At 40.4% G+C, this 57671-nt stretch carries 47 protein-coding genes and 12 pseudogenes (2 of these 59 running past the window's edge); 44 read left to right on the top strand and 15 right to left on the bottom strand.

The window, feature by feature from the left end; all coding sequences use genetic code 11:
• From pyrC to P4S61_RS01745, 9 genes and pseudogenes are all read left to right on the top strand, one after another.
• On the top strand, positions 1-666 hold the 3' portion of the coding sequence (pyrC, locus tag P4S61_RS01790) for a dihydroorotase (protein WP_145241556.1). The gene continues 387 nt to the left of window position 1, outside the view; only the last 666 of its 1053 coding nucleotides appear in the window; the start codon falls outside the window, past its left edge; it ends in the stop codon at positions 664-666.
• Between the two features lie 322 nt (positions 667-988).
• Positions 989-1198, top strand: coding sequence for a cold-shock protein (locus tag P4S61_RS01785; protein ID WP_145241558.1), 210 nt, complete (start codon positions 989-991; stop codon positions 1196-1198).
• 1061 nt (positions 1199-2259) lie between these two features.
• Positions 2260-3030 (top strand): DUF3450 domain-containing protein, encoded by a 771-nt coding sequence (locus P4S61_RS01780; protein ID WP_145241560.1) that lies wholly within the window; start codon positions 2260-2262, stop codon positions 3028-3030.
• A gap of 6 nt (positions 3031-3036) precedes the next feature.
• Positions 3037-4401, top strand: coding sequence for a MotA/TolQ/ExbB proton channel family protein (locus P4S61_RS01775; protein ID WP_145241562.1), 1365 nt, complete (start codon positions 3037-3039; stop codon positions 4399-4401).
• Positions 4401-4925, top strand: coding sequence for a MotA/TolQ/ExbB proton channel family protein (locus tag P4S61_RS01770; protein WP_145241564.1), 525 nt, complete (start codon positions 4401-4403; stop codon positions 4923-4925). Before P4S61_RS01775 ends, P4S61_RS01770 begins: the two co-directional genes overlap by 1 nt.
• A gap of 92 nt (positions 4926-5017) precedes the next feature.
• Positions 5018-5343, top strand: a pseudogene (locus P4S61_RS01760) (ExbD/TolR family protein).
• Positions 5343-5960 carry an energy transducer TonB gene (locus P4S61_RS01755; protein ID WP_145241566.1) on the top strand — a complete coding sequence of 206 codons (618 nt, stop codon included), beginning with the start codon at positions 5343-5345 and terminating at the stop codon, positions 5958-5960. Before P4S61_RS01760 ends, P4S61_RS01755 begins: the two are co-directional and overlap by 1 nt.
• An 11-nt stretch (positions 5961-5971) precedes the next feature.
• Positions 5972-7231 (top strand): hypothetical protein, encoded by a 1260-nt coding sequence (locus tag P4S61_RS01750; protein ID WP_145241568.1) that lies wholly within the window; start codon positions 5972-5974, stop codon positions 7229-7231.
• A 62-nt stretch (positions 7232-7293) separates the two neighbouring features.
• Positions 7294-8346, top strand: a complete 1053-nt coding sequence (locus P4S61_RS01745) for a hypothetical protein (RefSeq protein ID WP_337117663.1) — start codon at positions 7294-7296, stop codon at positions 8344-8346.
• Positions 8347-8362: 16 nt separating this feature from the next.
• Here P4S61_RS01745 and P4S61_RS01740 read toward each other — a convergent pair whose 3' ends face one another.
• A complete protein-coding gene (locus P4S61_RS01740; protein ID WP_145241572.1) occupies positions 8363-8707 on the bottom strand; it encodes a TraR/DksA family transcriptional regulator in 345 nt (114 codons plus the stop codon).
• A gap of 71 nt (positions 8708-8778) precedes the next feature.
• Positions 8779-9735: a tRNA-dihydrouridine synthase gene (locus P4S61_RS01735; protein ID WP_145241574.1), complete on the bottom strand. Its 957-nt coding sequence runs from the start codon at positions 9733-9735 to the stop codon at positions 8779-8781.
• Positions 9736-9943: 208 nt separating this feature from the next.
• Between P4S61_RS01735 and P4S61_RS01730 the strand changes: the two genes are divergently transcribed.
• The 8 genes and pseudogenes from P4S61_RS01730 (at position 9944) to recR (ending at position 16456) form a co-directional block, all read left to right on the top strand.
• A complete protein-coding gene (locus P4S61_RS01730; RefSeq protein ID WP_145241576.1) occupies positions 9944-10510 on the top strand; it encodes an HvfA family oxazolone/thioamide-modified RiPP metallophore in 567 nt (188 codons plus the stop codon).
• 87 nt (positions 10511-10597) lie between these two features.
• Complete coding sequence (locus P4S61_RS01725) at positions 10598-11452, top strand: HvfB family MNIO-type RiPP peptide maturase (protein ID WP_442961539.1); 855 nt, start codon at positions 10598-10600, stop codon at positions 11450-11452.
• A 1-nt stretch (position 11453) separates the two neighbouring features.
• Positions 11454-12203 carry an HvfC family RiPP maturation protein gene (locus tag P4S61_RS01720; protein ID WP_182731897.1) on the top strand — a complete coding sequence of 250 codons (750 nt, stop codon included), beginning with the start codon at positions 11454-11456 and terminating at the stop codon, positions 12201-12203.
• 73 nt (positions 12204-12276) lie between these two features.
• Positions 12277-12399, top strand: coding sequence for a hypothetical protein (locus P4S61_RS01715; RefSeq protein ID WP_257325665.1), 123 nt, complete (start codon positions 12277-12279; stop codon positions 12397-12399).
• 137 nt (positions 12400-12536) lie between these two features.
• A pseudogene (apt, locus tag P4S61_RS01710) lies at positions 12537-13083 on the top strand (adenine phosphoribosyltransferase).
• 3 nt (positions 13084-13086) lie between these two features.
• A pseudogene (dnaX, locus tag P4S61_RS01705) lies at positions 13087-15457 on the top strand (DNA polymerase III subunit gamma/tau).
• 55 nt (positions 15458-15512) lie between these two features.
• Entirely contained in the window at positions 15513-15839 is a 327-nt protein-coding gene (locus P4S61_RS01700) for a YbaB/EbfC family nucleoid-associated protein (protein WP_145241584.1), read from the top strand.
• A gap of 8 nt (positions 15840-15847) precedes the next feature.
• A pseudogene (gene recR / locus P4S61_RS01695) lies at positions 15848-16456 on the top strand (recombination mediator RecR).
• A gap of 82 nt (positions 16457-16538) precedes the next feature.
• Here the strand turns inward: recR and P4S61_RS01690 are convergent.
• On the bottom strand, positions 16539-17156 hold the full coding sequence (locus P4S61_RS01690) for a LysE family translocator (RefSeq protein ID WP_145241588.1): 618 nt from the start codon (positions 17154-17156) through the stop codon (positions 16539-16541).
• 294 nt (positions 17157-17450) lie between these two features.
• Here P4S61_RS01690 and P4S61_RS01685 point away from each other — a divergent pair, with 294 nt between their 5' ends.
• From P4S61_RS01685 to ihfA, 5 genes are all read left to right on the top strand, one after another.
• Complete coding sequence (locus P4S61_RS01685; protein ID WP_182735413.1) at positions 17451-18506, top strand: DUF2066 domain-containing protein; 1056 nt, start codon at positions 17451-17453, stop codon at positions 18504-18506.
• Positions 18506-19216, top strand: a complete 711-nt coding sequence (hda, locus tag P4S61_RS01680; RefSeq protein ID WP_182731917.1) for a DnaA inactivator Hda — start codon at positions 18506-18508, stop codon at positions 19214-19216. Before P4S61_RS01685 ends, hda begins: the two co-directional genes overlap by 1 nt.
• Before the next feature lie 417 nt (positions 19217-19633).
• Positions 19634-20614 carry a phenylalanine--tRNA ligase subunit alpha gene (pheS, locus tag P4S61_RS01675; RefSeq protein ID WP_145241591.1) on the top strand — a complete coding sequence of 327 codons (981 nt, stop codon included), beginning with the start codon at positions 19634-19636 and terminating at the stop codon, positions 20612-20614.
• Positions 20615-20629: 15 nt separating this feature from the next.
• Positions 20630-23017, top strand: coding sequence for a phenylalanine--tRNA ligase subunit beta (pheT, locus tag P4S61_RS01670; RefSeq protein ID WP_182758682.1), 2388 nt, complete (start codon positions 20630-20632; stop codon positions 23015-23017).
• Between the two features lie 2 nt (positions 23018-23019).
• Positions 23020-23313 carry an integration host factor subunit alpha gene (ihfA, locus tag P4S61_RS01665; RefSeq protein WP_016707763.1) on the top strand — a complete coding sequence of 98 codons (294 nt, stop codon included), beginning with the start codon at positions 23020-23022 and terminating at the stop codon, positions 23311-23313.
• Between the two features lie 58 nt (positions 23314-23371).
• Here ihfA and P4S61_RS01660 read toward each other — a convergent pair whose 3' ends face one another.
• Entirely contained in the window at positions 23372-24172 is an 801-nt protein-coding gene (locus P4S61_RS01660; protein WP_145241594.1) for a DUF2989 domain-containing protein, read from the bottom strand.
• A 176-nt stretch (positions 24173-24348) separates the two neighbouring features.
• Here P4S61_RS01660 and P4S61_RS01655 point away from each other — a divergent pair, with 176 nt between their 5' ends.
• From P4S61_RS01655 to P4S61_RS01610, 10 genes and pseudogenes are all read left to right on the top strand, one after another.
• Entirely contained in the window at positions 24349-25791 is a 1443-nt protein-coding gene (locus P4S61_RS01655) for a glyceraldehyde-3-phosphate dehydrogenase (RefSeq protein ID WP_145241596.1), read from the top strand.
• A gap of 208 nt (positions 25792-25999) precedes the next feature.
• On the top strand, positions 26000-27130 hold the full coding sequence (locus tag P4S61_RS01650) for a M14 family metallopeptidase (RefSeq protein ID WP_182731902.1): 1131 nt from the start codon (positions 26000-26002) through the stop codon (positions 27128-27130).
• Positions 27131-27500: 370 nt separating this feature from the next.
• Positions 27501-29007 (top strand): annotated as a pseudogene (locus P4S61_RS01645) (alanine/glycine:cation symporter family protein).
• Between the two features lie 181 nt (positions 29008-29188).
• A pseudogene (locus P4S61_RS01640) lies at positions 29189-29517 on the top strand (hypothetical protein).
• Positions 29514-29795 (top strand): annotated as a pseudogene (locus tag P4S61_RS01635) (YeaC family protein). The pseudogenes P4S61_RS01640 and P4S61_RS01635 overlap by 4 nt, the downstream one beginning before the upstream one ends.
• Positions 29785-32470: pseudogene (locus P4S61_RS01630) on the top strand (DUF349 domain-containing protein). The pseudogenes P4S61_RS01635 and P4S61_RS01630 overlap by 11 nt, the downstream one beginning before the upstream one ends.
• Positions 32471-32565: 95 nt before the next feature.
• Entirely contained in the window at positions 32566-33120 is a 555-nt protein-coding gene (locus tag P4S61_RS01625) for a DUF1439 domain-containing protein (RefSeq protein WP_145241607.1), read from the top strand.
• Between the two features lie 264 nt (positions 33121-33384).
• A complete protein-coding gene (locus P4S61_RS01620; RefSeq protein ID WP_182758681.1) occupies positions 33385-34179 on the top strand; it encodes a hypothetical protein in 795 nt (264 codons plus the stop codon).
• Between the two features lie 283 nt (positions 34180-34462).
• Positions 34463-34765, top strand: coding sequence for an H-NS family nucleoid-associated regulatory protein (locus tag P4S61_RS01615; protein ID WP_145241611.1), 303 nt, complete (start codon positions 34463-34465; stop codon positions 34763-34765).
• Between the two features lie 84 nt (positions 34766-34849).
• The gene (locus P4S61_RS01610; protein ID WP_182758680.1) at positions 34850-36607 is read left to right on the top strand and encodes a DEAD/DEAH box helicase; all 1758 of its coding nucleotides are present in this window, start codon (positions 34850-34852) and stop codon (positions 36605-36607) included.
• Between the two features lie 21 nt (positions 36608-36628).
• On the opposite strand, the gene P4S61_RS01605 is transcribed toward P4S61_RS01610, so the two are convergent.
• Complete coding sequence (locus P4S61_RS01605) at positions 36629-36964, bottom strand: ribonuclease E inhibitor RraB (protein ID WP_182731907.1); 336 nt, start codon at positions 36962-36964, stop codon at positions 36629-36631.
• A 202-nt stretch (positions 36965-37166) separates the two neighbouring features.
• On the opposite strand from P4S61_RS01605, the gene P4S61_RS01600 reads away from it, so the two are divergent.
• The 4 genes from P4S61_RS01600 to P4S61_RS01585 are packed head-to-tail and all read left to right on the top strand — an operon-like array spanning position 37167 to position 44296.
• Positions 37167-38852, top strand: coding sequence for an autotransporter assembly complex protein TamA (locus P4S61_RS01600; protein ID WP_257326364.1), 1686 nt, complete (start codon positions 37167-37169; stop codon positions 38850-38852).
• Positions 38852-42538 carry an autotransporter assembly complex protein TamB gene (gene tamB, locus P4S61_RS01595; RefSeq protein WP_337117662.1) on the top strand — a complete coding sequence of 1229 codons (3687 nt, stop codon included), beginning with the start codon at positions 38852-38854 and terminating at the stop codon, positions 42536-42538. The genes P4S61_RS01600 and tamB overlap by 1 nt, the downstream gene beginning before the upstream one ends.
• 25 nt (positions 42539-42563) lie before the next feature.
• On the top strand, positions 42564-43379 hold the full coding sequence (locus P4S61_RS01590; protein WP_337117661.1) for a hypothetical protein: 816 nt from the start codon (positions 42564-42566) through the stop codon (positions 43377-43379).
• A gap of 35 nt (positions 43380-43414) precedes the next feature.
• On the top strand, positions 43415-44296 hold the full coding sequence (locus P4S61_RS01585; RefSeq protein ID WP_442961538.1) for a peptidylprolyl isomerase: 882 nt from the start codon (positions 43415-43417) through the stop codon (positions 44294-44296).
• Positions 44297-44350: 54 nt separating this feature from the next.
• Here P4S61_RS01585 and queF read toward each other — a convergent pair whose 3' ends face one another.
• Positions 44351-45196: an NADPH-dependent 7-cyano-7-deazaguanine reductase QueF gene (gene queF / locus P4S61_RS01580; RefSeq protein WP_337117660.1), complete on the bottom strand. Its 846-nt coding sequence runs from the start codon at positions 45194-45196 to the stop codon at positions 44351-44353.
• A gap of 59 nt (positions 45197-45255) precedes the next feature.
• Between queF and syd the strand changes: the two genes are divergently transcribed.
• The gene (gene syd / locus P4S61_RS01575; protein WP_337117659.1) at positions 45256-45795 is read left to right on the top strand and encodes a SecY-interacting protein; all 540 of its coding nucleotides are present in this window, start codon (positions 45256-45258) and stop codon (positions 45793-45795) included.
• A 40-nt stretch (positions 45796-45835) separates the two neighbouring features.
• On the opposite strand, the gene P4S61_RS01570 is transcribed toward syd, so the two are convergent.
• The 3 genes from P4S61_RS01570 to P4S61_RS01560 all read right to left on the bottom strand — a co-directional run bounded on the left by P4S61_RS01570 (position 45836) and on the right by P4S61_RS01560 (position 47213).
• Positions 45836-46609 carry a Zn-ribbon-containing protein gene (locus P4S61_RS01570; protein ID WP_182731912.1) on the bottom strand — a complete coding sequence of 258 codons (774 nt, stop codon included), beginning with the start codon at positions 46607-46609 and terminating at the stop codon, positions 45836-45838.
• A 17-nt stretch (positions 46610-46626) separates the two neighbouring features.
• On the bottom strand, positions 46627-46890 hold the full coding sequence (locus P4S61_RS01565) for a hypothetical protein (RefSeq protein ID WP_145241630.1): 264 nt from the start codon (positions 46888-46890) through the stop codon (positions 46627-46629).
• Between the two features lie 89 nt (positions 46891-46979).
• Positions 46980-47213 carry a DUF2789 domain-containing protein gene (locus tag P4S61_RS01560; protein WP_145241632.1) on the bottom strand — a complete coding sequence of 78 codons (234 nt, stop codon included), beginning with the start codon at positions 47211-47213 and terminating at the stop codon, positions 46980-46982.
• 153 nt (positions 47214-47366) lie between these two features.
• Here P4S61_RS01560 and P4S61_RS01555 point away from each other — a divergent pair.
• Positions 47367-48013 (top strand): annotated as a pseudogene (locus P4S61_RS01555) (N-acetyltransferase).
• An 828-nt stretch (positions 48014-48841) separates the two neighbouring features.
• Here P4S61_RS01555 and P4S61_RS01550 read toward each other — a convergent pair.
• Together P4S61_RS01550 and P4S61_RS01545 are read right to left on the bottom strand one after the other, a co-directional pair.
• Positions 48842-49141 carry a DUF3301 domain-containing protein gene (locus tag P4S61_RS01550; RefSeq protein ID WP_145241637.1) on the bottom strand — a complete coding sequence of 100 codons (300 nt, stop codon included), beginning with the start codon at positions 49139-49141 and terminating at the stop codon, positions 48842-48844.
• Positions 49142-50170, bottom strand: a complete 1029-nt coding sequence (locus tag P4S61_RS01545) for a DUF3549 family protein (RefSeq protein ID WP_145241667.1) — start codon at positions 50168-50170, stop codon at positions 49142-49144.
• Positions 50171-50274: 104 nt separating this feature from the next.
• Between P4S61_RS01545 and P4S61_RS01540 the strand changes: the two genes are divergently transcribed.
• The 3 genes from P4S61_RS01540 to P4S61_RS01530 are packed head-to-tail and all read left to right on the top strand — an operon-like array spanning position 50275 to position 51801.
• Positions 50275-50595 carry a YqcC family protein gene (locus P4S61_RS01540; protein WP_182731913.1) on the top strand — a complete coding sequence of 107 codons (321 nt, stop codon included), beginning with the start codon at positions 50275-50277 and terminating at the stop codon, positions 50593-50595.
• Positions 50588-51352 (top strand): tRNA pseudouridine(65) synthase TruC, encoded by a 765-nt coding sequence (truC, locus tag P4S61_RS01535; RefSeq protein ID WP_145241641.1) that lies wholly within the window; start codon positions 50588-50590, stop codon positions 51350-51352. Before P4S61_RS01540 ends, truC begins: the two co-directional genes overlap by 8 nt.
• Positions 51352-51801: a flavodoxin gene (locus P4S61_RS01530; protein ID WP_182731914.1), complete on the top strand. Its 450-nt coding sequence runs from the start codon at positions 51352-51354 to the stop codon at positions 51799-51801. The genes truC and P4S61_RS01530 overlap by 1 nt, the downstream gene beginning before the upstream one ends.
• Before the next feature lie 50 nt (positions 51802-51851).
• Here the strand turns inward: P4S61_RS01530 and P4S61_RS01525 are convergent, their stop codons facing one another.
• Positions 51852-53438: a lytic transglycosylase gene (locus P4S61_RS01525; RefSeq protein ID WP_337117658.1), complete on the bottom strand. Its 1587-nt coding sequence runs from the start codon at positions 53436-53438 to the stop codon at positions 51852-51854.
• A 157-nt stretch (positions 53439-53595) separates the two neighbouring features.
• On the bottom strand, positions 53596-54381 hold the full coding sequence (gloB, locus tag P4S61_RS01520; protein ID WP_337117657.1) for a hydroxyacylglutathione hydrolase: 786 nt from the start codon (positions 54379-54381) through the stop codon (positions 53596-53598).
• Between the two features lie 52 nt (positions 54382-54433).
• Here gloB and P4S61_RS01515 point away from each other — a divergent pair, with 52 nt between their 5' ends.
• Positions 54434-55192 carry a class I SAM-dependent methyltransferase gene (locus P4S61_RS01515; protein ID WP_145241649.1) on the top strand — a complete coding sequence of 253 codons (759 nt, stop codon included), beginning with the start codon at positions 54434-54436 and terminating at the stop codon, positions 55190-55192.
• On the opposite strand, the gene P4S61_RS01510 is transcribed toward P4S61_RS01515, so the two are convergent.
• Positions 55163-56026, bottom strand: a complete 864-nt coding sequence (locus P4S61_RS01510; protein ID WP_145241651.1) for an MBL fold metallo-hydrolase — start codon at positions 56024-56026, stop codon at positions 55163-55165. The genes P4S61_RS01515 and P4S61_RS01510 overlap by 30 nt on opposite strands.
• An 85-nt stretch (positions 56027-56111) precedes the next feature.
• Positions 56112-56578 (bottom strand): annotated as a pseudogene (gene rnhA / locus P4S61_RS01505) (ribonuclease HI).
• A 68-nt stretch (positions 56579-56646) separates the two neighbouring features.
• On the opposite strand from rnhA, the pseudogene dnaQ reads away from it, so the two are divergent.
• Together dnaQ and P4S61_RS01495 are read left to right on the top strand one after the other, a co-directional pair.
• Positions 56647-57359: pseudogene (gene dnaQ / locus P4S61_RS01500) on the top strand (DNA polymerase III subunit epsilon).
• A 41-nt stretch (positions 57360-57400) separates the two neighbouring features.
• Positions 57401-57671: pseudogene (locus P4S61_RS01495) on the top strand (TIGR03503 family protein); it runs 1070 nt beyond the window's last position.

Here is a 57671-nt window from a genome sequence, read left to right as displayed (position 1 = left end):
TTAAAAGCCATGCAAGAAGTCGGTATGTTATTGCTGATCCATGGTGAAGTGACAGATTCATCGATTGATATATTTGATCGTGAAAAAGTATTCTTAGAAACTATTTTAGTGGATGTTGTACAAGACTTCCCAGATTTAAAAATTGTGCTTGAACACATCACCACTAAAGATGCCGTTGATTTTGTAAATAATGCCTCTGATAATGTGGCTGCAACCATTACTGCACATCATTTATTGTATAACCGTAATCATATGTTAGCGGGAGGGATCCGCCCACATTACTACTGTTTACCAATATTAAAGCGTAATACACACCAACAAGCACTTATTAGTGCTGCGACCAGTGGCAGTGCTAAGTTTTTCTTAGGTACAGATTCGGCGCCGCATTATAAAGATAAAAAAGAAGCCGCATGTGGATGTGCCGGTGCATACACCGCTCATGCTGCACTTGAGTTATACGCTGAAGCATTTGAGGAGGCCGGAGCGCTTGATAAGCTTGAAGGCTTTGCAAGTCATTTTGGGCCAGACTTTTATGGTTTAGCACGTAATGCAGATACTGTTACACTTATAAAGCAACCATGGACAGTGCCAGCAAGTTACCCATTAGGAAATGATCACGTGGTGCCAATTAAAGCCGAAAGTACAATTGATTGGCTGATCAAATAACCATAGAGTAAGTAAAGCACAGCTGAGAAAGGTGTGCTTTTTGTATTAAAATTAATCACTTGAACAGTTTTATTGAGTTGATGTTAAAAGCATTAAAATAATTCTGAATTAATAGAGCTAAAACAATTATATTGTGTTAACCTTAACTTGCTTTGAGTTTTTGCGTATTGAATTTTTTGGTTAATGTGCGGCGTGTAAGGTTTCCGGTTAATGGTTATTACTTCTTCCTGTACTTTATCCCAGCGATTTATTGGGCATTCACTCAGGGAGGATATAGCCAATCTGGCTGAATTTTAATTATTGACTTACAGGAAAATTTGGTATGTCAAACACGGTTACTGGTAAAGTTAAGTTCTTCAACGAAGCTAAAGGTTTCGGTTTTATTGAACAAGAAAATGGTCCTGACGTATTCGTACATTTCAGCGCTATTACAGGCTCAGGTTTTCGCACTCTAAGCGAAGGCCAACAAGTGTCTTTCGGCATCAAGCAAGGCCAAAAAGGCCCTGAAGCTGAGAACGTAGAATTAGCATAATTTTTATTATGTGAACCTAGGTTCAACTTGGTGAAACAGGACTCTGTTTCACCATAATTTCCCCCTCATCAAATTCTTTTTTAAAATAAACTTTCTACCGCTACTTTTTAAATTCAATAAATATACACTAAATTCTGAATGCTATTTCACTAGACCAAATGCTGCTCAATACAAGCGGTGTACATCTTTGCGTCCCTCAATAAACTTTTTATACCAACTGTATACAGTTAGTCAGCTTCTCAACACCAATAACGATGATGTTTTTAATTAATACCAATCGACTTAAATATTTAACCATTCTAGCGAGCTAAATAAAGCGCTAACTGCGTTATAATTTTTTCAAGTAGAACAACTACATGTCAAAAGTTACGCCTTGTTATCACTGTATTTATATGTCGCTATAAATGGTCAGTAACTTAACACGATTGGTATAAATTAGTATTTAATTAGATAATGCTATTTTACCTCTGATTGTTCATAGACAAGTTTGGCACGGTTAGTAATCGGTATAAAAGAAATTGGGTATATAGCGTTATTATTTCGAATATATTGGTAACATTTACAGTGCGCCTTTAAGTCTTGTAGATAAAAAACAAATATAACTTCTGTTTGTAAAATTGCGGCTACGTTTTCTTTTAAAGGTCGGGTGCTTGTTTTTTGTACGAAACACCTAGGTTATTGCTGCATAAAAAGGCTTTTTTACTGAATGATTACGCTTATTCGAAATTATTATGAACTTTTTTTAACCCTGCTTGATTACACATAAAATGTTACATTAATGTTTTCTCTTTCATTAAGGGAGGTAAAACTGTTGTTAGTAAGCGGCTTTCATCCTATATGAAAATCCACCTCTGTTACATTTATGTTAATCCTTTGTTTTTTGTGTTTTAGTTTGCAATGATTGAATTAATTTATTTATGGTTAATTCCAAACATCAAGTTGACAGCGTGCATTGCATTTAGCATTATTGGAGGGTTGATATCTATTAAAAGATATCAGGGTTGTCTCCTTCGGGAGGTAATTAAATTATAAAAGTAACATTACTTAATTGGTTGGGAACTATGTCTGTTAAAATCAGAAAGAGTCTTGTAGCAACTGCGTTGGTTGGCGCTTTTGCATTCGCAAGCAGCAATGTGATTGCAGATCCTTTGAATGACGTGCAAAAAGCAGGTCTACAAATTCAAACGGCTGCGGTTAAGTCTCAAACTAAAATTGACAATGTATATGGTCAAACTCAAGAGCTATTAGCTGAGTACCGTAGCGTTGTTGATGAATCTGAGCTATTAAAAGTATACAACGATCACGTTGCCCGTTTGGTCGCTGACCAAAACGCGTCAATTGAATCGTTTGACCGTCAAATCGCTACGATCGACAACACAAAACAAAACGTTGTGCCTTTGATGTATCGCATGATCGATACGCTCGAGCAATTCATCAAAGCGGACGTTCCGTTTAACAGTGACAATCGTTTGGCGCGTGTTGAAAGATTACGTGAAACAATGGTTTCTTCTTCTGTTACTACTTCAGAGAAGTTCCGTCAAGTGTTAGAAGCGTACACTATCGAAGCTGCATATAGCTCTTTAGTAGCTGCTTCACAAGGTACTTTAGAAGTTGATGGCAAGAGCATTAACGTTGATTTCGGCCAACTTGGTCGTATCACTTACGTTGCTCAATCGTTTGACTTAAAGCACGCATGGGTATGGGATAACAATACTAAACAGTGGAAAGAATTAGGTGATGAATACCTAAAACCTGTTAAAGAAGTTATTCGTATGGCGCGTAAGCAAGCGACATTAGAACTTGTTAAACTACCAATCTTTGGCGCGGAGTAATCAATAATGAAGAAACTATTTAAAGGTTTTGCTGTTGCAGCAGTACTATCTGTTTCTGCAGGTACCGCGCTTAATGCACATGCAAATACCACTGCTTTAGATAAAATTCTTGAGCAAGTAAAGCAAGAGCGTATATCTGAAGGCAAAATCAATAAGCAACGTGAGCAAGAATTCTTATCAGATCGTGCTGATAAGCAAGCGTTACTTAATAAAGCAAAAAGCCAATTAGCTGCTGAAAAAGCTCGTGGCGATCGTTTAACTAAAGAATATGCACAAAACGAAAATACTTTAGCTGAGAAAGAGGCTGCTCTTCAAAGCGCACAAGGTACGTTGGGTGAAATGTTTGGTGTTGTACGTCGTGCTGCGCAAGATGCTATTGGTTCAATCGAAGCATCACTTGTTTCTGCTGAAAAACCTGGCCGTGCTGAAATCTTACGTTCATTAGCTGCTGCTAAAGAACTACCAACAGTTCGTGAACTTGAAGAGCTTTGGATTTCACTACAAACTGAAATGACTGAGTCAGCTAAAGTTTCAACATTCGAAACTGAAGTTGCAGGTCTTGACGGTAACGCGACAGTTAAGAAAGTAACACGTATCGGTAACTTCAACTTAGTAACAGACGATGGCTACTTAATCTATTCGCCTGAAACTAAATCAATTCAGCCTTTAGGTAAACAGCCTGATGGTTACATCCTTGCTGGTATTAAAGACTTAGAAAATACGTCTTCTGATAACTATGCTGGTGTATACGTGGATCCGACTCGTGGTGCTATCTTACGTATCAATACACAAAAAGCGACACTTGATGAATACTTCCACCAAGGTGGCGTAGTTGGTTACATCATTACTGCGTTATTAGGTTTAGGTATCTTAATCACACTAGTACGCTTTATTGACCTTACACTTACTCGTAGTAAGATTAATAGCCAGCTTAAAAACGTGTCTACACCGAATACAAATAACCCACTGGGTCGTATTCTTAAAGTGTATCATGACAATAAATCGCAAGATGTTGAAAACCTTGAGCTTAAACTTGATGAAGCGATTCTTCGTGAAACGCCACGCATTGAAGCTGGTATCAATATCATTAAAATCCTTGCTGCAATCGCCCCGTTACTTGGTCTACTAGGTACGGTAATCGGTATGATCTTAACGTTCCAAACAATCACATTGTTCGGTACAGGTGATCCGAAGATCATGGCAGGTAACATCTCTCTAGCACTTGTAACTACTGCGCTAGGTCTAATTGCTGCACTACCACTTATTCTTCTTCACGCTGTTGTTGCGGGTCGTAGTAAGTCGGTATTACACATCCTTGATGAGCAAAGCGCAGGTATTATTGCTACTCACGCGGAGAAGGAGAAAGCCTAATGCTAGTCCTGATGGAGATCTGGGAATCTATCAGGGATTTTGTTGGCACAGGCGGCCAGGTTTTATACGTGGTCGCGATAGCACTCTTTCTTATGTGGGTTTTAATGATTGAGCGCTATTGGTTCTTACTTGCAGAATTTCCTCGTTTATCGTCGGAAATTGTAGCAAAGTGGGATGCCCGCCAAGACACTACGTCTTGGTACGCACACAGAATCCGTGAAGCATGGATTTCTGAAGCGTCTGAAAAATTAGATCAGCGTATGTTGTTGATTAAAACATTAGTAGCTGTTTGTCCTTTAATTGGCTTACTTGGTACAGTAACAGGCATGATCGCGGTTTTTGAAACCATGGCAAGCCAAGGTACAGGTAATGCACGTTTAATGGCATCAGGTATTTCAATGGCAACAATCCCAACAATGGCTGGAATGGTTGCGGCATTATCTGGAGTATTCTTTAGCTCACGCCTTGAGGCAAGAGCGAGAATGGTGAAAGCCAAGCTTGTTGATAGTATGCCTCATCACTAGAGAGAGAATTAAATATGGCACGTAAACAACGTTTTCGTGAAGAAGAAGATGCAACGGTAGATATGACACCGATGCTTGACATCGTATTTATCATGCTTATTTTCTTTATCGTAACTACATCGTTCGTTAAAGAGGCTGGTATCGAGGTCAATAAACCAAAAGCGGCCCAAGCTACGAAGCAAAAAATGCTAACATTTTTATTGCAATTCGTGACAACGGCGAAATCTGGATTGATAAACAGCAAGTTGATGTTGAACGTGTTTCAGCAAAAATTGAAAGTTTATTAGCAGAACAACCTACTGAAGTTGTAATTTTGCAAGCTGACAAAGATGCAAAACACGGCGTAGTGGTTAAAGTTATGGACCAGATCAAAGCGACGGGCGACAACCTGAGAATTTCAATAGCTGGAGATCAGTAATGATTCGTTTTCTGTTTTCACTGATTGCAGGTGGGGCAGTTACTTTCGGCTTGTTCTACTTCATGGCCTTCCTCATCTCTGGTGGGGCTGACCGTAATACGGAACAAAAAGAGCAGATCATAGTCGAAATTATGACGAATCCGCCTGAATCTAAGGTGCAGGAACGGAAGCGAGTACCGCCTCCGCCGCCTCCACCGCCAAAGCAGCCGCCTAAACCGCAGCCGCCACAGCCGGAAAACAACAACCCAAATCCAGGTGCTATGTCATTTAACATGCCAAGCATTAATGTGGGAAGTTCGGCAGGTGGTCTAAGTGGTCCAGGGGCATTCGGACGAGACGGTGATGCGACACCAATCGTTCGTATTGAACCAAAATATCCAACACAAGCAGCACGTGATGGCAAAGAAGGTTGGGTACAACTTTCATTCTCAATCGATGAATTGGGTGGGGTTACTGATGTTGAAGTAATCGACGCAGACCCTAAACGTATTTTCGATAGAGAAGCTAAACGCGCCTTGAGCAAGTGGAAATACCGTCCTAAAATTATTGACGGTAAGCCACAAAAGCAAGTTGGCTTACAAGTTCAGCTAGACTTTAAAATTAACCAAGGCAATTAAGGAGGCAAGTAATGAGAAATTTATCTAAAGTAACAGCACTTGCGGTACTTATGTCTTTCTCGGGTGCAGTATTTACTGCACCGGTTCTAGCAGCGCCAGATCCCGCGAAAATTGAAGCGCGGAAGAAAGCAAAAACTAGAATCATGGGTGAGCGCACTGGTAAAAAAGTTATAAAAGCGTTTGACTTATATAACGAAGAAAAGCTAGACGAAGCAATTGCCATGTTGAAAGAGATCGATGCTTCTGATGATTTCGACAAAGCAACAGTTAATCGCTATTTAGGTAGTATGTATGGCCAGAAAGAGCAGTACAAAACTGCGATTGGTTACTTAAAATTAGCTGTTGCCCCTGATGTTTTGAACTTTGCCGATCAAGAACAAAGTTTAAAAACATTAGGCGATATGTATGCTGGTACTGAGCAGTATGAAAAAGCCAAAGATGCTTATGTTGCATGGATGGACTTTACTGGTGAAGAAGATGCAACGGTTTATACTCGTATAGCCCAAGCTAATTACCAGTTACAAAAGTTCAAAGATGTTTTTGCACCTGCAGATAAAGCAATTAAACTTCAAAAAGAGCCTAATAAAGGCCCTTACCAATTAAAATTAGGTTCTTATTTTGAACTTAAAGACTATAAAAATATGGTTAAAATTGGTGAAGAAATTGTTCGTATCTGGCCAGATGATAAAAAAGCATGGGTAAGTTTAGGTAAATACTACCTTCAGACGGAAGACTACAAAACTGGTCTTGCGACGATGGAAGTAGCTTACAAAAACGGTTATTTTGAAACTGAAGTTGATTATAAAGTTTTGTCTAACTTCTATTCATTGAATGAGATCCCTTATAAAGCCGCTAAGGTTTTAGAGAAGTCTATCGATGATAAGATTGTGAAGCGTAATAAACAAAATATCAGTGCAGTGGCAAGTAACTACCATCGCTCAAAAGATATTGCAAAAGCAGCTAAGTACTATGAAGAAGCGGCAAAATTTGATGACGATGCTGAGCTTTATCGCAAAGCAGGTTCATTACTTTTACAATCGCAAAATTATAGTGCTGCCGTTGTTCGTCTGAACAAGGCGCTTGAATTTGGTTCTGATAAGAAAGGAACTATTTATTCAGATTTAGCGGAAGCTTATTACTATCAAGAAAAGTATAAGCAAGCTTATGCTGCAATTACTAAAGCAATGGATGACCCTCGCACGCGTAAGTTTGCGAAAGGTTGGTCTGTATTTATTAAAGATAAAGCCGCTCGCAACGGTGTTAAGATTTAACTTTAATTCGCTATAGCAATTTATAAAAAGCCCCTATGGGGCTTTTTTTATTGGATTAACTCATGATAAAACACCTAATATGGATATGCTTCTTAGCGCTTTTCTTGAGCGCATGTGGTGATACGAATAATCAGTATCAAAGTAAAGAGCAAGCTCAGCAAGCGTTGCAAACACTAAATCAATTTTTAAGACCAACAAGTGAAATTAAACCAGTTAACGAGCAACAGTTTCCATTCAGTGATGCGTATTTAAAAGAGCGCCACAGCATATATCAAGCAATGCAAACCCTTGAATTAACTCCTGTCGCTCAGCGCACATTGGATTACCTCATTATTGCAGAGCGTTTTCCGCAGCGTTACTTTACGTGGCCGGTGTATATTCCTGTGCTCGATAACATGCTTGCCTATAACCAGCAACACGATATTACTGCAAACATAAACAATTGGCTTAGTTTTACCCAGCAGCAGTTAATACTTGCTAAAGAGAGCAAACTTAGACTCAACTCAATCGAGCTTAATGCCTTACAAGTGCAGGTAACTAAAAATCTTGCTCGCGTTGATCTTCCAGAAAATCTTAAACACACTCTAACTGAATTTAATGATTATTTAGCTCTCTATGCACCCCGAGGTAGTGTTGGTTTACATGGCATATCAAATGGTGGGTCTTGGTATCAAAGTAAGTTAAATTACTTCTCAGGCGTCACTAAAGCACCAATAAATTGGCTAGTAGCAGTACAATCTCAGTTGAAGGAAATGCAGCAAGAAGCATATTCTATCCATGTAGCAGTTGATCATCGCTATTCCGTGCTTGCACAGCGTTTTGCATTGTCTAATAAAAAGCTTGTTGGCTTTGATTGGGCACAAGATTATCAGAGTCTGATAGGCTATGCTGGGCAAGCTGCAACAGGACTAAGTAATGAAGAGCGTACTTTTTGGTTAGCTATGATGGAAACCGATCTTGGCATACATTACCATGCTTGGACTGTCCAACAAGCGAAAGTTAATTTGCTTAAACGGCTGAAAATGACGCCACAACAAGTCGATTATTTAGTGGCTGATATCATTTTTTATCCGGCGCAAAGTTTTGCGTTTGCAACACTTTTAACAACTTCGTAAGTCCGCTTGCTGATTTTTATAGCCTTGGCTCGCAGTTGCCACAGCGCTGCGCTGTTGGATCGGCATTCAGCCGTTGCGAGTCAATTTTTTCTTCACAGTCACAGCAATAACCATATTGGCCGATATCGATTTGGCAGACCGCCGCTTCAAGTTGTTCTAAGCGTACTATGATATCTTTATATTCAGTGCCAAGTTGCTTTTGCGTAAGCTCTAACCATTGTTCAGGGTTATTTTTGTGCAAGGTTTCAGCTAGCGAGTGATGCGATTTGTTACTTGAGCTTGATAGTGTCGTAAGCAAGCACTGCCTTACTTGCTCTAACTCTGTATTAAGTCTTAGAAGGTGATGTTGAGCATTGATCATTGTCATTGTCCTCGTTGAGCAATGCTGCAGTATTCATTAATTTAAAAAAGCCGACTATGATGTGTGTCAAATTAAGGTGCGATAGCATATTTTTTCAAAACACCTGCAACATCTTCTTTTGTTTTAAGGCGCCTGATCTCATCGAATAAAGTATCGGCCTGGCTATATTGGCGCTTTAAATAGCCTAGCCACTGTTTAGTACGAGAAGCAAAATACTTTTCATCTTTCGCTGGGTCATGATGTATGGCTGAATGGATCAGATGATAGAGAATATGCTCCCACTGCAGGCCATCATAGTGCTCATCATTAAAGTGTGCTTTTATTTTACGTGCTAAATCAGGATGCGATAATGCACCGCGACCAAGCATTAAGTCTGTGCAACCACTACGTTGCTGGCAAAGTAGTGCATCTTCTACTTGCCAAATTTCACCATTTGCGACCACGGCGATGTTTTTATCTTTGATCAGTGGTGGAATCTTCTCCCAGTAAGCGGGCGGGTTATAACCGTCTCGCTTTGTACGGGCATGTATGGCAATACTATTGGCACCGGCACTGACAACGGCATCAACAATTTCTTGACTGTTACTGTCATCATCAAAACCTAAACGAATTTTAGCGCTTACTTGATGCTCGCTTGGCACGGCATCACGGACTGCTTTAATGATTTCATACATGTGTTCAGGATCTTTTAGTAGTACGGCGCCGCCTTTACTGCGATTGACTGTTTTAGCAGGGCAACCAAAATTAAGATCAACGCCGTGAGAGCCAAGCTCTATTACCTTGATTGCGTTTTCAGCCAATGCGTGTGCAACTTGGCCAAGTAATTGGATACGCACAGGAGTGCCTGAACGAGTGAAACCGTTATTATTTAGCTCTGGGCAATAGCGATGAAATACTTTATCAGGCAGGCAGGCATCAATAACACGAACAAATTCAGTGACGCATAAATCAAAACCGCCAATTTCGGTGAGTAGTTGACGCATTTTAAAATCGACAACCCCTTCCATAGGCGCTAAAACTAATTTCATGATAGGGGCACTTTGACTTTACATAAGGAGGCGTATTTTACCTGTAACATTGATAAATGCCAATTTTACTCCCATAGTTAACTCCAGTTTTGTACTCCTTTGTAGCGTTATCATCAATAATAAATAAAAATATGTGATTAAATGAAATATTATTTTTGTAGCAAGGTCTACTTAGTACAACCTTTGTATGTTTAGAGAGAGTCATAAAATGAATACACTTAAAAAAAATTCAATCGCGTTAACATTAGGCGCGGTAGTAGTAGGTAGCACAAGTTTTATTTCTGCAGATGTTCAAGCGAATCCGTTTGAATTTCAACAAATGGTAACGGGCTACCAAGTCGACGCGACAGAAGGAAAATGTGGCGAAGGTAAATGCGGTGGAGATGCTAAAACTAAAGACGACAAAGCTAAAAAAGAAGGTAAGTGCGGCGAAGGCAAATGTGGTGGCGATGCCAAACACGACAAAGCTAAAAAAGAAGGCAAGTGCGGCGAAGGCAAATGCGGTGGCGATGCTAAACATGACAAAGCTAAAAAAGAAGGCAAGTGCGGCGAAGGCAAATGCGGTGGCGATGCTAAACATGACAAAGCTAAAAAAGAAGGAAAGTGCGGCGAAGGCAAATGCGGCGGCGATGCTAAACACGATAAAGCAAAAAAAGAAGGTAAGTGCGGCGAAGGAAAATGTGGCGGCGACGCTAAACACGATAAAGCTAACAAAGAAGGTAAGTGCGGCGGCGATGCTAAAGCTAAAAAAGAAGGCAAATGCGGTAGCCATTAATTAGATAAGTTAAGTAACCTGCACTTTAGCTAAGTAGTATGTTTATAAAAGGGCCGCATTGTGGCCCTTTTAAATGAAGGAGTTGATATGACTGTATCTAGTAACAGTGAATTTGGCATGGTAGGGCTTGGGCTGCGTAGAGAAATGCTCGATGAATTGCTGATGCAGATACCAAAGCAAATTGATTTTATGGAAGTGGCGCCTGAGAACTGGTTAAAACTCGGTGGTCGCTTTGCTAAGCAGTTTAAGTCACTGACCGATACAAATAATTTTGTTTGTCATGGCTTGTCATTATCCATCGGCTCTCCTGAACCGTTAGATATTGAATTTGTTAAAGCATTAAAAGTCTTTTTCAAAGCACATAATGTTAAGCTTTTTAGTGAGCACCTTAGTTATTGTTCCGGCAGCGGCCACATGTATGATCTGATGCCGATCCCATTTACTGAAGCTGCGATTGCCCATGTTGTTGGGCGGATAAAACAGGTGCAAGATATTCTCGAGCAGCAAATAGCTATCGAAAATGTGTCTTATTATGCCGCACCTGGTCAGCAAATGAGCGAGTTAGAATTTACCACTGAAATATTACAGCAAGCTGATTGTAAGTTATTACTCGATGTAAATAATATTTATGTGAATTCGATAAATCATGGTTATGATGCAGAACATTTTCTAGCTAGCTTGCCATCGCAACGTATAGCGTATGGTCATGTCGCAGGGCATTTCAATGAGGCGGATGATTTACTTATTGATACTCACGGCGCTGACGTGATTGACCCTGTTTGGCAATTACTTGATCGTGCTTATCAACATCATGGAGTGTTTGCGACTTTATTGGAACGTGATTTTAATATTCCAGCTATCGCTGAGCTTACCAAAGAGCTGGATATAATTCATCAACTACAAGCCAAGCACGCAATAATACAGCGTAAAGAAAGTGCCTGATATGAATTTTATTGAAACCCAACAAGCGTTTATGGCGCATATTCGAGCGCCAGATACACAACCAAAGCCCGATGACATTGAAGAGCGTCGTATGGCGATCTACCGTGATTTATTTTTCAATAATATCAATGGCTTTATTTCCTCAGCATTTCCGGTTCTGAAAACACTCTACAGCGATAACAATTGGTTAAGATTAGTTCGCCAATTTTTTGCTGAACACGATTGTCAATCACCTTATTTTTTGGATATTGCTAGTGAGTTTATTGCGTATTTAAGTAGTGATTACCAATTGCAAGAAATTGATCCCCCCTTTATGCTTGAACTTGCTCATTATGAATGGATTGAGCTTGATGTCTCGGTTGCGCATGCGGATCCAACTGATTGCATCATTAATGCACCGCTGAGTAATGTGCCTCTTTATATGAGTAGTTGCGCGCGAAATTTAAGTTATCAGTTTGCTGTACAGCATATCAGTGTTGATTTTCAACCACAGCAGCCTAGTGAACAGCCTCATTATTTTGTGGTGTATCGCGATACCGATGACGAAGTACAATTTCTTGCTACCAATGCAATGACCGCATTATTACTGGCAATTATAGACACAACACCGAGTATCAAATTAGCTTCGTTGGTGGAGCAAGTTGCTTTACAAGCGCCGCAATTTACTACAGAACAGCTTGTTCAAGGTGCTACAGTAACATTACATGCAATGGCGGAACGTGGCGTTATCGTGACAAAAAATCACCCTTAAAGTCTTTATTGATTATTTTACATCGTCTATTATGTGCGGCTTAATTCGTCGCGCTTAATAAAAGGTAGTACCTATGTCAGAAGATAAAGATTTTAAAGATCCGTTTAATGCAATGTATTTTCTTGCGTTCTTAGCTGTGTTTGCAGGAATCGGCTGTTTAAATGCAATCCTAGGCTGGATCACCACAGTCTCTTAATTTAGCACTGCTAAATTATAATAAGGCTGTATATAATACAGTCTTATTACTTAATTATTTAACTTCTTACCGACAACTCATTTTTGTGATGTTATAATTGTCTGCTTTGTAATATTACAGATAAAACAGTTTAAATTATGACTCAAGTAACTCCATCTATCATTAAAGATAGCATAACTACTATTGCAGATTACCCTAAAGCAGGCATTATGTTCCGTGATGTAACTACGCTAATGGCTAATCCCGCTGCATTTCAAGCAACAATTAATGCATTTATTTCAGCTTATAAAGATCAAGGTTTTACCAAGATTATAGGTACTGAATCACGTGGTTTTATCTTCGGTGCGCCGCTTTCATATGCATTAGGTATTCCTTTTATTCCAGTGCGTAAACGCGGGCAAACTGCCACGTGCAGTGATCTCTCAAGATTACCAGCTAGAATATGGTGAAGATGTATTAGAGCTGCATATAGATGCCATTGTCCCAGGTGACAAAGTGCTTTTAGTCGATGACTTATTAGCAACCGGCGGTACCATTGAAGCGACCGCTAAATTAGTCAATAAGCTGGGTGGTCATGCGACAGATGCAGCATTTGTAGTCTCTTTACCAGAACTTGGTGGCGAGCAACGCATTGCAAAAATGGGGATTAAAATCCTAAAATTGGTTGAATTCGAAGGCGAATAATTAATGAGTTATCAAGTCCTAGCGAGAAAATGGCGTCCACAGACCTTTCATGAATTGGTCGGTCAGTCCCATGTGAAACAAGCGCTTATTAATGCTTTAACACAAAACAGACTGCATCACGCTTATTTGTTCACTGGGACTCGCGGGGTGGGTAAAACCACCATCGCACGTATTTTTGCAAAAAGCTTAAATTGTGATGAAGGCATTTCGGCGCAACCGTGTGGCAAGTGTAGCAGCTGTATAGATATCGAAACTGGTCGTTATATTGACTTACTTGAAATAGATGCAGCATCGCGCACTAAAGTTGAAGATACCCGTGAGATATTGGATAACGTGCAGTACGCGCCAACTCGCGGTCGCTACAAAGTGTACCTGATCGATGAAATACACATGCTTTCAAAGCATAGTTTCAATGCATTATTAAAAACCTTGGAAGAGCCGCCTGAGCACGTTAAGTTTTTATTAGCGACGACGGATCCACAGAAACTGCCTGTCACCATTTTATCGCGTTGTTTGCAGTTTAATCTTAATGCGTTATCGCAACCTGAAATACTCCAACAACTTGAATATGTGTTAGGCGAAGAAAAATTAAGTTTTGAAACTCAAGCCCTGCAAATTATCGCCAAAGCGGCTGATGGCAGTATGCGTGATGCGTTGAGTTTAACTGATCAAGCGATTGCTCAAACGAATGGTGATATTAAGCATCAAGCGGTGCAAGCAATGCTAGGGTTGATGGACAACCATTATAGCCAGCACTTGCTGGTTGCATTAAGTTAGCCCAAGACGGCCATGCATTGATGGCGCAAATCGAGCAAGTTGCCACCCAAAACCCAAATTATATTGCTTTGTATAGATGATCTAATTGGCCTTACACATTTAGCACAATTAACCCAATTAGTGCCCGATGCCGCCAAGTTAGATGAATATAATCGCGAGTTTATTAATGAAGTAGCAAAGAGCTGCGATTCACAACAAATCCAAATTTATTATCAATTACTGCTTAATGGCAAAAAAGACTTACAATGGGCGCCAGAGCCTCGTTTAGGTTTTGAAATGGTTATGCTGCGCTTACTGGCATTTCAACCAGTTGATAGCCAAATGCTTGCAAGTACTGCGGCGCAGGCTCCAGCGGCCGATAACAACCGGTCTCGCTCAGCAGCATTGAGAGATATTCTCAATAAAAATAAGCCTGCAACACCACAGCCTGTTGATAACCAAGTATCATTGCCTCAAGCTGCACCGCTACAAACGACCGTGAGTGCACCTGAACAAGCCGTTGCAACAACTGAACACTCTGTAACCAGTGAGCAAATTGCACCTGTCGAGTACGCAGCCAACTGTGACCACAGCACCACATACAAATTCGGGAATTATGCACGAAGCCGCGCATGGTAATGAGCATGATTCAGATGCTGAGCTTGAGCAACAATTAGTATCCCAATATGATGAGGTAATGAATAACGCATTGGAGCAGGGCTTTCATAGTGGCTTTGAGCATGCGCCAGAACAATCTTTACCTGAGCATCAATATAGCGCAGAGCAAACCGCTCCAGCACAAAATAACAGCTCATTCTCTGACTATTCAGATACCACAGATATTAGCCAAAAAGAAGCTACAAGCGCAGTCCGCAATTGCACGTATTTTACGAGATAGAAATATTTCTGGTGCAGGTACGCTCTCTGGTGGTAAAACATCTGTGGCGCCATCAACGAATAAACCAGCTGCGTGTTGAGCGCGGTACTGCGGTAAAAGTCACAGCCCCAGATAACGGGGGCAAGTAGTCAGCCTGAGACTGATGGTTACACGCCGAATATCGCCCCAAATAAGCGTGTGAAACCTGACTTTAAAGAAAAACATCAGACTATTACTGAGAATTTAGCACCGGAATTGCTAGAGCAAATTAATCCACAAAAAGTAGTTGCTGCACCTGAGCCTGAAATAAATATTCAAATACCGGATGATTTTCAAAGCCCGATCAGCGATATTCGTTTTGCACATCAACAAGATGAGTGGGCATACTTAATTAAGCGGATGGGACTTGGCGGGCGGATGCGTCAATTTGCTTTGCATTCAATTTATTCAAAGCAACAACAACAGCTGCACTTAGAAGTGGATGAATCGCAAAAACATCTCGATACCCCTATGTTAAGACAAAGCTTAGTGCGGCGCTGGCCAGTATTTACGGGTATAATGTTGAGCTGACAATCAATTTTGCCCCTGGGGTGATAGATTCGCCTTACTTAATTCAGCAAAAAGATTGATGCAGGGCGCCATCAGCAAGCCATTGATGTGATCAACGGTGATGAAAATATCGTACAGTTACAGCAGCTATTTTCTGCAATTATCGATGAAAACAGTATTCAGGCATTGTAATTCACTGCAATAGCCCTTATCTTCATGGCAATTAGAAATAGAAAGAGAGAAAGTTATGTTTAAAGGTGGAATGGGTAACATGATGAAGCAAGCGCAGCAAATGCAAGAGCGCATGCAAAAAGCCCAAGACGAAATTGCTAGCTTAGAAGTGGTTGGTGAAGCAGGTGCTGGTTTAGTTAAAGTAACCATGCTTGGAAACCATAATGTTCGACGTGTTGAACTTGATGAAAGTTTAATGGAAGACGAAAAAGATCTTATTGAAGACTTACTTGCCGCTGCGTGTAATGACGCAGTTCGCCGTGTAGCAGAAGAAACACAAGAGCGCATGGGTAAAGTAACTGGCGGTATGCAATTACCACCAGGTATGAAAATGCCATTTTAAGATAAAATATGCAGCTTTCAGAGAGTTTAAACCAGCTAATTGAAGCATTGCGCTGTCAGCTCGGGCATAGGCCCAAAGTCAGCGCAGCGCATCGCGTTCCATTTGCTTGAGCGTGACCGTAAGGGGGCACTCAGCTTGGTAATGCACTTACCAAAGCGATGACTGCTATTGGACACTGTCAATCGTGTCGTACTTTTGCAGAGCAGCCGCAGTGTGAAATCTGTTTAAGCCCCAAACGTCAAGATAGCGGAATTTTATGTGTGGTTGAATCACCTACCGATGTGTTGGCGATTGAACAAACTGGCCAGTATAAAGGTTTGTACTTTGTATTGATGGGACATTTATCACCTATCGATGGTATTGGTCCAAATGAAATTGGCCTTGATATTCTTGAAAGTAAGTTGCAACAAGGTGGGATAAACGAGGTTATATTAGCGACCAACCCTACAGTTGAAGGGGAAACTACAGCGCATTATATTGCCCAGCTTTGTCACCGTTATAAAGTTGATGCATCGCGGATAGCCCATGGTATTCCGGTCGGTGGCGAACTTGATTTGCTCGATGGCATGACATTAATGCATGCATTTAGTGGCCGACGAGTGGTTAGTCAAAATTAGCTTTGCAGTTAAGTAAATAAATTCTTTGAAAGCGAAAAGCCTGCATTTGCAGGCTTTTATAGTCGCTCTAAAATAAAGCGACTCAGCTAAGCGCTAACCATACTCCAACGCCAACCATCAAACTGCCAGCGATGCGGTTCATCCACTTGATATTGTCACCTTGGTTTAAAAACAGCCGTAAACTTTTACCGCCAGTGGCATAGAGCATCATGCAAGTGAACTCGCTGAGCATAATGATGGCGACTAACATACTCAATTGTGGCGCAATCGCGTAGTCAATATTTATAAACGGCGGTAGCAGGGAAATCATAAACGCCCAGCCTTTAGGGTTGGCAATCGCGGTGATAAACCCTTGTGAGAATAGCGCTTGGCGAGATACTTTTAATTTACTGTCTGCGCCTAATTTGATGGTTGCTTTTGCTCGCCACATTGCAACCCCAATATAGACTAAATAACCTGCACCGAGCCATTTTAATACGCTAAAAAGTGTCGGGTAGTTGAGCATGATACTTGCCACCCCTGCGACTGCTGCAACAGCCACAATAGCAACGCCAAGTAATTCGCCAATCATCATCCACATAGTTCTGCGCACGCCAATACTCATTCCTAAGGTCATGGCTAAAGTCATACACATCCCAGGTGTAATAGAGACAAAAAAGAAGGTGGGTATAAATACCCCCAGGACTGCGAAGTCGAGCATGTAAGCATCCGTTAGTTGCTGTAATAGAATGCGCAATGGTAATTGTTTTTGAAAGGGTTAGAAACCAATTTGGGATGGTTAAGCACAATTAAGAGATTGTTAGCACTGGCGATAAAGCATAAACTGATTACTAATACGCAAGCTAATTTAGATCTTTGAGGAGCATGTAGCAGGAAGCTTCTATGCACTGATCACAAGCACTTATTTGTAAGTGGGTTTTAACAAATATATTTTTGCTTTGTTGGGTGCTTTGAATTAGGATCAAAACAGTTTAAAACCAAGAACTAATGCCCTGTGTCTAGATTATTTATTGCTATTATCATCATTTTCCTAAGTTTTACTGCGACTGCGGTTGAAGTTACTGATCTATATCAGGACGTATTAAAAGTATCTGACAAATCTCGCGATGCTCGACTCAGCGCCAGCCGAGAGGCGTTGCTCAATGTACTGGTTAAGGTTAGTGGCGATCCGAATGCGGATCAAAATCCAATCGCTCAGCAACGTAGTAAAGATATATCAGATTACATGCTCAAATTTGAATACGACGAAAAAGCCAATGGTCAACTTAATCTCGTGGTTAAATTTGAAGCAAATAAAATTAATGCACTCGTCAAAGAGCTTAATTTACCATTGTGGGGTACGCGTCGCCCGCTGGTGGCTATTTGGCTTGCCATTGAAGATAACTGGCGTCGTGAACTTGTTACCCAAGAAAGTTATCCGCAGCTAGAGCAACTAATTTATAGCACCGCAGCGCGACGTGGCTTGCCAGTCGTGGTACCGTTGCTTGATTTACAAGACCGTGCATTAGTGGGAATACCTGAGGTGTGGGGTAATTTCTCCTCGCCAGTCGAACAGGCATCAAGCCGTTATAGTGCAGAACGCAGTATTACCGCGCGTTTATACAAACAACCTGACAGCGAGATTTGGTTGTTGGATTGGCGCTTTACTAATGATGAGCTGTTTGAAGCAAATAGAGTAAGCGGTGATAAACAACAAGCCATAGCCTTAATGATCGACAGCTTAGCAGCTGGCTTGGCCAATGAATATGCGGTTGATCCAAATTCTACAACGCAGCTTGCCCAAGCGGTATTTAAATTAAAAGGCACCACTAACTTTGTCGATATTGAGTTGGCTAAACGTCAGCTACAGAGCTTAAGCGTAGTTACCCAAGTGACAATTCGTTCTCGTACTGCTGATGTAGTTAGTTTTGCGATCAATCACACTGGTAGTATGCATGATTTACAAAAAGCCTTAGAGCTCGACCGTGCTTTTCAACCATTTGTTGATCCTCGTGCATTTTATCCCGTAGTAGCGCAAGACGATTTAGAATATCAATGGGTTGGTTTGTAATGCAGACAATTGAGCCGGTGCAAATGGCATTACCGGTAACGTTGCCGGATGATGAAACCTTTGCATCTTATTTTGGTGGTGAAAATTCACTGGAAGTGAGTCATTTAAAAAATGCTTTTAAAAGTTTAGCAACCACTTTTCAATATACATATTTATGTGGTTTAGGAGATTCGGGTAAATCACATTTACTGTATGCAACCTGTATTCATGCCCAAGAGCATGGCTTATCGACTATGCTGCTATCAATGCGCGAAGTGATTGATTTTGGCCCTATGGTGCTCGATGGCTTAGACGCGCTTGATGTGTTGTGTATTGATGATGTGCACTTAGTAGCTGGTAACGATGCGTGGGAAAAAGCGTTGTTTAATTTTTTTAACCGTTTTAACGAACCGGGTAAATGCTTAGTAGTGACAGCGGATCTGTTACCAGACATGCTTAACATTAACTTGCCGGATCTTGAGTCACGATTAAAATGGGGTACGACATTTCAAATCCGTTCTATGAGTGATGATGATAAAGCCGAAGCCTTAGTAAAGCGCGCCAATATGCGCGGTTTAGAGCTCAGTGATGAATGTGCGCGCTTTTTATTAACGCGTTTGAGTCGTGATATGCGAGCGTTACTTGATGTGCTTGATAAACTTGACCATGCCTCGATGGCTGCACAACGTAAATTGACAATTCCTTTCATAAAATCCACTCTAAAACTCTAGGGTCTGTTGGCCTTTGCGGATTAATATTTGTTCAAACTAGGGGCAATTTAATCGCGGCGCGAGGTTTGTAACCTAGTGGGCTAAGTAAAAGCCGAGCAACAAAGAGTTAATTGCCCCTAGGCAGAACCCTTCGGGCAGCGCCTGTTTGGCATTGATGCTGCGTTATCGCCTATTTATGGGGAATAACCACACCACATAGGCTCTGCCTTGCCTAAATACCAAACAGACTGCTGCAAATTTAACCTTGAAAGATCAACAGACCCTAGTTTTCTCTACAAAATCGTCTAACTTCCCATTTTGCTTAACCAGAATGGGAAAGAATTCAATAAGATTGGTATAAGGTCTGGAATCTAGCCATTGCTTTCAGTTATCATTAGCTATTACTTAAATCACCTTCTGTGACAGATCAGGTATCGAATGAACTTAGAAAATATATTAGCGCAAGCACTTGAGGCGGTCGCCAGTGCCAGTGAAATCGCGCAGCTTGAAGATATCAGGGTTAACTACCTTGGTAAAAAAGGCGAAATCACGAATCTATTAAAAACCCTTGGTAAAATTGCCCCTGAAGAACGCAAAGAAGCAGGCCAAGTAATTAACCAAGCTAAGCAAGATGTACAAGTTGCGATTAACGACAAGCGCGAATTACTAGCAAGCAAGGCCCTTGAAGAGAAATTAGCCGCTGAAACAATCGATGTAACATTGCCCGGTCGCGTTATGCCAACAGGTGGTTTACACCCAGTGACGCGTACCATTGAGCGGATTGAGAGCTTTTTTGGCGAATTAGGTTTTGCGGTTAAATCTGGCCCAGAAGTAGAAGATGATTTTCATAACTTCGACGCGCTAAATATTCCTGAGCATCACCCAGCGCGTGCTGATCACGATACTTTTTACTTTAATCCAAAACTGGTGTTGCGTACGCAAACCAGTGGTGTGCAAATTCGCACCATGGAAGCTGAGCAACCGCCGCTGCGTATTATTTCTCCAGGGCGTGTATACCGCAACGATTACGACCAAACACATACGCCGATGTTCCATCAGGTTGAAGGGTTGATGGTTGATACTGATGTAAGCTTTACTGAGCTTAAAGGTATTTTGCACGATTTCTTGCGTAACTTTTTTGAAGAAGATATGGAAATTCGTTTCCGTCCTTCATTTTTCCCATTTACAGAGCCTTCAGCGGAAGTTGATGTGATGGGTAAAGACGGAAAATGGTTAGAAGTATTAGGTTGCGGAATGGTGCACCCTAACGTGCTTAAATCAGTGGGAATTGATCCAGAAAAATACACTGGTTTTGCCTTTGGTATGGGTGTAGAGCGTTTAACCATGCTGCGTTATGGGGTAAATGACTTACGTGCGTTTTTCGAAAACGATTTGAAATTCCTTAATCAGTTCCGTTAAGAGTGAAGAAATAACATGAAATTTAGTGAAAAGTGGTTAAGAGAGTGGGTTAATCCTGCAATTGACACGCAGGCTCTTTCGGAACAGTTATCGATGGCCGGCCTTGAGGTAGATGGCGTAGAGCCCGCTGCGGCAGAATTCTCTGGCGTTGTTGTCGGTGAAGTAGTTGAATGTGGTCAGCATCCTGATGCAGATAAACTACGTGTAACTAAAATCAATGTCGGTGGCGATGAGCTATTAGATATTGTATGTGGTGCGCCAAATTGCCGTTTAGGTATCAAAGTTGCAGTAGCTATGGTTGGCGCTGTATTACCGGGCGATTTTAAAATTAAAAAAGCCAAACTACGTGGTCAACCGTCTCACGGCATGCTGTGTGCATTCGTGGAGTTGGGTATTAGCGAAGAAGGCGACGGTATCATGGAGTTGCCACTTGATGCACCTGTTGGCACAGACTTACGTGAATACTTAAGCCTTGATGACAACATTATTGATGTTGATTTAACCCCGAATCGTGGTGACTGTTTAGGTATTAAAGGCATCGCTCGTGAAGTGGGCGTACTTAACAGTATTGATGTTAAAGCCCTAGAAATACCAGCGGTTGCAGCAACTATTGATGATAAAGTATCAATTGAACTAGTAAACGATGAAGCCTGCCCTCGTTATTTAGGGCGTGTGATCAAAGGCATCAACCTTGACGCCACAACACCACTTTGGATGGTTGAGAAGCTTCGTCGTAGTGGCGTGCGCGCAATTGACCCTGTGGTTGATGTAACTAACTATGTGTTACTTGAACTTGGCCATCCAATGCATGCTTTTGATTTAAATGCGATTGAAGGCGGTATCAAAGTACGTAGCGCCCATGCTGGTGAAGAGCTGGTATTACTAGATGGTAATACTGCTAAGTTGAATGAATCTACCTTAGTAATAGCCGACCATAACAAAGCGCTGGCGATTGCCGGTATCTTTGGCGGTGAGCAATCAGGCGTTACCGAGCAAACAACGGATATTCTATTAGAAAGTGCGTTTTTTAATCCAGTTGCTATCGCAGGGCAAGCTCGTAGCTATGGTTTACACACAGATGCATCGCATCGTTATGAACGCGGTGTGGATTTTGCGCTGCAACATGATGCAATAGAACGTGCAACTGCGTTGTTACTTGAGATTGTAGGCGGTCAAGCAGGCCCTGTAGTTGAAGCTGTTGCAAAAGATAAGCTTCCTAAGGTCACTGAAGTGCGTCTTCGTCGTGCGCGTTTAGACCGTGTTATTGGTCATCATATTGAAGATGAGAAAGTAACCGACATTTTAACCCGTTTAGGGCTTGATGTGAAAATTGTCGATGGTGTGTGGAGTGCAGATGTACCAAGCTACCGTTTTGATATTCGTATTGAAGAAGATCTAATTGAAGAAGTAGCTCGCGTATATGGTTACAACAGTATTCCAAACGTAGCACCGACTGCTAAATTAAAAATGACCACTCATAACGAAGCCAATATTGCAGTGAGCAAATTTCGCAATACGCTAGTGACTCGTGGTTATCAAGAAGCGATCACATACAGCTTTGTTGACCCTAAAGCACAAGCTATTTTACACCCAGACAGTGACGCGCTGGTTTTGCCACATCCAATTTCGATTGAAATGTCGGCAATGCGTGTGAGCCTTATGCCAGGTTTACTGGCATCAGTAATGTATAATCAAAACCGCCAGCAGCCACGTATTCGTTTATTTGAGCATGGCCTTAAATTTCTACGTGATGAAAACGCAGAGAATGGCGTAAACCAAGTTGCAGTTATTGGTGGGGCTATTACCGGTCTGGCACATGGTGAACATTGGGTTGAAGAAAAGCGCACCGTTGATTTTTATGATTTAAAAGGTGACGTTGAAGCATTACTTTCATTAACCAATGATATAACGCGTTTTGAAATCAAAGCAGAGCAATCAGATGGCTTACATCCGGGCCAATCTGCGGTGATTTATGTTGAAGGTAAAAAGGTCGGTTTCTTTGGTGCTATTCATCCTCAAGTACAAAAATCGTTAGATATCAATAATGCGACTTATGTGTTTGAAATTGAAATGTCAGCCATTGAAAAAAGAAATTTACCAGAGGCTGTAGGGGTTTCGAAGTTCCCTTCAAACCGCCGCGACATCGCTATTTTAGTGGAAGATCAGGTGAAATCTGGCGACATTTTATCAGTGATAGAAAAAGTTGGCGGAAATCAATTGGTTGACCTAAACTTATTCGATGTGTATAAGGGCAAAGGTATTGAGCCAAATTATAAGAGTTTGGCGATTGCTCTAACACTGCAAGCGGTTGATAGAACACTCGAAGAGAAAGATATCAATCTAGTAGTTGATAACGTGGTGGCCGCACTGGCCGAACAGTTTAATGCATCGTTGAGGGACTAGATATGGCGCTTACTAAAGCCGACATAGCTGAACACCTATTTGAAAAATTGGGGATCAATAAAAAGGATGCCAAAGATTTAGTTGAAGCGTTTTTTGAAGAAATCCGCTCAGCGCTTGAAAAAGGCGAGCAGGTTAAGCTCTCTGGATTTGGTAACTTTGATCTTCGTGACAAGAAAGAAAGGCCTGGCCGTAATCCGAAAACTGGGGAAGATATCCCTATTTCGGCACGACGCGTCGTCACCTTTCGACCTGGTCAAAAGCTCAAAACTCGTGTTGAAGTTGGTACGAGCAAATAAATTAAAAAAGGCAGCGTCAGCTGCCTTTTTCTTTTCTATAAACTAAGTTTGAACACGATTAAAAATCCCGTGGTGAAACAAACTGCCCAGCTTGAATACTGTCGTAGGTTTGCTGTGCGAGGGTATCTAATCCGCTGAGACTTTTTCCTGTTGCTGTGAGTTGCTGCTCAATCGGGAATATTTCAACATTGGTTATCCCAGAAAGCTGTGCAATTTTTGCAAAAGTATAGGCATGCTTATATTTTTCCTGTTTATAAAATAAACTGATCAATGAGGTGTAAATCTCGGGGTTTGGAGTTTGTTCAGCTTTGTTTAGCTCTAACGTTTTATACAGTAAGTCTATGGTCTTATCTTCATCAAACTTAATATAATAACTGGCTAAGAAAAACTGGATTTCAGCGTCCTCAGTGACACTAGGATCGTTTTCAAGCGCAAGTAATTTAGTCAGGGCTGATTGGTCATTATTGCGAGACCAATGATAATACAACAACCCAGGGTGGTTAGTATTTTTGGTATCTTGAAATAACCGCGTCATTTCCTTGATACTGGTTAAATGTGCTTCAACGCGGGAGGTGGTTTTTTCTTTTAATTTGATATGTTCAATTTTTGCCGCCAGCGATACGCATTGATCGTATTTTTCAAAACCTTTTAATAATAAATATTTGTTATTATCAGTCGGTTGTTTGTATTCATGGTAACGCGCCATGATCACATCAGCACGTTGGGCTTTACAGTGACTATCTTTATTTAAATCATTACATAAACCTGGGGTTTCTTTACACACCTGTGCAAGTGTCAACGGTTCTTCACACCCAGTTAATGCCAACAAACTCAGTAAAACACTTGCTCTTAGTAACATCCCTTAACCTCACCTTAATAATTACCTTGTTATTCTAGCGTAATGAATTGCTCTCTAACAGTGGAGAATAAAGTTAGTTTAAATTAGAATAGCGAAGCCCACTGAGGCGTGTTGCTCTCAAAACTCAATACGTCTTATGGCTATCCGTTCAAAAATTGTTTAATTAGGTAAATAAAATGACCTCATCTCACGAGTTAGAATACACAAATAGTTGGCAAGAACGCCAAGATTACGCAGAAAGCATGCAACCTATCATTGGAAAGCTTTATCGTAATCGTGGTATTGAAATCGCGGTATATGGCCGTCCTCTCGTCAATGCCAGTACAATTGATATCATCAAATCTCACAAAACAGTGGCGCAGTTTGAAGGCACTAAACTTCGTTTACGTGAAAGCTTTCCGTTTTTAGAAGCTATTAGCAAAATGGATTTAAACTCTGCACGTATCGATATTGGTAAACTGGCTTATGGTTATTTATTTAACGATGTTGCAAATGGTCGTTCTATCGAAGAGTATTTAAACGACGAGTTAGCTGAAATTGTAAACTCACAAGCCAAAGAGCCACGCGATGTGGTGTTATATGGTTTTGGTCGTATCGGTCGTTTACTAGCGCGTTTGTTAATTGAAAAATCAGGTCCTTATGCGGATTTACGCTTACGTGCAATCGTTGTTCGTGGTGGTAAAGACGGCGACCTTGAAAAGCGTGCTAGCCTATTACGCCGTGATTCAATTCATGGTCCTTTTAATGGTTCAATCACCATTGATAAAGAACGTAATGCAATAAAAGCCAATGGTAGCTACATTCAGGTGATCTATGCTAACTCTCCAGATGAAATTGACTACACAGCATATGGTATTGAAAACGCATTGATCGTTGATAATACGGGGATCTGGAAAGATGAAGCTGGCCTTGGCTTACATTTAAAATCAAAAGGCGCTGCAAAAGTACTATTAACAGCACCGGCGAAAGGCAATATCAAAAACATCGTATATGGTGTTAATAACCACGATATCAAACCGGAAGATAAAATTGTTTGTGCAGCAAGCTGTACTACCAACGCAATCACACCAACATTAAAAGCACTTAATGATAAGTTTGGTATTAACAATGGTCACGTTGAAACAGTTCACTCGTACACTAATGACCAAAATTTGATTGATAACTACCACAAAGCAGATCGTCGTGGCCGTGCCGCAGCACTTAATATGGTGATCACTGAGACTGGCGCAGCTAAAGCCGTTTCAAAAGCATTACCAGAACTTGAAGGCAAATTAACGGGTAACGCAATCCGTGTACCTACACCGAATGTGTCTCTGGCTATTTTGAACTTAAACCTTGCGACCAGCACCACGGTTGAGGAGTTAAACTCGTTCTTACGCCATGCTGCTCTGCATTCAGAGTTACGCGACCAAATTGATTACACGGCCTCTACTGAGATTGTGTCTACCGATTTAGTCGGCAGTCGTTATGCGGGTGTGGTTGATTCAACCGCCACTATCGTTGATGACAACCGTATTGTACTTTATGTTTGGTATGATAATGAGTTTGGTTACAGCTGCCAAGTTGTGCGTTGTATGCGCGATATGGCCGAGGTTTCATTCCCAAGCTTGCCACGTTAATTGGTAATAGCTTAAAAATCTTTACAAAAAGCCAGCATTCGCTGGCTTTTTTAGTCATGAATGTTTTTTCAAAACCCAAGCCATGTGGTAGGCTGTCTCCAGTTTGCTACATTTTAATAACAATGCGCCCATTATAGTGGGCGTTATTTAATTTCTAACTAACAAGCGATAAGTTAGCGATTAATTTTTCATATATAGGTTTAATAAAATGAAAATCACCAGTAATTTTGACAGTGGCAATATCAAGGTCATTGCCGCGACCGATCCACTTAATATTCAGCTTGAGATCAATAAAGATCATTTATCTGATTTTTTTCAGTGGTTCCATTTCCGTTTAGAAACAACACCTTTTCAAAGCCATAAATTACATATCAATAACCTTGAAAATTCAGCTTACCCTGACGGCTGGGAAGGTTATCAGGCTGTTGCATCGTATGATCGCCAAACCTGGTTTCGTGTTCCTTCAAACTATGCTGATGGCACGTTATCATTTGAGATTGAGCCAGAATGTGGCTGTGTTTATTTTGCTTACTTTGCACCATATAGCTACGAGCGTCACTTAGATCTAATCACATGGGCACAAAGCCAAGAAGCCTGTCAGCTTGAAACCTTAGGTGAAACACTTGATGGCCGTGATATGAGCGTACTGCGTATTGGTGGCGAAAGTGATGAAAATAAGAAAACAATTTGGATAACAGCCCGTCAACATCCAGGCGAAACGATGGCCGAATGGTTTGTTGAAGGTGTATTACATAAGTTATTAGATGATGAAGATCCACATGCAGCAGCATTGTTATCAAAAGCGGTATTTTATATTGTACCCAATATGAATCCTGATGGTAGTGCTCGTGGGCATTTACGTACTAACGCAAAAGGAGTTAACTTAAATCGTGAATGGCAAACTCCAAGCATGGAAAATAGCCCTGAAGTATATTTAGTGCTAAATAAAATGCGTGAGACCGGTGTTGATATGCACCTTGATATTCACGGAGATGAAGCGATTCCATATAACTTTGTAGCCGGTAGTGAAGGTATCCCAAGCTATGATGCGCGCTTAAAAGACTTAGAAGACAGTTTTAAAGCGGCATTGCACATAGTGACTCCTGAGTTTCAAGATATCCACGGTTACCCGAAAGATGAGCCAGGTCAAGCCAATCTAACGGTGGGGTCATCAGCTGTTGCAGAAGAATTTAAAGCGCTTGCTTACACGGTTGAAATGCCATTTAAAGATAACGATGGTTTACCAGATCCTGATTATGGCTGGTCAGATCGCCGTTCATATCAATTTGGCCAAGACACCTTGGCTGCGATTGTTAACGTAGTAGATAAATTAAGATAACGTGTTTGTTACTAAGGGCATCATTCATATCGATGCCCTTAGTTTTTTTAATCGCGATGAATGGCATTAGCGACGTTAATAAAGCGATGATATTTGCTTAATGTGTTATTTAAATCTTTTCCAAGCTCTGTTCGAGCCGTATCTTTAAGTTACCTACATAAAACCATGTAGGGTTAATTAAATTTTAAAAGTAGTTATTTTGAAAATTAAGTGTTAACAAACTTAGAACGTTTAAGTTAATATTCAAAAAGTTGCAGGGGAGGTAGTAATGTTGTTACCTTATTTCCCATAGCCATATGTCGCGCATTCTGATTAGCTACAGCAGAGTATCGTAACTAGAAAATAATAAATATAACTATAGAGGATATCCATGGAAGCTTTTGTAAGCGCTGTTAATGATGTTGTTTGGAGTAACGCACTCATCTATTTATGCCTAGGCGCAGGCTTGTTCTATTCTGTATTAACCCGATTTGCTCAAGTTAGACATTTTAAAGAAATGTGCAAATTACTATTTAGCCCTAACACCTCAGATAAAGGGATCTCATCTTTTCAAGCATTGGCTGTGTCGTTATCTGGACGAGTAGGGGTTGGTAATATAGCCGGTGTAGCGGCAGCTATTGGTTTTGGTGGCCCAGGTGCTATTTTTTGGATGTGGGTTGTGGCTTTTTTAGGAGCAAGTACAGCGTACGCCGAATCAACATTAGGGCAAATTTATAAAACAGAAGAAGATGGCCAATATCGCGGCGGCCCAGCATATTATTTTGATCGCTGTTTAGAACAAAAATGGCTGGCGATTTTATTTGCCGTGTCGGCAATTATTGCATGTGGTGTTTTTCTGCTGGGCGTGCAAGCCAATGCTGTTGGCAACGCGTTTACCCAAGTGTTTGGTGATGGCACTATGGTCTCAACGAGTTTTGGTGAAGTCGGTAGCTTTAAATTGGTTGCTTTGGCAATTATTCTTATTGTTTTAGCGTTTATTATCTTCGGTGGTATTAAGCGTATTGCTAACTTTACTCAAATTGTGGTGCCATTTATGGCGTTAGGCTACATAGTATTAGCTTTAATCGTGGTATTTTTAAATATCGATAAAGTACCTGATATCTTCTCTTTAATCATAACAGATGCGTTTACCGCACAGGCCGGTTTTGGTGCCGCTATTGGTTGGGGTGTAAAACGTGGTATTTATTCTAACGAAGCTGGTCAAGGTACCGGACCGCGATGCAGTTGCAGCGGCCGAAGTTGATCACCCAGCCCAACAAGGTTTAGTGCAAGCTTTTTCTGTTTATGTTGATACTATTTTTGTTTGTACTGCGACAGCATTAATGATTTTAATTACCCAGCAATACAATGTAGTGGGTGAATTACCTGCAGGGCAATTTATTGTACAAAACGTTGATGCTGCAACTGAAGTTGGTTCAGCTGCTTTCACGCAAATGGCTTTATTCAGCGTGTTTGGTGGTTTTGGTGAAGCATTTGTTGGTATTGCATTGTTCTTCTTCGCTTTTACTACAATACTTGCTTATTACTATATTGCTGAAACCAATATTGCATATTTAAATCGTTATTTTAAAGGCACTATTCCGCTTGTGATGGTGAAATTTGTGATTATGTTTATGGTGTCATATGGCATGGTAAACAGCTCTGGTTATATCTGGAGTATTGGTGACATTGGTGTGGGTTTAATGGCTTGGATAAATATATTGGGCATTTTATCAATATTCTTTGTGGCTAGACCTGCGCTATTATGTTTGCGCGATTACGAAGATCAGAAGAAAAAAGGTGGGGATATCACATTTGACCCTGTTAAGTTAGGGATCAAAAACGCTACTTTTTGGGAAAAGCGTCTCGCAAAACAATCAAAAGACTCTCAGTTATAGGATTGAGTGGCGTAATCAGACATGTTTTGGTTATTGTAAAAATTAGATACTCGTTGTTTTTCGGATCTCAGCTATTGGCTGCAATTGAAAAAAGACAACGACAAATAAAACACGTACAACAAAGGGCGCCGCAAGGCGCCTTTTTTATGCGTAGATTTTTATGCGAAGTATGGAGAAAGATATGGCAATTGTTCGTTGTCCTAGTTGTAATAAGTCAATATCCGATAAACACCAACAGTGCCCTCACTGTGAGAATAATGTAGCGCAGCTTGATGATGAACAACGTCAACAGCTAGCGCGCGAAAAACGCATTCAAAAACAACAAATGTTTATGAATCATTCTTTTTTTGCTCTACTGATATTTTTAGGTGGTTTCTTTAGTTTATACTTTTTACATCCAGAACCTGAAACCCATCGTGGTACGCATGCACCGCAGCCATTGCAATCGGTTGTATTTGGTATTTAATAAACCGCGTTATTTTAGTGACTTTAAAAAAGAAAATGACATGAACATCGATAATCTCGTAAAAACAATTACCCCAGAATTATTCGAACGCCTTCAGTATGGTGCAGCAACAGGTAAGTGGCCTGATGGCACGGTACTCAGTGACGAGCAAAAAGCAGCAGACAGTGCAATTAGTTATGCTTTACCAAGCAAAAGTAGCGCAAACAAATGAGCAATTCACCATAGGTTCTAATGGTGAAATGGTGCAAAAACCAAAGCACAATTGCAAAAAGAATTTACCGCAGACAACGAAATAGCAAGGTTTAGTGAAAATGATCTTTAAACACCTTTTTACCCCGAAGTGGAAGCACCCAAAGCAACAAGTACGTTTAGAGGCAATTGAAAAGCTAGATGTAGAGCGTGATGCGACGATTTTAAATGCATTAGCTCTGGAAGATAGTTCAGCAGAGATCCGTAAAAAAGCGCTTAATAAAGTCAATGATTTAGTGTTGTGGTGGCAGGCGTATAAACAAGATCAAAGTTTAAAAGAATTAGCAGAACAGCATATATCAAATGCCGTACTGAGTGATGAAAGTAACTTATCTAGCCAAATTAAAAACGAATACATAGAGCGTTTTGCTCCAGTAAAAACACTTGAAAAACTTGCATTTGCAGAAAAAGAACTACAAGTAAGAGTGAAGCTATTAAAACGCTTGGCTAATCCTAAGTTAGTTGAAAAGGCGTTTAAAGAAGGTTCAAGCGAACTACAAGTAAACCTTGTTGAGCAAGTGATCACCCATCAATTAGTGAAAAACTTAGTTAAGCATGCACATGATGAGGCAAAAGTAGCCCTTGAGACGCATATAGAAAATGAGCGTTTAGCAATTGAAATGCCATTAAAAGTACAAAATGATACTCGTGTTATCTTGGCAAAACTTAATGCATTACGTGAAAAGCAAGACTATGCGCTTGTTACTCAACAATATGGCGAACTTACTCAGCAATGGCAGGCACTTGATTCAACCTGGTTAAATCCAGAACAACGCGAGACGGTTGCAAATAAATACATCGTACTAACCGAAAAATTAAATGAGTTAGTTAGTCAATTACAAGCTGTGCATGAGCAACAACAACAACGGTTAGCTCAGCAGCAACGACAATTATTGGCGTTGGCAAATTTAGAAGCGTTAAGTGATGAAATTGAAAATGCGCTACAAGTTGGCTTAGAAACACCAGAGCAAATACAACAAGATTGGTTGGAAGCTAAAGTTGCACAAGCACAGGAAACATTGACACAAAGCGAACTGCAAGACGGCGGGCAAAAAAACCAAGTGACTGGCAGATTAACAAGTTTGTTTAAGCAAGTAGCTAAATTACCAGAGCTTAGTGAAGCGATCAGGGTTTTTAAAACTTCATTAAAAGAATTGAGCAGTATCAACACTGACGATATTGACCAAGCAAATTATGATGAGGCTAATCGCCAATTTAAGCAGACGTATAAAGCGGCGAATGCATCTCTAGCTCAGTTACCTAAGCCTTTACAAGGGCCTTTTAAAGCACAATTAAATGAGCAACAACAACGCTGGGATAAAGCTGTTGCACCTATTAGTGATAAATTAACGAAAAATCAGCAACAAGCTACTCGCAAAGGACGCGATGTTCAGCGCCTTATTGAACAAGGCCGTTTTAATGTTGCATTTGGTGTGTTTAAAGGCTTTATTGAGCTGTATGAAACGTTAACTCCAGTTAGTCAGCAAAGTCTTGAAAAAGTCAAAGCAGATCTTGAGCAGCAGTTAGAAAATGCTCGTGATTGGCAAAAGTATGCGTCTGCCCCTAAGCGTGAAGAGCTACTAACTGAAATTACCAGTTTGCTCAATCAACCTTGCACAGATCCCAAGGCGCGTGCAAACGAAGTGAAAACATTACGTCGTCGTTGGAATGAGCTTGGGCGTTTAGATACCGAGCAAGAGCAGGCGCAAGGTAAAGAGTTTGATGACAAGATCGAGCTATTATTTGTACCATGTCGTGAACATTTTGCGCAACTAGAACAACAGCGCGAAACGACGAAACTTGAACGCGAAGCGATTATTACTCAGATGAAATCATTGGCTGATACTGATACGACGAGTGATGAGTTTGATTGGAAAGAGTTTGAAAGCCAATACAATCGTATCAATAAAGTATGGCGTAATGCTGGTAATGTAGAGCCAAAAGTATACCGTGCTTTGCAAACACAATATAAAGCGCAGCAACAGCAAGTATTCAATGCGTTGAATGCGTTTCATAAAAGCAACGCGGCAGCAAAAAATGCACTAGTTGAACAAGCACAGCAATTATCAGTAAGTGAAGACTTAGCTGATGCTTGTCAGCAGCTCAAAGAGCTGCAACAGCAGTGGCAGGGAGTAGGCTTTGCGGGTGTAAAAGCTGAAAATGCATTATGGCAAAAATTCCGTCAATGCAACGATGTGACATTTGCTAAACGCAGTGAAGAGTTTGCTCAGCATAAGCAGCAACAAGCCGCCGACAACGCAGTTATCGCAGCACAACTGAGTGAACTTGAAGACGCATTACCAGCGGTTAATCAAAAAGCACAATTACTTGATTTACGCACTAAGCTAATTGCGCTTGAAGGGAGCAAAGAACTAAATAACCGCATGCAAAAGCTATTAGCTAACATTGATGGTAAATTAGCTGTGCTGACAGAGCAAGCAGCACAGGCTGATTTTAGCGCTTTATTTAGTGCGCTTGAAAACCAGCAAGCAATCCCTGCACAATGGCAAGGGGGTGCTGATACGCATTTAACCATTACACAACTGATGCTAAGAATGGAAATTCTAGCTAATGTTGCCAGTCCTGAGGGAGCACCGCGTATGGCTGAGCAGGTTGCAATGCTTGACGATAAGCATCGCGGTGAACAAGCTGATCTCACATTATTACTTAAAACAGTTATTGGCTTTGGGTCAAGGTTCAGTTGATGCTGACACACTAGGACGTTTAAAAGCGGTATTTAGCATTTAAATAATCTAGGGCGCTGTAGATTAAATAAAAGCCGCCGTTGTGCGGCTTTTATTTTTATTTGGTTTTGACGATAATATTATAGTAAAGGAAAAACAATGAAGTATATTTTATTAATTAGTTGCTTATTACTCTCTGCTTGTAACACCACGAACGGCGTATCGGTTTATTCATTTACTAGCAGTGAAATTGAAACAGCACTTAACCAGCAATTACCAAAACTTAGTGAAAAAGTCAGCTTGATGGGATTACCTGTAGAGTTTAATGTGAATGATTTGAGCGTGAATGTTGGCCCTGATAATCGTGATGTAATCTTATTAGGTGCAGATTCGAGTGCTGTTATAAATGCTTTCGCACTTAAATACCCAGTGCGTTTAAAGCTGCAAATAGAAGGTGCGCCATTTTATGATAGTGAGAAAAAGGCGGTATTTTTACGGAATGTAAAATTGCTTGATTCAACTATCGACGCAGGCGGTTTTAAGGGAAACCTAGCGGTACTTGATGATGAAGCAATGAAAGTTATTAACGGATTTTTAGCTGTAAACCCAGTTTATAAACTAAATATGAATGACCCTAAGGTTGCGCTATTAAGTAAATTACCTTTAGATATGAAAGTAGAGCAGGGCGCAATTAAATTAGTACCTAGCATTTAAACTAATATTATTCAGATGGTTGAAGCCCTGCACGTACAGGGCTTTTTTGTATCTATAAGGTTATTATTAAATATTAGCACTATTACTGCGGCTTAATTTACAAGAGGAGGCACACGCTGTAAGGGCTGCTGTTTATAACCGGTCATCGAGATATAAATCAAAATAATATTTTTATTATATAGGTACAAGTTGTGTATTTAATCGACTATACTGATTGTTAGTTAATCACCATTAATTGCCTTCTTTATGGATAAAGAGCCTATTATGAAAAAATGTAACGTGATCTTCAATGCAACTCTAATAGCTGTATTCTCGGTTGTAGCTTTTGCTAATGAGCCCGATTTAAATTCTAATCCTTTTCTTGTAGAACCTTCAACACAACAGCAGGGCGCTCAGGTGTTTTCTTTTAAAGAAACGCCAATTGAACTGCACGAAAATGATAAAATTAATACAGCCCAAGATACAGGCTATTTACGGCTTGCTTTAGAGACTAAAAGCAATGGTTTTGCGTTAGTGGACACATCTCAGATCAAAGATATTGAAAAAGTGATTGCAGAGCACAAAAATGGCCATGAACTATTTCTGCGTAGTTTAAAACCTGAAATTATGGCGGCGCAATCAATCGCAGACCAAACTAATTTGTCGCAGCAATTTGCAGGCGATACAGTTAGCTTAGACAGTATCTTGTTACAGCAAGAGTTTATTACCTTTAGTAGAATGGTCGGTGGAAATTTTATTGCCGGTAGCGGCTGGGATCAGTTAACTCAGGTTGTCAAAAATGATACGTTTGGTACTGTGATTATAAAAATGTTTAGTTTTAGTCAAAGCAGTGGTGTATATATCGATGCGGACGCGGTGAATTATTATGTAAATAGCAATCCAGGGATCCTTTATGTACTTAAAGATAATAGCGATAATGTGTACACTAGTTTATCTTGGGCTGACGAAAATCAATCCTATTTCATTGGTATTGAAAAAAATATTAATGATATTGGTTTAAAATGGCGATTTGAAACGCTAATAACGTCGATGTGGTTGTATTATAAAGTGATCAAATGATTTTATGTAATTGCGAAAATATTAAACTGAACGTTCGTTTTTAAATAAAAGGATTGCATACTCTTTAGGTTAATTAAGCATGTTAAGTATATTTTTCAGCGCTGATAAAGTGAATAATAAACTACTTAACCTTAATAAATGACTATACTAATCTTATTGATTAATCCTCGTTTAAATAAAATCCTTAAAAACTGATTAATCAGCTTGGCCTATTTTAAAGAATAGGCTTATAATTTAGTTGAATCATATCTAATTTATAACTTTACAACTTAGTGAGTAAAAAATGAAAGAAGTTAAAGCTTTTATTAAATCAGCGAGTCTATCAGACTTAGAAAAAGCACAGGCATTACTTGGTGATGCGATTGCAAAATATACGCAGCAGCAGCAAGCTAAACAGGAAGTACTTGATCTGTTGAAAGAAAAAGGTCTTACTCTTGATGATCTTCAAGACGGTGCCAACGATAAACGCACAAAAGTAATGCCTAAATACCGTATTGAGTTTGAGGGTGAAATTGTTGAATGGACTGGCCGTGGTAAACGCCCTAAAGCATTCCAAGGTGTTGAACTTACCGACCACTTAGCTTAATACTGTAGGGGGTGTATACCCCCTCTTTATTTACAAAATAGTTTATTACTCCATTATTTTTTTGACCCCTTCGAAGTTGCTACTATGACGTATGTACTACGACCCTATCAACAAGAAGCGGTTGATCGCACAGTCGCTCATTTTCGTAAAACTTCAGATCCTGCTTTAATTGTATTACCTACGGGTGCAGGTAAAAGCTTGGTGATCGCTGAGTTAGCGCGAATTGCCAGAAAGAAAATTTTAGTACTTGCCCATGTCAAAGAGCTTGTTGAGCAAAATGCTGAAAAATATAAAAGCTTTGGTCTTCAGGCGAGTATTTTTTCTGCGGGTTTAAAACAAAAGTCATTGCTACATCAAGTAACGTTTGCCAGTATCCAATCGCTGTCACGCAATCTTGAGCAACTTAACGAACATTATTCGTTAGTGATCATAGATGAATGTCACCGTGTCAGTGGTGAGCAAGATAGCCAGTACCAAAAAGTGATCGTTGCGCTAAAAGCATATAATCCGCAGTTAAAAGTACTTGGACTTACCGCTACGCCTTATCGTATGGGAATGGGCTGGGTTTATTATCGTCATTATCATGGTTTTGTTCGAGGCGATAAAGCGAGTCCATTTCGAGAATGTATTTTTGAACTACCACTGCGTTATATGATCAAGCATCATTATTTGACTGCACCAAAGGAAGTGGATGCGGCGATCAGTCATTATGATTTTTCTTCTTTACAAAGTGATTCATTCGGACGCTATACAGCCGATGATATGAACCAGTTACTAGAAAAGCATAGCAGAGCAACCAAAGCTATTATGCAGCAAGTTATTCAGTACAGCGAGCAACGCCAAGGGATCATGATTTTTGCTGCGACCGTACTGCATGCAAAAGAAGTCTATGGTTATTTGCCTGAACAACAAACGGCTTTGATCACCGGGGATACTCCTAACGCTGAACGTGACCGTATTATTATGGAATTTAAGCAGCGCCGACTAAAGTATTTAGTCAATGTATCTGTGCTCACCACCGGGTTTGATGCGCCTCATGTTGATTTTATTGCTATTTTACGCCCGACAGAGTCGGTTAGTTTATACCAACAAATTGTTGGTCGAGGCCTGCGTTTAAGCGAAGGGAAAACCGAGTGTTTGGTAATTGATTATGCAGGTAATGGCTTTGACTTATTTTACCCCGAAGTAGGAAGTAAAAAAGGCGATAGTGATAACGAGCCTGTACAAGTACTTTGCCCTGGTTGTGGTTTTGCCAATATATTTTGGGGAAAAACCGATACACAAGGTAAAGTGATTGAGCATTTTGGCCGTCGCTGCCAAGGTTTACTCGAAGATGATGATGGCTCAAAAGAGCAATGTGATTACCGTTTTCGCTTTAAAGAATGTGAAGCGTGTGGTGCGCAAAATGATATTGCCGCACGTCAGTGCCAGTCTTGCCATGAGGTAATGGCTGATCCTGATGATAAACTACGTGCTGCATTAAATTTAAAAGATGCATTGGTATTACGTTGCAGTGGTTTAAGTGTTGTTAGCCTCGCAAATAACGAACATATTATTAAAGTTACTTATTATGATGAAGATGGTGCTAGTTGCGATGAAATTTATGATTTCTCAAAGTCCGGCGCCCGTTATGCGTTTAATAAACAATTTTCTCAGCGTACTGCTAATGGTCAAACACCCACAGAATATAAGTCAGCTGGACAAGTTATTGCTGGACAGATGCAGCTTGTTGCACCGGATTTTGTTATTGCTAGAAAGAGTAAAAAATATGGCTGGAAGGTTGCCGATAAACTATTTGATTATCAAGGTAACTTTAGAAAGGCAAATCAGCTAAGCTATTAATAAGCTTAACTGATTTTAGATTTAGGCGTCGTCGCCATCCATTAATCCCCAGCCATCACCATAACCGTTATAGCCATTTGCAATACTTTCTAAATATTGCTCTGTTTGGCCAAGTAAAGTGTGATCTGGCACCATCTCGACCTGAGTTACCACTTCCCAAATACCCGTGTCTGTGCATTGCACTAATTCGGTGGCAGGGGAGAGTTCATCTTCGGCTATCGCGGTGGCAAACTTTTCGGCATCTACTTTTTGCTCAAATAAAATATAGAAATCAATTTTGTGCATCTGCGCCAAATCTATACCCGCAGCGGCGATTTCAGCTAAAAGTTGGCCATTGTCATCATCAGGAAAGTGCATTTAAAAACTCAATAAAATTATTTCAAATTAGTATCGACTATTGTAACCAAAATAAAGCACATAAGCGTACTAATTTTCACATTTGAGTTACTGCGTGAAGTCACTTCAATATGGTACTATTTCAATCATTATCGGTAAATTTTTTAAGTAAGGAAATTACTTGCCTAGTTGGATATTAACTCGCTTTGCGGTTGGTTTATTTTTGTTGTTTTCATTTCATGTATTTGCAGCTTCGCAAGTGGTAACTAGTTATGAAATTAATGGTATAAAGGGCGATCTTGAAAAAAACGTTGCGCTGTACTTAAAACAACTAGATGGTGAAAAAGTAACCAGCACTTTGTTAAGTCATGCAAAAAAACAAGTGGCGATTAGCTTAAAAGCACTCGGTTATTATAAACCGACCATTAAGTTAAAATATAATAATGAAACACAAACCTTAGTCGCTACCATTGAGCGCGGACCTGTAACACGAATTGCAGATGTACGTATCACTGTTCAAGGTGATGGTAAAGATGACCCTCTTCTCAAGCAAAGCATCAATAGTATTAATTTAAAGCAAGGAGATATTTTAAATCACAGCAATTATGACGCGGCGCGTAAAAAAATTGAAGGACAATTGCTTGAGTTAGGATATTTTGATGTTAAATGGCAAGCACATCAACTCGCAATTTCATTAAAGAATAACAGTGCTGAAGTGATTTTAACGATCGACACCGGTATTCGCTACCAATTTGGTGAGTTAGTTTTAGGTGAAGAAACCCGAGCAGAGAAATACATTCGTTCAATTGCAAAATTTAAGCAAGGTGAAGCTTATAAAGCAACCTTGGTTTCTGAGTATAACTTAGCACTTTCAACCACACCTTATTTTGCCAGTGTGCGTGTTTACGCTGATATTGCTAATCGTGCGAATAAGCAAGTACCTATTAGGGTTGACGTACTACATCGACCTGCCAACAGTTATGAAATAGGTGGCGGTTACAGTACAGATCTTGGTCCAAAAGTGCGTTTTAAATGGTCCAAACCTTGGCTCACTGAAAATGGCCACTACCTTGAAAGCAACTTAAATGTGTCGCAGCGCCAACAAGATATTTCACTTGGTTACACAGTTCCTGTTGATGATCCAAATGATGATTTATGGCGTTTTTCTGTCGGTTACAAGTTAGAAGATGAGTTAACTAACGACGTTTACAGTAAAATCCTTACTGGACAACTACAACGCCAATGGTTGACTGATGATAATTGGGTTCGTACTGCCTTTTTACGCCGCGATCGAGAAACATACCGAATTGGTGATGCAGAGCAAAGCTCAAAAATGTTAATGCCCGGGCTCAGTTACGCAAAAAAAGTCACAGAGGGAGGCACAACGCCATTATCAGGATATCAATGGTTATTGTCGGCAGAGTTTGGCTTAAAGGACATGTTTTCAACCACAAATATCGTCAGAATGCAGATACAAAATGCTTGGTTGCAAACATACCTTGACCGACATCTGATTTTTTTAAAAGCAAATATTGGTGCAATGCTAGTCGATGATATTGATAACGTACCATTTTCACTGCGTTTTTATGCTGGTGGTGATCAAAGCGTACGTGGTTTTGCATATCAATCAATATCACCTGAAGATGAAGCCGGTCGTTTGATTGGTGGTAAATATCTAATTACAGGTACTGTTGAATATAATTATCAATTTGCAGAGAGTTGGCGAGCAGCCTTATTTGTAGACAGCGGTACAGCGACCAATGACTTTACTGATCGTGTCGAAGTGGGAGCTGGGTTGGGTATTCGTTATTTAACACCAGTAGGCCCTGTGAGAATTGATCACGCGTGGGGACTCACTAAAGAAAGTAAAAGTACACGATTAAGTATTACCATAGGGCCTGAAATTTAATGTCAAGAATGAAAAAAATCATCACTGTACTCACAGTGTTTCTCGCCTCGGTATTCGTGCTGGTATTTTGTTTATTATTTACAGCACCAGGTAATCAGCTGATTGCCTATACTGCAAATAAACTAGTCGATGGCTTACACATAGATATTAACAATGGCCGTTTTTTATATAACGATTCATTTGATGTGCAGTTTCAACAAGATGGCTTAGATTTTAATGCTAAAAACCTAAAACTCGACCTATATTGGTGGGGATGTGAAGGTATTTGCATCGAAAATATTAGTGCGCAGAGTATGGCACTGATATTGCCCGATATTTCACAAAATTTAGCTGATGATGAAGCGACTGTTCCAGAGCAGCCAGTTGCCAGTAGTACTGATGAGATCAGTTTACCGATAGCAATTTCGATTAAACGTATCGCAATTGCATCGTTTAAGCTTGCTCATCCCAGCGCTGATGTCACAGTGACAAAATTTGCGCTGTCAGCCTCGGCAGAGCAATCCCTTGTGACGTTAAACTCACTCTCAATTGCTCAAGTTGATGTGCTGCTCAAAGAGACTCAATCACCTCCTAGCGAACCACTAACTGCACTTGCGGCGTTACCTGACATCCATTTTAGCTCGCCGCTTGCAGCAACACTTGAGCAATTATTGGTATCGAAAGTAACGATTGTACAAGGTGAGCAAAGTCATGAAATTACAGATATTAAAGGTGCTTTCTCAATTGCAAAAAGCCAACTGATATTACCTTCATTCAGTGCTGATTATTTGCAATGGCATTTGAGTAGCCAATTGAAAGCAACCTTAGTTGATGATACGCCTGTTACGGCAAAAATAACTCTTAACAATCCAGAGCATCAGCTCAGTTTGGCTGTGGATGGTGATTTACACGATTTGCAACTAGATGTAATCACCCAAGGGCAATATCCGCTAAGCGCAAAAATAAACGCAGATTTAAAAACGATAAACTTTCCTTTTTCAGTCAATGCAAATATTACTCAGTGGCAGCTTGAAGTAGATAACAACGCTTTAGAGATTAGTGATGTGCAGTTAACTGGCAAAGGTAATGCTGATGATTATAAGTTACAGCTAATAGCACAAAGTCAGTTGGCGGCATACCCTAAGGTACAGTTAAAGTCCTCTCTTAAAGGTGGCCTAACCCAGATCCACGTCGATGACTTGTCATTGTTAGCGAACGAGAGTAAAGCCACTATTACAGCGTCTGCGCGTTGGGATGAAGGTATCCATAGTGAGTTTTCAGGGCAATTAACTCATTTGAAAGCCCAGTACCTAACAGATGCGCTAACAAGTGATCTTTCAGGGCAATTTAACGGTGTTTTCAGTGCTGAGCAGCAGCAATGGCAGCTGAAAATGACCAATACTCAGCTAGCTGGTACGCTGAACGATATACCATTTAGCTTAGCCTCAGACTTTGATTTAAATAACTCACTGTATGCAAGCATTGACAAGTTTGAGCTTGCCAGTGGTGAGAATAAACTCACATTATCTGGTGATATTACTAAGCAGTGGAATATTAAAGGGCTGTTACATTTAAATAAAGCGCAGCAAAATGAACTCGAATTTACCGGTGTTGGTGAAGGTAAGCTTGCTATAACTGGGCAACGGTTGGAGCCGATAGTCAATCTAGATGTTGGCATCAGTCATTTAAGCTTTGCTGATATTGCGATTGAACATCTAGCGCTCAAGACCGACTTTAATTATGCCGCTGATTGGCAAACCAATGTGAGTTTAAAGCTCACAGATGCGAGTGTATCTGGTCGTCATATCAACAGTTTTACTATTGCAGCAGCAGGCGATAAAGCTGATCATCAATTGCAATTTAATTTAGATGCCGCTGACGGAGAAGCTCAATTTGAAGTTGCTGGTAAATTTACTAATCAATTATGGCAAGGCCATGTCAGTGATGTAATGCTTACTGATAATGTTATTCGCGTTAGCGCACAACCGGCGGTTGCAATTGAATTTAACATCGACAATGGTGATTTTTCGGTGCAGCAACATTGCTGGCAAAGTGACAATAGCAAACTTTGCGTTGAGCAGCTTAGCCAAACTAACCAACAAGGCCAGTTTAAAGCGCAACTGGATAATTTTGATCTAGCTGAGATAAAACATTTATTACCTGAGAATATTATTACCGAAGGGGGCTTGAACGGCCAACTAAATGCGAATTGGCAAAACACTCAATTACAAACTTTAACAGCAGTAATTAGCTCACATGATTTAGCGACCACGCTTATAAATGAAGATAAACGCTATCGTTTACCAATAGAAACATTTTCGCTTAACGCCACCGCAGATCAACAAAATGCACAATTGCAGGCTCGTCTAAGCTCTAGTGTGATTGGTGATATCAGTGCTGATCTCAATACTGAAGATTTAACTGGTCAGCAATTGCTTCGTGGTCAACTTATGATTGATAAGATTTTATTAACCGATTTACAGCCTTTTATGGGTACTCTAGAGCAATTAAAAGGCAGTATTAGCGGGCAAATTGCGTTAGCTGGCACGCTCAGTGCGCCATTGTTAAATGGTGAACTTGAGATTTCCGACGTGAATTTACAAGGCGAGCAACTTCCAGTTGCGATTGTGGATTCAAATATTAGTATCGCATTTGATAAAACCAAAGCCACCTTGGAAGGGAAGTTAAAAGATGCTGAAGGCGGTGAATTAGCACTGATCGGTGATATTGATTGGCAAGGAACTCAGCCTGCAGTTAACTTAGCGGTACTTGGTGAGCAGTTTTACGTGCGTGCGCAGCAAGGAGTGATTTTTAAGATCTCCCCAGACCTAAAAATAAGTTTAGTTGATAATGCTTTTAAACTAGTAGGGCAAGTGGTTGTCCCGTATGGTCGAATAGAAATAGAAGAGTTACCAGAAGGCGCTGTGCGAGTCAGTGATGATGAGATTATTATTGATAAGCAGACCAAGCAAACGCAAGCTGTGCCTTTTGATTACGATATAAACTTAAAGCTAATTGTTGAAAACGATGTGCGTATAAAATCTTTTGGTCTGGAGTCAAAAATTGAAGGTGATTTAGCGATTAAAATGGATCAACAAACGCCAATGATCACCACCGGTGAATTGAACTTACGACAAGGTACATATCGTTCATTTGGTCAAGATTTGATAATTCGTACCGGGCAAATTGGTTTTAGTGGCCCAATTGATAAGCCGTACTTAAATATTAAAGCGATCCGTAATCCAGACAATACTGCTAATGATGTTATTGCCGGGATCACTTTAACAGGCAATATCGATCAGCCTGTATTCAAAGTGTTCTCTGAACCAGCAATGGATCAAGCACAATCACTCGCTTACTTGTTAAATGGTCAACCACTAGGTGAAGGTGATAGCTCAACCGATGCGATGTTAACTCAGTTGTTGCTAGCACAAGGGGTGAGCCGTAGTGAAGGAATGGTTTCTAAAGTTGGTGAAACGTTTGGTTTATCTGATGTGAGTTTGAGCTCTAAGGGGAGCGGCGAAGAGACCAAAGTTGAAATTTCGGGTTACGTTGCGCCAGGCATTCAAGTGAAATACAGTGTGGGGATTTTTGACTCCCTCAGTGAAGTGGCAGTACGCTATCAGTTACTGTCGCAGTTATACATTGAAATCACCAGTGGCCTGTATCAAAATGTTGATATTCTTTATAAATTCGATTTAGATTAGTGGTAATGATACGTTGAGAAAACTAATGTTAGTTTACTTATTGTGTTCTTTTAGTGGGTACACTAATACGCAATTAAGTGTACGTTACTCGGCAGGAAGCCATCCTTATTCTGCTGAGTTACTCGCACTGGTATTAAGTAAGTCTGCTATCACTATTGTGCCAGTTGAAGTACCTAGTATTCCATCGCAAACCAGAGCAATACGCTTGTTAGGCGATAAAAATGGTATTGATGTGTTTTGGGGGGTAACAAGCGCGAAATGGGAAAAACAAGCCAAAGCCATTTTGATCCCCATAGATAAAGGTTTACTGGGTTATCGTATTCCTTTAGTGCATGTTAGTAACAAAAATATGTTTGCAGAAGTTACGCATTCAGGACAGTTGCGTTCATTTCTATTTGGGTTAAGGCAAGATTGGCCTGACTCAGCTATTTTCGAACGCAATGAGTTATCTACGCTAAGGTATGGCATGGGGGCTAAGCCAATAGAAATGCTTCGTACTGGGCATATTGATGCACTTGCGTACGATATATTTGATGTGTCGAAAAATTACGGCAATGATGTTATTCACGATCAGCATATTGCTATTCGTTACCCATCCGCAGTGTACTTTTTTGTCGCAAATAATAATGAAACATTACATAAACTCCTTCAAGATGGACTATTGGCTGCGATCGCTGATGGATCTTTTGATGCGTTATTTTATCAGTATTTTGCCGCAGCTATTGCGCAAGCTAATTTAAAAAATCGTCGAATTATTGAGCTCATTAATCCCTTGTTGCCGCGCAGTGCGCCGATTCAGCAACAACAATTTTGGCTTGATAAAAAAACCTTAACCCAATAATGTAGCACCACTAATAATAAAAAAAGTTGTGGGATATGTTGAAAAAATCATGCTTAGCTGCAGTTGCGTTAATCTTGAGTCAAACAAGCGTGGCAAACACGGTTGAACAACCAACAGTCAGTGGCGTAATGAGTAATGTCAGCGCATCAGAATGGCGAATGGTAGACACTGATAATATCATTAAAATTACTCTACCTTCGGGCGCGGCGTATATTGAACTTAATCCATTACTTGCACCAAAACACACACAGAATATAAAAAAACTTGCTCGTGAAGGCTTTTATAGAGGTTTGAGTGTTTACCGTTTTGTGGAAGGTTTTGTAGCCCAAGGCGGTGATGCCAGTGGTAAAAAAGTAATTAACACTGCAAGTAAAGCAGTACCTTCTGAGTTTTATTTAGCGACTAAAACGGCACTTAAAATTACCGAACTGGATAGAGAAGATGGTTACGCTGCAATCACGGGGTTTTTAAATGGCTTTGCAGTGGCACAAAATGAAGCGCAAACCCAAACTTGGCAAGTACATTGTAACGGTATATTTGCGATGGCAAGGGATAATGATATTAACAGCGGTGGCACTGAGTTTTATGTCACATTAGGTCATGGACCTCGTTACTTAGATAGAAATATTACCGTATTTGGCCGGGTGCTAGAAGGCATGGCTCATTTTAATCTGCTCTCACGCATAGAAACAGCAGGAGAGAAATTTAATCCAATAACGGATCTGCAAGTTTTAGCTGATATAAGCAAAGAGGACCGCAGTCAATTTAAGGTGCTAAAAACAGATTCTAATAGTTTTAAAATGTTGATTAAAGCGCGTCAAAATCGCAGTGAAGCATGGTTTGTAGAAACGCCTAATTATGTTGATGTATGCGGTATGTCAATACCAACTAAAAGAGTTAGTGAGCTAGAAAGTTAGCGAGTTGAAAATTAACCCCGAGCGGGCTCGGGGTTCTATACAATAAAATGACTATTATTGGCGGTTTATTTTCACGTTAAATGGTATTGTATCGTGATCTGTGGATCGATATGGGTTGATATCAAGGCCACCACGTCGGGTGTAACGGGCATAAACTTCAAGCTTGGTAATCTTCAATTGCGTGATTAAGTCACAATAAATACGCTCAACACATTGCTCATGAAACTCATTATGAGTACGAAAAGAAATCAAATACCGCAATAAAGACTCTTTACATACTTGCTCACCGGTATAGCGAATAATAATACTCGCCCAGTCAGGTTGTGAGGTGATCAAGCAATTAGATTTTAATAAGTGACTGTGCAGTGTTTCAGTCACTGTATTTGTCGCGACCGCTTGTAAAGAGTTAGCATGTAAATGGTAGTTATCAATTTCAATGTCTAAGTCGTCAATGCACTCACCAGGCAACGGCGTACAGGGTAAACAGTTATAATCACTCGGGCTGTACAAAGTAACATTGACGGGCTTTGCTACTGCTGTCGATAGATCCGCAGTTAGAATAGCCTGTACGTCATCAATTGAATCAAAACGGCTTTGATTAAAGCTATTTAAATATAACTTAAAAGACTTTGATTCAATGATATGGCTACTTTGACAAGGAAATTCAAAGGTGGCCACGGCAACCACAGGTTTACCTTTTGCGTTTAACCACGATAGCTCATAGCCAGTCCAAAGATCTTGACCCTTAAAGGGTAAGGCACTTTCATCAATATTTAAATCATCGCGGTTAAGTTTACGTGCGATCGGAAACAATAAGCTCGGTGTGTAGGTATCTACATACTCGGTTGATTGGCCAAATACGCTGCCTTTTAGTTCAGGTGAATTGCTGTAATCTGTCATGTTACGTCTTTTATAGTTACAATAGCGCCATTATACCTAAAGCTTATGAGTTTCACAGTATGAGTATTGCTACAGAATTAGAACAACTTCATCAACGATTTGCCCAGCGCCAGTTAGAGCAAACAGATTCATTACCATGTATTGAGCACGACAGTGATTGGTCAAGCCCTTGTGAGGTTGGCAGTGCGGATGCAAATGGTATGATCCAATGGCAGGCGACGCGTCGCAGTCCTACAGGCTCTTTAACTGATTTAGCAGCAGCCCTTGAGGTTGAGTTTCCACAAGCACTGAATGAGTATTATGGCGCGTTTTTCGCAGGAGCAATTACTGCCAAAATAAACCAATATAGCGTGGAGTTACTGCAAGCTTGGAATGAAGATGACTTCGATTTACTGCAGCAAAATATAACCGGGCATGTATTGATGAAGCGTAAGCTTAAGCAAGAGCCAACGGTATTTATAGGCCTAACGGATCAAGACGACTTATTAGTATCAGTATTAATTTCTTCAGGTGAAGTATGTTTGGAGTATGTCGGAAAGAAACCGCATCATACCTTAGCGGCTAATCTTGGAGAGTTTATTGCAGCACTTGAAATATAACAATGCTAAAAAAGGGAACTGCAGTTCCCTTTTGTTTTTATTACTGAAAATCCCACGATATATTAGACACTAAACCACATGGTTCACACCTAAAATCAAATAAGCCAAACCATGATTCAGGTAACTTCCAATCGTTATTACAGCCTGGGCATTTACGTTCAAGCTCAGATGCTTTGTCTTTGCCACCAACCCGATACAAATAATAATAAACTGGCTTTTTAGTTAAAAAGCTAACACGTTTGGCAATATCTTTACCGCGACGAGAAAGATCGCTATCAATGTTTGATATTTCATCTAATGCAGGAAATTCACAACGTGTTGCACCATTAATTTGAATTTGGTCGCAAGCTTGCCAGTCTTCTTGCCATTTTATTAAAGTTTTATAATCACCATTGGCAATAGCGGGTATTTTAAACAACGGAACGGGTAAAAAATCATCACCGCAATACAGCGGACTACATGTATGCACATAGGTTGTATATAAAATATAGCTGGACGGCTCATGACACTCATCTGCACCATTAGAGTGAATATCTTGGCCGATCACTTTTACTTTTGGTGCCAGCAATCCAGCGCTATGTAATTTATCAATGCTGTGTTTTACAAATGGACTGTTGTTGAGCGGGTGCATTGCATCATCAGTGGGACACATAACACGCGTTACAAAGTAGCCATCTTTTAATACTGTTGGGAATTCTTCTCCCATTATTTGCCCATTAAAGCGCAGTGCATTAACTAAGCGGTTTATCGCTTGTTCGGCATTTTCAAGGGTCGTGTCTTGGTAACAATCAAACGTTAAATCAACAACAAACATGATGGATCTCTAATTTATTATTTTTCAAGTAGTGCTAGTAAGCGGTCTAGTTTTGCTTCGATGCGATCAAGTTGACTAGAGTTATCTATAGTCTCACTTTTTTGCTGAGGTTGTTTTGCTAAATTATGGATAGAATCAGGGTTATTTTTATATTGGCTAACAGCAGCAATAATAACAGGCAATGGAATAGGTTGTGTCAGTTTACTTTTAGTTAAAGCTACAGTAGGAATTTTGCCTTCATCAAGAAGGGCTTTAATTGCATCAAAAACAACAGCATTCATTCGATTTTTAAACTCTTTAAAGTAAGGCATAGCACTAACATGTGCTGCGCCAGGTATAATAACAGGTGGTTGGCCGTAGCCAAATACTTTTACTGCTGACGTAAACGTACATCCAGTTCGTCAATCACTTCACTCCAATCACCATCTTCTGCTAATGATTCAGCAATAAAATGTTGTTGTGCTTGATCCCAAAAAGGGGCGTCTTGTAATAATGTTGTGGCGGGTAATGAATGAGCAGCAATGAAAGTGTCAATCTCAGCCTCTGAACTTGGTAAGCCGAGTTGTTTGAATAATGTATTGATATCGTGTTTAGTGGTATCCATGTCATGCTCCTTGATGGTAACAGTAAAACAGTTATAGAACTTTATGATGGGTTGTTAGAGTTTAACACCCGCTGAATTTGCCTTTTAACGCAGATAGGAATATACCTATAGTTGTTGATGTACAAAAAATCAAAATAATAAAAAGGACTAGCTATGACAGTTGAGACTGAAAATGAGACTTTTCGAGTTCAATATATTGCTGCAGAAGACATTAGTATTGCTGCGAGCTTAATCTATCAAGCTTATCATGATGATCCGCTATTGCAACCAATGCTCAATTATAGTGAGGCGAATAAAGCCGTTTATGAAAAAAAATTACGTGCTCTGATCCGTGAAGAGCTCAGTACTTTTGGCAAGAAAAACAGCCGCTGATTGGTTTATATAAAAATGATCGTTTAAAAGCGGTTGCGTGTGTATTCGAATCATCAAGTCAGCTGCAAGCACAGCGCTATTGGCACTGGCGTTTAAAGTTAATGCTTAGTGCTGGCTATTTGCAAACAAATCAATTAATTGAAAAAGAGCAAACGATCCGTAATGCGCTCGCAGCACAAGGAAACTACTATTTTTTAGCCTTTATTGCAGTTGATCCTCATTTTCATGGTGAAGGCCTCGGCCGTCATCTACTTCGTGGCTTGAATGATTTAGTTAGCGGTAATCCAGCTGCATCGGGTATGGCTGTATTTGTAACCCAAGATAAACATACCGCGTTTTTTGCCAGTGAAGGTTTTGTGCACTTACAACAACTGACTTTTAACAATGTACAAGGTGAACTGCTATTTAAATCAGCTCAACAGCATTGATTTAGGATAAAGCGCCATAATGGAAATGTCACTGTGAGAGATATCTTACATTATCGTGCGCTTAAGCCTTTTATATCGCTGTGATCATGATTGATTTCATCGTAACAAACTGTTTTATAGTAAAAAAATTGTTTTTGCAAATTTGTTACATGAAAATTATTATTATTTATGACTACCGCTGAGTCCACTTTGCTTTAAACTTTACTTTGTCAAGACGACACAGACTCAATGAATGAGCTGCTGCCAAGGAAACGGATTATGGCAATTAAGCAAGATGCTTAGCAGGAAGCAAATGGACAAGTTAACACGGATGCAAGGATGAGTTAGGACACTGCGAGGATGCAGTACATTAGCGGAGCTAATGATAAGGATAGCCCAAAGGATTATATTACAGGAAGTAATAGGAGCGTTTGGAAACGCAGGACGGCCAGGTAGGCAAAGAGGATAACACTAGGATGTGTAGGATATTGCATAGATGCAATGTGAGGGTGTATTTGGATATATACCCGTTCAGGGGATAGATAAAAATGGTAGCTTCGGCGTAGGTATGGATGCCTTATTATGGACGAAGTCAGATTGGGGCGTAACTATATGTTACGCCTTAGTTTTTTATAGTTGACGTGAAATGATTAAATATCAGTGTGTGCTGATAACTTTCTAACTTTCTAACTTTCTAACTTTCTAACTTTCTAACTTTCTAACTTTCTAACTTTCTAACTTTCTAACTTTCTAACTCGCAAACTTGCTAACTTGCAAACTTGCTAACTTGCTAACTCGCTAACTCGCTAACTTTCTAACTCACTAACTCACTAACTCACTAACTCACTACTAAATCTTATGCGGCGGCACTAAAACGCTTTTCAGCATTTCATTTTCCATAAATAACACCCCTTGATAAACGCTTTCACCATCACTGGAAAATTCAAAAATAAACTCGCTTTTGATACCAGGTTTGCCGCTTTTTAGAAGGCCAAAGCGGCGTTTAGTGCAGGCGACACTCATTAATTGCACTTGTAGCTGGTCGCTTTGACGTTTTGCGTGTGCGTTGGCAGCTTCAGCAACTTTACGATTAAGCCAAAAAAGATAAATCACACCACCAATGATAATGAATGTCCATAAACTTGCCATTTACGAGAATAACCTTCCAATTGCTCGCGCGAGGGTTTCGCTGCGATTTTCTTTGCGAAGTAAACCTAATAGGTGTGGTCGAATACTCGGTATTGCAACTAAGTCAGCAAAAATACTTGGGAAAAGCTCTTCAATTTGCTGATGGTGGGCGCAATTGTCCATAAAAATATGTAACCGCTCGGGATCAGTGAGCAAGTTAAAACAACGTCCTGCAATGGTCAGTAAAACATCCGATTCTGTGGCGATTTCTGAATCTAAAAGAGTATCCACTAATTGTACCGTAAGTGTTTGCGCTTGTGCTTTTGACATTGCACGTAGGGCACAACACAGTGCTAAGGTATCTTTTTGCGCAATGGCTTGCTGGGCGTAGCTTAACAACTGTTGACTAAATACCGGCGGTATTTCAACATGTTCAAGCATTGCGCTGAGCGGTTGTAACACTTCAGCTGGCAGTTGCTCCCAGGCTTGTTGTAATGACGCTAGATTTTTATCGCTATCTAAGCGTAATGCAAAATCAGCAATCCCCTGTACTGCAACACTTTGCCAATTATCAAACCCTAGTTTGCCACTAAAATACAGTTGGGTGTACTCATAATATTGTGAGGCAGGTTGTTTTAATAACACTTTTAACTGTGCATTAAATGCAGCTAGTTTATTTGCGTTAGGTGTAAACACATATGGGTTATTATCAAGCTTCCCGTCGGCTTGCTCGCCGGTCAAATCATTGCCAAGTGCTTCTATCACCATATTGGCAAAGTGATCGCGACTGGCGCATACCAGTTTGCTTTGCTCATCAACTGGAAACTTTAAAAACCACACGTAGGGCTCGCTACTGGCTTTGCTATCCCAAAACTGAATAGCTAACCATGCATGGCCTGCGAGCGGGAAAGGATAGGGGATCTGTGCTTGCTCAATGGCTAAAAATTGCTTTTTATCTAGCTTGGTAATATGTCTGCCAATATCAAAAGCGCGCCAATTTGTACCTGCGCCATCAAGTAATTGCCCTAAGGTTGCGATCTGCTCGGTCATAATGATCCACTGATTTTTTACTGCAAAATTCGTTAAATTATACGCCATAGCAGGCCATGTGGGAACAGGGTATAATCAAGCAATGATAATCAACAAGGGTGGTTATGTACCAACAGACCCAAACTTACTTAACGCAACTCGAAGACTTATTAAAACAGCATCAACTTTGGCAAAATACTCCAATTGATCCGCAAGCGTTAAACTCAACAGTGCCATTTTGTCACGATACTATGGCGTTTGAGCAGTGGTTACAATTTGTATTTATTGAAAAAATGCAAATGTTAGTTGCTAAACAGCAGCCGTTACCGAGTAATTTTGCAATTGCACCGATGGCTGAGTTAATGCTTACTGAAAAGGCTGGAGGCGATGCCATCATCGCGTTACTCACAGAGTTTGATAATGTACTAGGAAGCAGCCATGAGTGAACGCCCTGAGCCAATTGAATTTGCTGAGCTTGAAATTTTATACCGTGATGAAAACTATATCGCAATTAATAAGCCTTCTGGTTTATTAGTACACAGATCATTTTTAGATAAACATGAAACACAATTTGCGATGCAGATGCTGCGCGATCAAATTGGCCAGCATGTGTTCCCTGTGCATCGTTTAGATAGGCCTACATCGGGCGTCTTACTGTTTGCATTGAGCTCTGAAGCTGCACGGGACATTAATCAGTTATTTATTGATAATCAAATCTCTAAACGCTATCTCGCGTTAGTGCGTGGTTTTGCGCCGGAGTCGGTGTTTTTAGATAAGCCACTAAAAGAACAGCTGGATAAAATTGCGGATAAGTTTGCTGATCAAAATAAAGCCCCACAAGAGGCACAAACTCTGTTTAACTGCTTGCAGCAAGCAACGTTACCGATACCAATTGATAAATACCCAACAGTGCGCTATTCGCTGGTGGAGTGCTTTCCTAAAACTGGTCGTAAGCATCAAATCCGCCGTCACTTAAAACATTTATCACTGCCTATAATTGGTGATGTTAATCATGGTGATAATCAGCATAACCAATTTTTTAGAGAGCATTTTGCATTACGTCGATTAATGTTATTTGCAACTGAGCTTAATTTTGTGCACCCTTATACTCAACAACAGATCAATATTAAAGCGCCGCTAGGTGAAGAAATGCTCACTATTTGTCAACAGCTTGGCTGGCCACATCAAGAGAGGGATTATTAATGGCAACGATTAGCATATTTGTAGGCAGTGTATATGGCGGTGCCGAGCGTTTAAGTGACGAAGTTATTGACGCAATAGAACAAGCAGGGCACAGCGTAAATTTAGTCGATCAACCAACCATTGCAGATATTCAACAAGCCACACATATTTTAGTTATCACTTCAACTACCGGGCAAGGTGATATTCCTGACAACCTTGCTGGTTTTTTTAACGAGTTGAATAGCACTTTTCCTATGTTAACTGCTAAGCCATACGGTATTATCGCTATGGGCGACCGAAGTTATGGTGATACGTTTTGTGGTGCAGGGCGAAGTTTTGATGAGTTATTTCGTGACTTACAAGCACAACCTATCGGCCATCGTTTAGAAATTGATGCCTGTGAAGATTTTGAACCTTGGCCAGTAACTCAGCCATGGCTCCAAGAGTGGTTAGCTAAGTTACCTCATTAGACAATAAAAAAGAGCGAAAACGCTCTTTTTTATTGTCTGTATTATTTCGCTTAGGTGCTTTTTACGTCCACTTTAAGCTTTAACTTTTGCCCTGGTTGTAAGTACTTTTGTCCTGCTAAGTTATTCCATTTGATAATATCGTTTACTGTTAAGTTAAACTTAGCTGCGATGCGAGCCAGAGAGTCACCACGGCGAACTTTATAGGTGATTGTCCGCTCGGTACTGACTAACGCCGCCTTAGGGGTCTTAGGGCTCTGATAAACCGTTAACTTTTGGCCTAAATGTAATACACTATTCTTTTTAAGTTTATTCCAGCTAGCGAGTTCATTAATGGTTACATCGTACTCTCGGCTTATATCCCATAAAGTGTCGCCACTTTTAACCGTATGAGACAGTTTCTTTTGACTATTGTTATTCACCGCCATACGCATTTGTTTTGGTAGGTGTTCGCTATTAATTGCACCGTCACTTAACGGCACTAATAATTGCTGACCAATACGAATGGTATTTGACTTTAGTTTATTGAGTGATTTGATAGCGCTGGTGCTGGTGGCAAACTTCTTCGCAATTACCGATAAGCTGTCACCGCTTGCGACAATATACTGTTGCCAACGCAGACGATCTTTCATCGCTGTTTTAGCTAATAACTGTTGAAACTGCTCAATTTTGTCTGTTGGTAATAATAAAAAGTGAGGACCATTTGGATCCGTTGCCCAGCGATTAAAGCCAGGATTTAAACGATACAATTCAGTCAGGCTAATGTCAGCCATATCCGCAGCAAGTGCTAAATCAATTTGTGAACCTATATCAACGGCTTCAACAACTTGTGCATTGATAATCGGGTTCCACTTTACCCCAAAGTCATCTTGGCGTTTTAGTAAATCTGATAATGCTAATAGCTTTGGCACATAGGCGGTGGTTTCACTTGGTAAATCAAGAGACCAAAAATCAGTAGGCAAGTGCTTTTTACGGTTCTTTTTTATGGCGCGTAATAAACGCCCTTCACCTGAGTTATAGGCCGCAATGGCGTTGAGCCAATCACCCTCTAAGGTTTTATGTAAATAAGATAGATAATCAAGCGCCGCACGGGTTGATTGTACAATGTCACGACGACCGTCGTACCACCAGTTTTGCTTTAAATCAAAACGCTCACCAGTTTGTGGCATAAATTGCCAAATACCCGATGCACTTCGGTATGAGTAGCCAAACGGGTCAAAGGCACTTTCAACAATAGGCAGTAATGCTATTTCAATTGGCATATCACGCTTTTCAACTTCTTCTACAATAAAATGCAGATAAGGTTCCGCGCGTTTTGAGATGCGATCTAGATAAGCTTGATGTTTAGCATAATAATTACGCTCAGTGACAACTGGGCGATTTTGCGGCACTTCAATTGATAATTGGTAACGAATTCGCTCCCACACATCATCAAAAACGGGTGGTGCATCATCCAAGTCGTTAACTTGTTGGTATTGTGCATTGATCATCAATGCTTCACTGATATCGTGTGGGCTGGCGCCATTAAGTTGTGGCTGCTCTGCTTGATTGACGATAGCGTCATCAGATTGTGTTGATGTCAAGGTTTGACAACCACTTAGCACTAAAGCCAAGGCTAAAACGAGGGGGGATTTATTCATAAATACCAATACATCAGGTAAAAAACTCGGCGAATACTACCCGTTATGAGTCGGTATTACCACTTTATGACCGTTTAAAATATGCAACAATGCCGCTGTTTACCAGCTAACTAAATAATCTGCTTAGATTTATTAACTACAGGGCAGGTTTATTATATTAAAAATGATCTTTCCAGGTTCTCAGACCTGCGAAGTTTTGCCAAGGTTCAGTTTTTTGTGCTGAGTTTTTTCTGAGTCCTTTAAATTGTGCAGGCAATAGCGTGGTAATGCCTGGCAGCTCGCTACGCATAAACGGGTTTATTTTTAACTCTTGCCCTAAAGTACTCGGCAAAGTGATTAAGTCGTTGTTACGTTGCTCGTCAACCCAATGTGAATAGTTGAGCAAGTCTTGATTATCCGGTTCAACGGCTAATGCAAATGCTAAGTTAGCTTGGGTGTATTCGTGAGTACAATAAATTTTACAATCATGCGGTAGCGCTTTTAGTTTGTTAAATGAGTGGTACATTTGCTCTGCTGTTCCTTCAAATAAGCGTCCGCAACCACCACTGAATAATGTATCGCCAGTAAAAGCGAGAGCAGGGTGGATATAGCAAATATGATCTAAGGTATGTCCAGGTGTTGTTATGATGGAAAATTCTGTCCCAAGTACGGTTATCTTATCCGCGTCCATTAATGGTTTTGTGATCCCTTTAAATGGACTATTGTGTGGGCCATATACATCAATGCCCACAAATTTTTCACACAAAGCGGCTACGCCATCAGTATGATCATAATGATGATGGGTAACTAAAATACCCGCTAAGGTCAAACCAGCTTGGTTTAAATAAGTTAACACTGGTTCAGCTTGACCTGGGTCAACTACCCATGCTTGCGAACTTGTAGGATCGCTAAGGCACCAAATGTAATTATCAGAAAAGGCTTTAATTGCTTTGACTTGCACCATGTGACATTGCTCTATAAAGTGACGATATCAAACAGTATAACGAGCTCAGCGTATGAAACCAGCCCTTAGTTTTCAAGAAGGACCCAAACCACTGTCGTGGCAAGAGTTTCCTCATGGTGACTATTTACGTAGTGATATAGAACGTAAAATGGCCAAGTGGTTACCGCGAATGTTTGGCTATCACATGTTAAAACTCGGTAACCTCAGTGGCGAACTTAATACCAGTAAAAGTACCATTAAACACCAAGTCTGCGTAGCAGAGTCAGGACCATTTACAGGTGTTGTTGCCGATATAGATGAACTCCCTTTTTACGAGCACAGTGTTGATGCCTGTATATTAAGTCATTGCTTAGAGTATCACACCGATCCGCATCATATATTACGTGAAGCACACCGCACCTTAATACCAGGTGGCTATATGGTGATCACCGGGTTTAACCCATTTAGTTTATGTGGACTTGCGCAGTTGTTGCCCTTTAGCGGTCAAAAGTTGCCATGGACGGGACGCTTTTTCACTCCCGCACGGGTAAAAGATTGGCTTAACCTATTAGGTTTTGAAATAGTCAGTGATGAACGTTTTATTTATTCGTCATTAGCACGAGGCAACCGTTTATCGCGGTTTGCGCCATGGCGACGTTTTACCAAGCAATATCTAAAACCCATGGGAAGTGTGTATATGTTGGTCGCTCGTAAACGAGTTGCGCCTTTGACACCCATAAAGCCTAAATGGCACGCTCGTCCACAGTTTGCTCCAGTAAAAGGAGCTGGTTTACGGCAAACCTCAAAGCAACACTGTGAGCGGAAGCGTTAAATAACGCTGACTGTTTTGCTGTGCTTTTGGTAATTGGCCTGCGCGAATATTCATTTGTATTGCTGGGTGCAATAATTTAGGTGCACTGAGTGTTGCATCACGGGCGCTACGGGTTGTTATGTAATCTTGCTCAGAGGCTTGTAGATGAATATTACTGGTGCGCTGCTCGAGTACCGATGTTTTATTGGCAAGTGGGCGATCACCCGGCTGATAGTCGTGGCACATCCATAAAATAGTTTCATCGGGCAGGGCTAAAATACGTTGCAGTGACTGATAAAGCGTTTTGGCACTGCCACCTGGGAAATCACAGCGTGCAGTGCCGCTATCGGGCATAAAAAATGTGTCACCAACAAACAAGTTGCCTTCAATTAAATAACACACACTGTCTGGAGTATGGCCTGGAGTCGCTAATACAGTAACCTTGTGTGCGCCCAGTGCAAAATGCTCGTTATCAGTAAATAGCTGTTCAAATGGGCTGCCATCACATGGCATATTAATATTATACAGGCGGCTAAAATGTTCTTGCACTTGTATTATTTTTTTACCCGTTGCTAACTTGCAAGGATGATATGTCGCAAGTTGCTGCTTTATATAACTGGCGGCAGTAATGTGATCTGCATGGGCGTGGCTTTCTAAAACCCACTCAAGAATAAGTTGGTTATCGTTTATATGGGCAATGATCTCGTCGGCGGTTTGAAAACTTAACGTACAGCTAGCAGCATCAAAGTCAGCAGGGGCATCGATCAACATGGCAGATTTAGTGGTTTGGCAAGACACTAAATAAGTAAAGGTAGCACTTTGCTGATGAAAAAAAGACTCGATCGAGATAGCCATTTAACAACTCCATTATTTAATATATCCAAATCTTATATCATATAACTAAGTTGTTAAATGGTTTATGATGAATTACCTACTAATATTATTCAGGGTTGTAACCTTCATCGACTAATAAATCTTTACTGCCAGCGGCATCTCGCGCCAAATCATCAACAATTTCATTGTATTTATTGCCGCTATGACCTTTTACCCACTTCCAAGTCACATTATGACGGGCGCAGGCTGCATCAAGACGCTGCCATAAATCGACATTTTTAACTGGTTTTTTAGCAGCTGTTTTCCAGCCTCGCTTCTTCCAGTTAGCAAGCCATGATTCAATACCTTGTTTCACGTATTGGCTGTCGGTGGTGAGATTTATCTCACACGGGCGGTTTAAACTCTCAAGAGCAACAATTGCTGCGAGCATTTCCATTCGATTATTGGTGGTGAGGGTATAGCCTTGGCTTAATTTTTTTCGTGGTCATTATAAAACATAAAAATACCATAACCGCCAGGGCCTGGATTACCTAAACATGAGCCATCGGTGTAAATCTCTACGGTTTTTTGCACTGTTTTCCCTTGATCTTATGTACAATAAAGTGATTATAGAAAGATACCAGAGTCAGGCTAAATTCGATATGGCACGTAGACAAATAGTTTTAGATACAGAAACCACCGGCATCGACCCTAAACAAGGGCATCGTATTATTGAAATTGGCTGTGTGGAATTAGTGAATCGTCGTTTAACCGGCAATAACTTTCACGTTTATATCAACCCACAGCGCAAAAGTGACGAAGAAGCCATTGATGTTCATGGTATCACTAATGAGTTTTTACGTGATAAACCGTTATTCCATCAAATAGCTCAAGAGTTTCTCGACTATATTAGAGGGGCGGAGCTGGTAATTCATAATGCGCCGTTCGATGTCGGTCATATGGATAATGAATTTGCGTTGCTCAATCAAGGTTATCAAAAAACCCATGATTACTGCCAAGTTCTCGACACCCTCAAAATGGCGCGTGACTTGCATCCAGGACAGAAGAATAACTTAGATGCGTTATGCCGGCGTTATGATGTAGATAACGCTAAGCGTACCTTACACGGCGCACTACTGGATTCTGAGATCTTAGCTGACGTTTATTTAGCGATGACGGGGGGCAGGTAAAGCTCAATCTTAATCAAAATAAAAATCAAGGCAGTGAGCAACAACAAAAAGAACTGCGTCGTTTAGATTCAAACCGTCCACCGCTGGTGGTCTTACAAGCCAATAATGATGAGCAACTCGCTCACGAAGAGCGATTAAATATAGTCAACGAAGCCGGTGGTCAATGTATATGGCGCGCCGAATAAGGCAAAACATGAGAAGCATAATGTTAGTTGTGTGTTTGGTTATGATGTTACCAAACACCAGCAGTGCAACAAATGAAGATAAAATAACCTTACTGCAGCGCGATGGGCGGCAAAATGAAATTCCTTTACTGGAAAATCGTTTTCGTATTGATTATAAAGTTGACGAAATCACCTTATTATTTTTTCGCAAGCCCGGTGCACCAGCAGTGGTATTGGTAAAACCCGATGGCAGTAAATATTATGCAACCTCGGCGAGAAAAGATGACAACCTACAATGGTTTGATGAGCTAAGTTATGATCTGATTACTATTA

Source organism: Pseudoalteromonas sp. B160 (assembly GCF_037162485.1).
Taxonomy (GTDB): Bacteria; Pseudomonadota; Gammaproteobacteria; order Enterobacterales; family Alteromonadaceae; genus Pseudoalteromonas; species Pseudoalteromonas rhizosphaerae.
This window is presented reverse-complemented; position numbering and strand designations above follow the sequence as displayed.

Bases quoted from the DNA above. Each gene is read 5' to 3' on its own strand.
- P4S61_RS01785 (WP_145241558.1), top strand. From the start codon at position 989: ATGTCAAACACGGTTACTGGTAAAGTTAAGTTCTTCAACGAAGCTAAA.
- P4S61_RS01780 (WP_145241560.1), top strand. From the start codon at position 2,260: ATGTCTGTTAAAATCAGAAAGAGTCTTGTAGCAACTGCGTTGGTTGGC.
- P4S61_RS01775 (WP_145241562.1), top strand. From the start codon at position 3,037: ATGAAGAAACTATTTAAAGGTTTTGCTGTTGCAGCAGTACTATCTGTT.
- P4S61_RS01770 (WP_145241564.1), top strand. From the start codon at position 4,401: ATGCTAGTCCTGATGGAGATCTGGGAATCTATCAGGGATTTTGTTGGC.
- P4S61_RS01755 (WP_145241566.1), top strand. From the start codon at position 5,343: ATGATTCGTTTTCTGTTTTCACTGATTGCAGGTGGGGCAGTTACTTTC.
- P4S61_RS01750 (WP_145241568.1), top strand. From the start codon at position 5,972: ATGAGAAATTTATCTAAAGTAACAGCACTTGCGGTACTTATGTCTTTC.
- P4S61_RS01745 (WP_337117663.1), top strand. From the start codon at position 7,294: ATGATAAAACACCTAATATGGATATGCTTCTTAGCGCTTTTCTTGAGC.
- P4S61_RS01740 (WP_145241572.1), bottom strand. From the start codon at position 8,707: ATGATCAATGCTCAACATCACCTTCTAAGACTTAATACAGAGTTAGAG.
- P4S61_RS01735 (WP_145241574.1), bottom strand. From the start codon at position 9,735: ATGAAATTAGTTTTAGCGCCTATGGAAGGGGTTGTCGATTTTAAAATG.
- P4S61_RS01730 (WP_145241576.1), top strand. From the start codon at position 9,944: ATGAATACACTTAAAAAAAATTCAATCGCGTTAACATTAGGCGCGGTA.
- P4S61_RS01725 (WP_442961539.1), top strand. From the start codon at position 10,598: ATGACTGTATCTAGTAACAGTGAATTTGGCATGGTAGGGCTTGGGCTG.
- P4S61_RS01720 (WP_182731897.1), top strand. From the start codon at position 11,454: ATGAATTTTATTGAAACCCAACAAGCGTTTATGGCGCATATTCGAGCG.
- P4S61_RS01715 (WP_257325665.1), top strand. From the start codon at position 12,277: ATGTCAGAAGATAAAGATTTTAAAGATCCGTTTAATGCAATGTATTTT.
- P4S61_RS01700 (WP_145241584.1), top strand. From the start codon at position 15,513: ATGTTTAAAGGTGGAATGGGTAACATGATGAAGCAAGCGCAGCAAATG.
- P4S61_RS01690 (WP_145241588.1), bottom strand. From the start codon at position 17,156: ATGCTCGACTTCGCAGTCCTGGGGGTATTTATACCCACCTTCTTTTTT.
- hda (WP_182731917.1), top strand. From the start codon at position 18,506: ATGCAGACAATTGAGCCGGTGCAAATGGCATTACCGGTAACGTTGCCG.
- pheS (WP_145241591.1), top strand. From the start codon at position 19,634: ATGAACTTAGAAAATATATTAGCGCAAGCACTTGAGGCGGTCGCCAGT.
- pheT (WP_182758682.1), top strand. From the start codon at position 20,630: ATGAAATTTAGTGAAAAGTGGTTAAGAGAGTGGGTTAATCCTGCAATT.
- ihfA (WP_016707763.1), top strand. From the start codon at position 23,020: ATGGCGCTTACTAAAGCCGACATAGCTGAACACCTATTTGAAAAATTG.
- P4S61_RS01660 (WP_145241594.1), bottom strand. From the start codon at position 24,172: ATGTTACTAAGAGCAAGTGTTTTACTGAGTTTGTTGGCATTAACTGGG.
- P4S61_RS01655 (WP_145241596.1), top strand. From the start codon at position 24,349: ATGACCTCATCTCACGAGTTAGAATACACAAATAGTTGGCAAGAACGC.
- P4S61_RS01650 (WP_182731902.1), top strand. From the start codon at position 26,000: ATGAAAATCACCAGTAATTTTGACAGTGGCAATATCAAGGTCATTGCC.
- P4S61_RS01625 (WP_145241607.1), top strand. From the start codon at position 32,566: ATGAAGTATATTTTATTAATTAGTTGCTTATTACTCTCTGCTTGTAAC.
- P4S61_RS01620 (WP_182758681.1), top strand. From the start codon at position 33,385: ATGAAAAAATGTAACGTGATCTTCAATGCAACTCTAATAGCTGTATTC.
- P4S61_RS01615 (WP_145241611.1), top strand. From the start codon at position 34,463: ATGAAAGAAGTTAAAGCTTTTATTAAATCAGCGAGTCTATCAGACTTA.
- P4S61_RS01610 (WP_182758680.1), top strand. From the start codon at position 34,850: ATGACGTATGTACTACGACCCTATCAACAAGAAGCGGTTGATCGCACA.
- P4S61_RS01605 (WP_182731907.1), bottom strand. From the start codon at position 36,964: ATGCACTTTCCTGATGATGACAATGGCCAACTTTTAGCTGAAATCGCC.
- tamB (WP_337117662.1), top strand. From the start codon at position 38,852: ATGTCAAGAATGAAAAAAATCATCACTGTACTCACAGTGTTTCTCGCC.
- P4S61_RS01590 (WP_337117661.1), top strand. From the start codon at position 42,564: ATGTTAGTTTACTTATTGTGTTCTTTTAGTGGGTACACTAATACGCAA.
- P4S61_RS01585 (WP_442961538.1), top strand. From the start codon at position 43,415: ATGTTGAAAAAATCATGCTTAGCTGCAGTTGCGTTAATCTTGAGTCAA.
- queF (WP_337117660.1), bottom strand. From the start codon at position 45,196: ATGACAGATTACAGCAATTCACCTGAACTAAAAGGCAGCGTATTTGGC.
- syd (WP_337117659.1), top strand. From the start codon at position 45,256: ATGAGTATTGCTACAGAATTAGAACAACTTCATCAACGATTTGCCCAG.
- P4S61_RS01570 (WP_182731912.1), bottom strand. From the start codon at position 46,609: ATGTTTGTTGTTGATTTAACGTTTGATTGTTACCAAGACACGACCCTT.
- P4S61_RS01565 (WP_145241630.1), bottom strand. From the start codon at position 46,890: ATGAATGCTGTTGTTTTTGATGCAATTAAAGCCCTTCTTGATGAAGGC.
- P4S61_RS01560 (WP_145241632.1), bottom strand. From the start codon at position 47,213: ATGGATACCACTAAACACGATATCAATACATTATTCAAACAACTCGGC.
- P4S61_RS01550 (WP_145241637.1), bottom strand. From the start codon at position 49,141: ATGGCAAGTTTATGGACATTCATTATCATTGGTGGTGTGATTTATCTT.
- P4S61_RS01545 (WP_145241667.1), bottom strand. From the start codon at position 50,170: ATGACCGAGCAGATCGCAACCTTAGGGCAATTACTTGATGGCGCAGGT.
- P4S61_RS01540 (WP_182731913.1), top strand. From the start codon at position 50,275: ATGTACCAACAGACCCAAACTTACTTAACGCAACTCGAAGACTTATTA.
- truC (WP_145241641.1), top strand. From the start codon at position 50,588: ATGAGTGAACGCCCTGAGCCAATTGAATTTGCTGAGCTTGAAATTTTA.
- P4S61_RS01530 (WP_182731914.1), top strand. From the start codon at position 51,352: ATGGCAACGATTAGCATATTTGTAGGCAGTGTATATGGCGGTGCCGAG.
- P4S61_RS01525 (WP_337117658.1), bottom strand. From the start codon at position 53,438: ATGAATAAATCCCCCCTCGTTTTAGCCTTGGCTTTAGTGCTAAGTGGT.
- gloB (WP_337117657.1), bottom strand. From the start codon at position 54,381: ATGGTGCAAGTCAAAGCAATTAAAGCCTTTTCTGATAATTACATTTGG.
- P4S61_RS01515 (WP_145241649.1), top strand. From the start codon at position 54,434: ATGAAACCAGCCCTTAGTTTTCAAGAAGGACCCAAACCACTGTCGTGG.
- P4S61_RS01510 (WP_145241651.1), bottom strand. From the start codon at position 56,026: ATGGCTATCTCGATCGAGTCTTTTTTTCATCAGCAAAGTGCTACCTTT.